Here is a 56636-nt window from a genome sequence, read left to right as displayed (position 1 = left end):
CAGTCATTTCAGAACCCGAGGCAGCCGGCATCGCCCCGCCAATGTTTAATCATTCGCGAAATCAATAATGTGAATTTTGATTTAAAGGGCTGTACAGAACCGAATATGCGGCTAGGCTAGCGGCACGTAAAACGAATTACCGGCCTGCCTGGCCAACTCCAGCCCGATGATACTTTCGGGCTTTTTAATGCCTGCAGGAATCTCAAGCCAGCGCTTTGAGCACCGCGTCAATGTCCTGCAACACACTCAACTCGCCCTTCTCGCCCCAGTACAGGGTGATCATTTGCTTGTCCGCTTCGACTTTGTAGACGTTCGCAGGCAGCGTCGCAAAATGCGGCAACAACTTTTCATCAACGCAGGTTTCCTGCCACTGATTGACCCAAATCCCCGGTTCCAACTGCCAATAACTCCAGGTCACCCGCTTGGTACCGCGTCGTGGCCGGTGATACTGCGCACACGGGCTGGGCGGCTCGTGCTTGAGCCAGTGCGGCCATTCCTGAGGTGTCAGTTGCATGGTCAAACCGATGCGCCGTGCCTCCATGCGTAACGCCATGCGCCCACTCGAATGGCGCGAAGGACGCAACCACGCCAGAGGGCTCAAAACGAGCGCAAGGATTGACACCACTATCCAGACCGTCATATGTGTACTCCCGAATTTCTTGATGAGCGGATTTGACCCGACGCAACCCCATCCGCTTGAAACCAGCCATACTGAACTTATCGCTTTCCTTTGGAGAAACCTCTCATGCCCTACGAACATATTCTGGTCGCCGTGGACCTGACCGAAGAATGCGACCCCGTGATCAAGCGGGCCGTAGGCCTTGCAGGCGACTCGGTGAAACTGTCCCTGGTGCATATCGTCGAACCGATGGCCATGGCCTTTGGTGGCGACGTGCCGATGGACCTTTCCCAACTGCAACAGCAGCAGTTCGACCAGGCCAAGGAGCGTCTTGATCGACTGATCAACAAGTACCCCGCCCTGAAAAAAGACCAGAGCCACCTGACCTACGGCCAGCCGCGCCAGGAAATACACCACCTGGCCAAGGAACAAAATTGCGACCTGATCGTGGTCGGCAGCCACGGCCGTCACGGCCTGGCGTTGCTGCTGGGCTCCACCGCCAATGACGTGCTGCACGGCGCACCTTGCGATGTGCTGGCAGTGAAACTGGTAAAGAGCTCGTAAGACCAACGGCAATCTAATGTGGGAGCGGGCTTGTGTGGGAGCGGGCTTGCTCGCGAAAGCGGTGGATCAGTCGACAATTATATGGACTGACACACCGCATTCGCGAGCAAGCCCGCTCCCACATTTGAACCGCGTTTCATACAAAAAACCCGGTGCTCATACAAATGAGCGCCGGGTTTTTTATTGCGCTTGAATCACTCAGGCATCCAGCTCGGCCCAGCGCTCAACCAAGGCTTCCAGCTCGCTGTTCAACTGCTCGAGGGATGCAATCACCTTGGCAGTTTCTGCAGCAGGACGCAGATAGAAACCCGCGTCAGCCATTTCAGCTTCAACGGCAGCGATCTGCTGTTCCTTGGCGTCGATATCGCCCGGCAGCGCTTCCAGCTCACGTTGCAGCTTGTAGCTGAGCTTCTTCTTGGCTGCAGGCGCTTCTTGCGCAGGAGCAGAAGCGGCAGCAGCCACCGGGGCAACCACGGCCGAGGTCAAGTCAGCCTTGCCGGATTTGCTCTCGGTCACGCCCAGCAAGCGCGGCGAACCGCCCTGACGCAGCCAGTCCTGATAACCACCGACGTATTCACGCACCTTGCCTTCACCTTCGAAGACCAGGGTGCTGGTGACCACGTTGTCGAGGAATGCCCGGTCGTGACTGACCATCAGCACGGTGCCGTTGAAGGTCAGCAAGACCTCTTCCAGCAGTTCCAGGGTTTCAACATCGAGGTCGTTGGTCGGTTCGTCGAGCACCAGCAGGTTGGCTGGTTTGCTGAACAGCTTGGCCAGCAGCAGGCGCGCACGCTCACCACCAGACAAGGCTTTAACCGGCGTACGTGCACGCTGCGGGCTGAACAGGAAGTCGCCCAGGTAGCTCAACACGTGGCGGCTCTGGCCGTCGATGTCGATAAAGTCGCGCCCTTCGGCGACGTTGTCGATCACGGTTTTTTCCAGGTCCAACTGGTGGCGCAACTGGTCGAAGTAGGCCACGTCGATGCGTGTGCCCTCTTCCACTGTGCCGCTGGTCGGTTGCAGGCCATTGAGCATCAGCTTGAGCAGGGTGGTCTTGCCGGTACCGTTGGCGCCAAGCAGGCCGATACGGTCGCCGCGCTGCAGGACCATGGAGAAGTCCTTGATCAGGAACGGGCCGTCCGGGTGATGGAAGCTCACATTTTCCAGGACCATCACTTGCTTGCCGGACTTGTCGGCGGTATCCAGCTGAATGTTGGCCTTACCGGTGCGCTCACGACGCTCGCTGCGCTCGTTACGCAGGGCCTTGAGGGCGCGCACGCGACCTTCGTTACGGGTGCGACGCGCCTTGATGCCCTGGCGGATCCAGACTTCTTCCTGGGCCAGTTTCTTGTCAAACAACGCGTTGGCGGTGTCTTCGGCAGCCAGGCTGGCTTCCTTGTGCACCAGGAAGCTGGCGTAGTCGCCGTTCCAGTCGATCAGGCCGCCGCGATCCAGTTCGAGGATGCGCGTGGCGAGGTTTTGCAGGAAGGAACGGTCGTGCGTGATGAACAGCACGGCGCCCTGGAAATCCTTGAGGGCTTCTTCCAGCCAGGCGATTGCGCCGATGTCCAGGTGGTTGGTCGGTTCGTCGAGCAGCAGCAGGTCGGGTTCGGAAACCAGCGCCTGAGCCAGCAGGACGCGGCGACGCCAGCCGCCGGACAATTCGGCGAGGGTCTTGTCGGCCGGCAGTTGCAGGCGGCTCAACGTGCTGTCGACCAATTGCTGCAAGCGCCAGCCGTCACGGGCTTCAAGGTCTTGCTGGACGTGCATCAGCTTGTTCAGGTCTTCTTCGGTGACGCAGTTCTGTGCCAGGTGATGGTATTCGGCGAGCAGTGCGCCCACGCCATCCAGGCCTTCGGCAACCACGTCGAATACTGTCCGTCCGTCGGCCACCGGCAATTCTTGCGGCAATTCGCCGATCTTGAGGCCCGGCGCGCGCCATACAGAGCCTTCGTCGGACTTCTGGTCGCCTTTTACCAGCTTCATCATGCTGGACTTGCCGGTGCCGTTGCGGCCGATGATGCACACCCGCTCACCACGGGCGATCTGCCAGGACACCTTGTCCAACAACGGCATAGCGCCGAAAGCAAGGGACACATCGCTGAATTTGAGCAGGGTCATACGCTTCTCCAAAAACTGGGCGCGCATTCTACCTGACTTAGGGCTCGAGGCGGCCGGCATTTTCGTCGCTGACATGTTCTGTCGGACATTTCAGATGAACTTGAACGAAGCGACCGGCAAAGCTTTCACCGGTTGCAGCCAAAAGGCTAAGCTAGGGGCAATCAGTGTCGGCGACGTCGGCACTAGTCCAGATTCCTCTGCACGGACGTCTCATGCGCAGTCGCCTTTTCAGCTTTTTATCTTGTCTGCTTCTTTCTGCCACCGCCGTTCAATCTGCCCAGGCCGTGGACCTCACCACCCAACGTCAATATTACGATGAAGCCAAACGAGCCCTCGCCAAAGGCGACAGCGGCCCGTATTTCCAATACAGCCAGGCCCTGGCCGACTACCCGTTGACGCCGTACCTCGCTTACGACGAACTGACCGCGCGCCTGAAAACCGCCAGCAACGAGGAAATCGAACAATTCCTCGCCAAGAACGGCGACCTGCCCCAGGCCAACTGGATGAAGCTGCGCTGGTTGCGCTGGCTGGCCGACCGTGGCGACTGGCAAACCTTTGAAAAGTACTACGACGCCAAACTCAATTTCGTCGAACTGGACTGCCTGCACGGCCAGTTCCAGCTGACCCATAATCAAAAAGCCGAAGGTTATAAAACCACCGAGAAGCTGTGGCTGACCGGTAAATCCCAGCCTGCAGCCTGTGATGCAACCTTTGGCCAGTGGGCCGCCGACGGCCAACTCACCGAACAGAAGATCTGGGACCGCGCCAAACTCGCCGCCGAAGCCCGCAACTACCCGCTGGCCAACAGCCTGGTGAAAACCCTGCCGACCCTCGGCGCCCAAGGCCGCCTGATGGTGGACGTGGCGCAGAAGCCCGACATGCTCAGCGACCCGTCGCGCTTCCTGCCGGCCAACGAAGCCATGTCCGACGCTGTCGGCCTGGGCCTTCGCCGCCTGGCACGCCAGGACCCGGACAAGGCCATGGCCCTGCTCGACGGTTATGCCAGCAGCATGCACTTCTCTCGTGACGAAAAAGTGTCGATCGCCCGGGAAATCGGCCTGACCCTGGCGCGCCGCTACGACCCGCGCGCCCTCGACGTGATGACCAAATACGACCCGGAACTGCGGGACAACACCGTCTCCGAATGGCGCCTGCGCCTGCTGTTGCGCCTAGCCCGTTGGGAAGACGCTTACCAGTTGACCCGCAAGCTGCCCCAGGATTTGGCCACCACCAACCGCTGGCGCTACTGGCAGGCCCGCAGCCTGGAACTGGCAGAGCCGAAGAACCCGCAAGCCCTGGTGATGTACAAGGGCCTGGCCAAGGAACGAGACTTTTACGGCTTCCTGGCAGCGGATCGCTCCCAGTCCCCGTACCAACTGAACAACAAGCCGCTGGTGATGAGCCAGGCGCTGATGAACAAGGTGCGTAACACCCCAGGCGTACGCCGAGCGCTGGAGTTCTACGCCCGCGGCCAGATCGTTGATGGCCGTCGCGAGTGGTACCACGTCAGCCGGCACTTCAACCGTGACGAAATGGTCGCCCAGGCCAAGCTGGCCTACGACATGAAGTGGTACTTCCCGGCGATCCGCACCATCAGCCAGGCCCAGTACTGGGACGACCTGGACATCCGCTTCCCGATGGCCCACCGCGACACCCTGGTGCGTGAAGCCAAGGTCCGCGGCGTGCATTCCAGCTGGGTGTTTGCAATCACCCGCCAGGAAAGCGCCTTTATGGACGATGCGCGTTCCGGCGTCGGCGCCACCGGCCTGATGCAACTGATGCCCGGCACCGCCAAAGAGACCGCACGCAAGTTCAGCATCCCGCTGGCCTCGCAACAGCAGGTGCTCGACCCGGACAAGAACATCCAGCTCGGCGCAGCTTACCTGAGCCAGGTTCATGCCCAGTTCAACGGCAACCGCGTGCTCGCCACCGCCGCCTACAACGCCGGCCCGGGCCGTGTACGCCAATGGCTGCGCGGCGCCGATCACCTGAGTTTCGATGTGTGGGTGGAAAGCATCCCGTTCGACGAAACCCGTCAGTATGTGCAGAACGTGCTGTCTTATTCGGTGATCTACGGGCAGAAGCTCAATGCACCACAGCCGCTGGTGGATTGGCATGAGCGGTATTTTGATGATCAGTAAGGGGAGCAGCTGCAAGCAGCAAGCTTGAAGCTGAAAAAAAATGCCCGCATTGAGAGATGCGGGCATTTTTTATAGCGCTGCCGGGGACTCGCTTTGCACCGCTTCTGCCAGCGCAAGGTTCAAGGCTTGCAGCATGAACTCGACAAAGGGCGTTGCCTCTGCCTGCTTGTCCGCCGCCGACAATGCGGCGTAATAAGCATCCTGCTGCTCGCGAATCACCGCCTCTACCGGCAAGTAAGCCAGCACCGGGCGCCACTGACTGAGAATCAGGGTTTGCCATAAGCGGCCCATACGCCCGTTTCCATCGGCAAAAGGATGGATAAACTCGAATTCATAGTGAAAGACGCAGCTAACGATCAGTGGATGCCAGTCAGAGGCGGACTGCCACTTCAGCAAATCATCAACCAAATGCGTAACACGGCTCGCCGGCGGCGCCATGTGCACCAACTGTTCGCCCCGATAGATCCCTACGCCCGCCTGACGAAACCGACCCGCATCGTCGATCAAGCCATACATCAATAACTTATGGGCACGCAGCAGGTCCGCACGTTCGCCCGGTGCCCACTGCGGCATAGCCTCGTAAGCGGAAAAAGCGTTGCGTACTTCCTGAATCTCCCGGGGCAAGCCCAACACACGCTTGCCTTCCAGCACAGCGGTCACCTGTTCGACACTCAGGGTGTTGTTCTCGATGGCCAACGAAGCCTGAATCGTACGAATCCGGTTGCCACGCCTCAATTGCGGGGTCTGCCGGCTGTCGTCGCCAGCTGAAAGCTGACCAATCTGCTCACTGATATCAGCAACCAGACTCAACATCTTGGCAGTCAGGGTCAACGGAGGTTGATAGCGGCTCATTTCCTCATCCAAGTCTGTAACGAAAGCCAACATAATGCCCTAAGGAACGGTCGCACCACAGCCTCACTGCCTCAATCAACTTCAGTACCATCACTGAACTGCAACGCCGCCAGCCGTGCATACAGCGGATTGCTGGCGATCAGTTGCTGATGCGTCCCCACCGCCACCAGCTTCCCCTGGTCCATCACGGCAATCCGGTCGGCGTTCTTCACCGTGGCCAACCGGTGGGCAATCACCAGCGTGGTGCGCCCTTCCATCAACTGTGGCAGCGCTTGCTGGATCAGGTGTTCGCTCTGGGCATCCAGTGCGCTGGTGGCTTCGTCCAGCAGCAGGATCGGTGCGTCCACCAGCAGCGCCCGGGCGATGGCCAGGCGTTGACGCTGGCCGCCGGAAAGGCCCATGCCGCCATCGCCCAGGTGGGTCTGGTAGCCGTCGGGCATTTGCAGGATGAAATCGTGGGCGTGGGCGATGCGCGCCGCTTCTTCGACCTGGGCAAAGGTGGCCGATGGATTGCCGTAGCGGATGTTCTCTTCGACAGTGCCGAAGAACAGCGCCGGGCTCTGGGACACCAGGGCGAAACAGCGGCGCAGGTCCAGCGGGTCCAGTTCGGTCAGCGGCTGACCTTCAAGCAGGATGCGGCCTTGCTGAGGATCGTAGAAACGCAGCAACAGATCGAAGATTGTCGATTTGCCCGCGCCCGACGGGCCGACCAGGGCCAGGGTTTCACCGGCATTGATGCTCAGGCTCAAGCCGTCGATGGCAAAACGATCCGGGCGCGACGGATAGGAGAAGCGCAGATCCTGGATTTCCAGGCGGCCGCTGACCCGCTCCGGCAGCTTGATGACGTTAGCCTCGGGCGCCTTGATCTCATTACTCGATTGCAGCAATTCCCCAATCCGCTCTGCCGCACCGGCCGCCCGCTGCAACTCGCCCAACACTTCACTCAAAGTGCCCACGGCACTGCCGACGATCAGGCTGTAGAACACGAACGCAGCCAGTTCACCACCGGAAATCCGCCCGCTAATCACGTCCATGCCGCCGACCCAGAGCATCACGCCCACGGCGCCCAGCACCAGCATGATCACCAGGGTAATCAGCCACGAACGCTGCAGGATACGCTTGCGTGCGGTGGTGAACGCCTCTTCCACCGTCACCGCAAAGCGCTGCTCGTCCTGCACCTGGTGGTTGTAGGCCTGCACGGTCTTGATCTGGCCGAGGGTCTCGGACACGTAGCTGCCGACATCGGCGATCCGGTCCTGGCTTTGGCGCGACAGGCTGCGTACCCGGCGGCCGAAGATCAAGATCGGCGCCAGTACCAGTGGCAGCGCTATTACCACGATGCTGGTGAGCTTGGGGTTGGTGACAAACAACAGCACGATCCCGCCGATCACCATCAGGGCGTTGCGCAGGAACAGCGAAAGCGAGGAGCCGATCACCGATTGCAGCAAGGTAGTGTCGGTGGTCAGGCGCGACTGGATTTCCGAACTGCGGTTGTTTTCATAGAAGCCCGGGTGCAGGTAGATCAAATGGTTGAACACCTGCCGCCGGATGTCTGCCACCACCCGTTCGCCGATCCACGACACCAGGTAAAACCGCGCAAAGGTGCCCACCGCGAGGCCCAGCACCAGAATCATGAACAGGCCGATGGACTGGTTGAGCAGGTGCGGCGACTGGGTCATGAAGCCCTGGTCTACCAGCAGGCGAATACCCTGCCCCATGGACAAGGTGATGCCGGCGGTGACGATCAACGCCAACAAGGCCCCCAGGGCCTGCCAGCGGTAGGGAGCGACGAAGCGGCTGGCCAGGCGAATCGCGCGGCGTTGACGGGCTGAGAGCATGGAGGGTTTCACCTGAGGGTGGGAGACGGGAACCTACATAGCTACATGGGGGGAACTTGAGCGAATCACAATGAGTCAGGTTAATTATGCTTACCGAACCCAGGCCCTAGAGGTTATCGGTCTAAGGCCCGGCTGGAAATTTGTATCGGTTTCTGCTGGACTGGGCATTCGATCTGCTGACCGCGCAAGGAGTTGTAACAACGCGGTCACGCGGTGATTTTAAAGTAGGTACACAACCTGATGAGGAGACGGGCCATGTCCTTGCAAAACAGCAGCAACGCCAAAATTGAAGTGATCCGCCAACCGCAGCAGTTGCCTTGCTCATACATCGACGCTCAAGGCCGCGAAGTGCAAATCACCGAAGAGATGATCCAGAGCGCCTGCGCCGAACTGGAACAGAAATTGGTCAAGCCTGCCAAGCGAGGCTGAATCGCCCACGCTCTTTTAAACCCGGCCTTGATGGCCGGGTTTTTTATGCCTTCAGATTGCCTGCGCGCCCAATGCCGCCACGATGTTAGACAAGGCCGCAGAATCGCCGTTGATTCGCACCTTCAAACCCTCAATCTCACGCCGCGGCGGGTAGTGCTTGCGCAGTTGGTCAAACGCCTTGCGCTGCTCGTCCACGGTGCCTACGAGGCTGCGGCGAAAGTCCGCGTCATCACGGCGCGGGTCGTACACCCCACGGCACAGGGCCGCCAGCGCCCAGGCCGGGTCGGTATTGGCGTTGAGGGTGACCTCGGCCAACCACGGTTCCGGCAGCAAGTCGCTGAGTTGAATGGTCGCCTCCTGGCCAAGATACCGGCACAGCGCCTGGTAGATCTGCGCCGTGCCGCGCTGCCTGCCGTCCAGGCTGTAGCCGGCGATATGCGGGGTGGCCAGCACACACAAGTCGGCCAGGTCGACGTCCACCTGAGGCTCGCCTTCCCACACATCCAGCACCGCCTGCAAGTCTTCGCGCTCCAGCAGCACGTCCCTGAGGGCGGCATTGTCCACCACCGGGCCGCGGCTGGCGTTGATCAGCCAGGCGCCGGGCTTGAGCTGGTTGAGGCGCTCGCGATCGAACAAGTGCCAGGTAGAACCGTTGCCGGATTTGTTCAGCGGCGTGTGCAGGCTGATCACATCGCACTGCTCGACAATCTGCTGCAGACTGACGTAGTCACCGTCCTCGGCGATCTGCCGGGGCGGGTCGCACACCAGCACCTTCCAGCCCAACGCCTTGAGCACCTTGACCAGGCGCCCGCCGACTTCACCGGCGCCTATCACGCCGTAGGTGCGTTGGGCCAGGTCGGCGCCTTCGATCTCGGCGAGGGTCAGCAGGCTGCCCAGCACATAGTCGACCACGCCACGGGCGTTGCAGCCAGGAGCGCTGGACCACTGGATGCCGGCGCGCTGGAAGTAATCAAGGTCGAGGTGATCAGTGCCGATGGTGCAGGTGCCGACAAACCGCACCGGCGAGCCTTCGAGCAAGGCACGGGTGACGTTGGTCACCGAACGCACCAGCAGCACATCGGCCTGTTCGATCGTCGCGCGGTCGATGGACCGGCCTGGAACCCGGCGAATCTCGCCGAATCCTTCGAAGAATGCATCGAGCAGCGGGATATTTTCGTCGGCAACAATCAGCATGGCAGGCTCCTTTCGCGGATCAGCAGTGTACAGCGGTTTTCCTCGTGGCGAGGGAGCTTGCTCCCTCGCCAAAAAAAGCAACATTTGCGCTGGGATGTGTTTACAAATCCACAACACAGGTTTTTTCCTGACCAACACGTCAAGGCGTAGAATGCGCCGTCCTGCGCTTCCCCTTATCGGACATCTGTACGTGAACACTGCCACCACCGCCCTCTCCCGCCCCGCCCGCGTCAGCCTTGAAGTACGCAACCTGCTGGCCCTGGCCTTGCCGATCATGATCGGGCAACTGGCGACCACGGCCATGGGTTTTGTCGATGCGGTCATGGCCGGGCGTGTCAGCTCCCGGGACCTGGCGGCGGTCGCCTTGGGCAACTCCATCTGGATCCCGGTGTACCTGCTGATGACCGGCACGCTGCTGGCCACCACGCCGAAAGTCGCCCAGCGCTTTGGCGCCGGCACCCACGGCGAAATCGGCCCGCTGGTGCGACAGTCGATGTGGCTGGCCCTGGTGGTGGGGATTACCGCGCTGCTGTTGCTGATCAGCGCCGAACCGATCCTGCATTTGATGAAGGTCGATCCCGAGCTGATCAAGCCGTGCATGGGCTACCTGCACGGTATCGCCTCGGGCATGCCGGCCATTGCGCTGTATTACGTATTGCGGTGTTTCAGCGACGGCCTGGGCCGAACGCGGCCGAGCATGGTCATGGGCCTGTGCGGGCTGGCGCTGAATATTCCGCTGAACTATGTGTTTATCTACGGCCACTTCGGCGTGCCGGCCATGGGCGGTATTGGTTGTGGCTGGGCCACGGCAATCGTGATGTGGGTAATGATGCTCGGCCTGGCCGCCTGGACCCGCTGGGCGCCGGTGTATCAGAGCAGCGAGCTGTTCAAGCGCTTTGACTGGCCGCAATGGTCGGTGATCAAGCGCGTGCTGAGCATCGGCTTGCCGATCGGGATTGCGGTGTTTGCAGAGTCGAGCATCTTTGCGGTGATCGCGCTGCTGATCGGCAGCCTCGGCGCCACGGTGGTAGCCGGGCACCAGATCGCGCTGAACTTCAGCTCGCTGGTGTTCATGATTCCCTACTCCCTGAGCATGGCGGTCACCGTGCGCGTGGGCCAGGCCCTGGGCCGTGGCGAACCCCGTGAGGCGCGCTTCGCGGCAGGTGTCGGGATGGGCACGGCGCTGGTGTATGCCTGCCTGTCCTGCAGCCTGATGCTGCTGTTTCGCGAACAGATCGCCACCCTCTACACCCAGGACCCGCTGGTGATCCAGGTGGCGGCGATGCTGATTGTGTTTGCGGCGTTGTTTCAGTTCTCGGACGCGATCCAGGTCACGGCCGCCGGCGCTTTGCGCGGTTACCAGGACACACGGGTGACCATGGTGCTGACGCTGTTTGCGTATTGGGGTGTGGGCTTGCCGGTGGGCTACGTGCTGGGGTTGACTGAGTGGCTGGGCCAGGCGCGCGGCCCGAGTGGTTTGTGGCAGGGCCTGATCGTGGGCCTGAGCTGTGCGGCGGCGATGCTGGTAATCCGCCTGGTGCGCAGTGCACGCAAGCGGATTCGCCACGAAAAAAAACTGTAGGAGCGAGCTTGCTCGCGAAAAACCCTGGAGCGCCGCGTTAAGCCTGGCAGCCCGCGTTATCGTTAACGACCTTCGCGAGCAAGCTCGCTCCTACAGGGACTTCTTGCGGATCCAGTACAGGTAGGTGCCAGCCTGTTCCTGTTGGTCCACCAGCTCATGGTCGAGAAACACGCAGAACTTGGGGATATCGCGACGGGTCGACGGATCGGTCGCGATCACCTTGAGCAAGCCGCCAGGCGCCAGGTCACGGATGTGCTGGTGCAGCATCATCACCGGTTCGGGGCAGTTGAGGCCGGTGGCGTCGAGGGTGGCGTCGACGGGTAAATCAGGGGTCAGGCTCATGGTTTACTCCTAAACAGGCCGGCATTTTAGCGGTAATGCGGGGCACCAGGTAGGCAGCGGCGCCCTCAAGGTTTTCGCGAGCGAGCTCGCTCCTACAGGGAGCGGGTTTACCGGGACTTTGGCTTCTTTACATCCAGCCGACGCAGATGGCAGGTCACTTCTTCACGGTCGTGGTACAGCTGCTTGCAGCCAATCTCCACCCGAATGCCCCGCTCCTTGAAGCCTTCCGCGATGCGTTCAAGCAGGCGCTTCACTTCGGCATAACGCTGCTTCATCGGCAACTTCAGGTTAACCACCGCCTCGCGGCAATGCCCCTCGCCGATCCAGGTTTCCAGCAGGGCCGCGTTACGCGCCGGTTTCTCGACGATGTCGCACACCATCCAGTCCACCGGCTGCTTGGGGGTGTAGATGAAGCCGTCGGCCATCAAGTGCTGCACCAGGCCGGTATCCATCAGGCTTTCGGCCATCGGGCCGTTGTCGATGGCGGTCACCAGCATGCCACGGTTGACCAACTGCCAGGTCCAGCCGCCAGGCGCGGCGCCGAGGTCGACGCCGGTCATGTCGCTGTGCAGGCGCTCGTCCCACTGATCACGGGGGATAAAGTGGTGCCAGGCCTCCTCCAGCTTCAAGGTCGAACGGCTTGGCGCGTCCCGCGGGAATTTCAGGCGCGGAATGCCCATCGGCCACATCGCCGAGTTGTTCGACTCGGCCAGGCCCATGAACACTTCACGGCCACTCTTGAAGGTCAGCAACAGACGCGGCTTGCTGGCGTCTTCCACCAGTTTGCCGGCAGCCATCAGCGCCTTGCGCAGGTGCACTTCGAATTTCTTGCAGAAGTTCGAGAGTTCCTTGCCGTCGTTGGTGTCGACCATTTCCAGCCACAGGCTGCCGCACACCGGGAAATCCCGCAGGTGCGCGAGGATCACGCTGATGCGGTCGGTTTCCGGCAAATCGATGAACACTCCACGCGCCCACTGCCTTGGGAAGATCAGCTCGGCAAAGCGTTGGCCGCGCATCAGGCGCTGCGCGCCGTCTTCTTCGGTACAGACAAATTCGGCGCAGGCGCTGCCGGTCTTGGCCTTGGCATAGCCCGAAACGTTCAGGCGAGCGGCGTGTTCCGCGATCTCGGAACAGACTTCGCCTTCAAAACCCGGGCGGCAGTGCATAAAAAGGGTGTTCATCAACTCTCCTGGATCACGGGCTTGCTATAGCGCAATGCCTGTCATGAAAACGCGCGCATGATAGCCGAGTTCGGAACCTTGGACTTGTCCATAGAGTCCAGTAATTAGCCAGCTACTTAAAACAGGGCTAATTTAGAAGCTCTGTTCGTCCCGTCAGGTCCGTAGCCGTGCGGACCATAAGGAGTCATGTAATGTCATCCCTTGATAGCCTGAGAACCCTTAAAACCTTACAGATTGACGACAAGACCTATCACTACTTCAGCCTGCCCGAAGCCGCCAAGAGCCTGGGTGACCTGGACAAACTGCCGATGTCCCTCAAGGTACTGCTGGAAAACCTGCTGCGCTGGGAAGACGAAAAGACCGTCACCGGCGCCGACCTCAAGGCCATTGCCGCCTGGCTCAAGGAGCGCCGCTCCGACCGCGAGATTCAATACCGCCCCGCCCGTGTGCTGATGCAGGACTTTACCGGCGTGCCCGCCGTGGTCGACCTGGCTGCCATGCGCGCCGCGGTGGCCAAGGCCGGCGGTGACCCGCAGCGCATCAACCCGCTGTCACCGGTGGACCTGGTGATCGACCACTCGGTGATGGTCGACAAGTTCGCCACCACCGGCGCCTTTCAAGAAAACGTCGATATCGAAATGCAGCGCAACGGCGAACGCTACGCCTTCCTGCGCTGGGGCCAGAGCGCCTTCGACAACTTCAGCGTAGTGCCACCGGGCACCGGCATCTGCCACCAGGTCAACCTGGAATACCTCGGCCGCACCGTCTGGACCAAAGATGAAGACGGCCGCACCTACGCCTTCCCCGACACATTGGTAGGCACCGACTCCCACACCACCATGATCAACGGCCTCGGCGTACTGGGCTGGGGCGTGGGCGGGATCGAAGCGGAAGCCGCGATGCTCGGGCAGCCGGTGTCGATGCTGATCCCGGAAGTGATCGGCTTCAAGCTCACCGGCAAACTGAAAGAAGGCATCACCGCCACCGACCTGGTGCTGACCGTCACCCAGATGCTGCGTAAAAAGGGTGTGGTCGGGAAATTCGTCGAATTCTATGGCGACGGTTTGGCCGACCTGCCACTGGCCGACCGTGCGACCATTGCCAACATGGCACCGGAATACGGCGCCACCTGCGGCTTCTTCCCAGTGGACGAAGTGACTTTGGACTACCTGCGCCTGTCGGGCCGTCCTGCGGAAACCGTCAAACTGGTAGAGGCGTACACCAAGGCCCAGGGCCTGTGGCGCAACGCCGGTCAGGAGCCCATCTTCACCGACAGCCTGGCGCTGGACATGGGCAGCGTCGAAGCCAGCCTTGCCGGGCCGAAACGCCCGCAAGACCGTGTTTCTCTGCCTAACGTCGGCCAAGCCTTCAGCGACTTTCTCGACCTGCAATTCAAACCCACCAACAAGGAAGAAGGCCGCCTGGAAAGTGAAGGCGGCGGTGGCGTTGCGGTGGGCAACGCCGACCTGATCGGTGAAGCCGATTACGACTTCGAAGGCCAGACCTACCGCCTGAAAAACGGCGCGGTGGTGATCGCGGCGATTACCTCCTGTACCAACACCTCCAACCCCAGCGTGATGATGGCGGCGGGCCTGGTGGCGAAAAAGGCCGTGGAGAAAGGATTGAAGAGCAAGCCATGGGTGAAAACCTCCCTGGCACCCGGCTCCAAGGTGGTCACCGACTACTACAAAGCGGCGGGGCTGACCCAATACCTCGACAAGCTGGGCTTCGCCCTGGTGGGTTATGGCTGCACCACCTGCATCGGCAACTCCGGGCCGCTGCCCGAGCCGATCGAAAAAGCCATCCAGAAAGCCGACCTGGCCGTAGCTTCGGTGCTTTCGGGCAACCGTAACTTCGAAGGCCGGGTGCACCCGCTGGTGAAAACCAACTGGCTGGCCTCCCCGCCCCTCGTCGTGGCCTACGCCTTGGCCGGCACGGTGCGTATGGATATCAGCAGCGAACCGCTGGGCACCGGCTCGGACGGGAAACCGGTGTACCTGCGGGACATCTGGCCCAGCAGCAAGGAAATCGCCGACGCCGTCGCCCAAGTCAGCACCGGGATGTTCCACAAGGAATACGCCGAGGTGTTTGCCGGCGACGAACAGTGGCAGGCCATTGAAGTGCCACAGGCCGCTACTTACGTGTGGCAGAAGGATTCCACCTACATTCAGCATCCACCCTTCTTCGACGACATTGGTGGCCCGCTGCCGGTGATCGAAGACGTTAAGGGCGCCAACGTGCTGGCGTTGCTGGGGGACTCGGTGACCACCGACCACATCTCCCCCGCCGGTAACATCAAGACCGACAGCCCGGCCGGCAAATACCTGCGCGAGCAAGGTGTCGAACCGCGGGACTTCAACTCCTACGGCTCACGTCGCGGCAACCATGAAGTGATGATGCGCGGCACCTTCGCCAACATCCGCATCCGCAACGAAATGCTCGGCGGTGAGGAAGGCGGCAACACGATCTACATCCCGACCGGCGAGAAAATGCCGATCTACGATGCCGCCATGAAATACCAGGCCTCGGGCACCCCACTGGTGGTGATCGCCGGCCAGGAATATGGCACCGGCTCAAGCCGCGACTGGGCCGCCAAGGGCACCAACCTGCTGGGGGTCAAGGCGGTGATCGCCGAGAGCTTCGAGCGGATCCACCGCTCCAACCTGGTGGGCATGGGCGTGTTGCCGCTGCAATTCAAGCTGGACCAGAACCGCAAGGCACTCAAACTGACCGGCAAGGAGAAGATCGACATCCTCGGGCTGACCCATGCCGAGATCGAACCGCGCATGAACCTGACGCTGGTGATCACCCGTGAAGACGGCAGCAGCGAGAAGGTCGAAGTGCTGTGCCGTATCGATACGCTGAATGAGGTCGAGTACTTCAAGGCCGGCGGGATCCTGCACTACGTGTTGCGGCAGCTGATTGCCTCGTAACTGACACGCGCTACACAAAACACCGCCTCCCCAGGCGGTGTTTTCATTTTTACCGTCGGTGACGCTCGTTATACTGCCGCCCTCAGATTTCGATAGTCACAAGGATTCCCCATGCTTGCTCTGCCATGGCTGTACCTGGCGCTTCTTTCCATCGGCTATGTACTCGCCTTGAGCTACGGGCAACTGGGTTTGATGGCGGCGTTGTCCGTCGCCATGTTGCTGCTGGCCGGGTTTGCCGTGCGCCAGCAGCGAAATCCTTGGGTGCGCTATCTCGGCCACGGCCTGTTTATCGTGCTGGCGCTGGGGCTGGCGATGCATTGGCTGCCGGGGTTCTACAACGGTCGCGGGATAGCACCGCAGCGCTTTACTGATGATGCCGTGCCGTTCTCGATGTACCTGAACCAGGACAAGCCGCTGATCGGCTTTTGGCTGCTGCTGGCCTGCCCATGGATTGTGGCGCGACGTTCATTGCGACTGTCGATCTATGCCACGGCGATGGCATTGACCCTGACGGCGATTGCCGCACTTGGCGGCGCTGCGTTGCTGGGGGTTATCAGTTGGGCGCCGAAGTGGCCGGAACAGGCGTGGCTGTGGGTGTTGAACAACCTGCTGCTGGTAACCCTGGTGGAGGAAGCGTTATTTCGCGGTTACATCCAGGGCGGCCTGAGCCGACGCTTCAGACAACTGCCTTACGGTGAAAACCTCGCACTGTTGTTGGCAGCCCTGCTGTTCGGCCTGGTGCACCTGGGTGCCGGCTGGCAGTGGACGTTGCTGGCGACCATCGCAGGCGTAGGCTATGGCCTGGCATATCGCTTTGGTGGGTTGGGCGCGGCAATCGTTACGCACTTCGGCTTGAACCTGCTGCATTTCGGGTTGTTTACCTATCCGATGCTGGCGGGCTGAGGCTGAGCCGATTGTTGCAAAAATTAAGTTAAATAAAACCCCGTAACGGCCGACAACTAATCAAAGCCTTGCGGATTGAAAACTCATGCGTAATAACCAACCCGTTACCCAGCGCGAACGTACCTTCCCCGCTCAGCAACGGTTGATCTCCACCACGGATGCCAAAGGCGTGATCACCTACTGCAACGACGCCTTTGTCGAGATCAGTGGGTTTTCCCATGACGAACTGATGCGTGCCCCGCACAACCTGGTTCGTCATCCGGATGTTCCGGCGGCAGTGTTCGCACATATGTGGTCGACGCTCAAACAAGGCTTGCCATGGATGGGCATCGTCAAGAACCGCTGCAAGAGCGGTGATCACTATTGGGTCAACGCCTACGTGACACCGGTCTTCGACGGCAATCAGGTGATCGGCTACGAGTCGGTGCGGGTCAAGCCCACCGCCGAGCAGATCCGCCGTGCCGAGGCGCTTTACCAGCGTATCAACCAGGGCAAGTCGGCGATTCCGAGCAGTGACAAGTGGTTGCCGGTGTTGCAGGACTGGCTGCCGTTTATCCTGGTCAGCCAACTGAGCTTCCTGATCGGTGTATGGCTCGACTCTCATTGGGGCTTTGCCCTGGCCGCCGCACTGTCGGTGCCGCTGGGCCTGTTGGGCCTGAGCTGGCAACAGCGCGGGCTCAAGCGTTTGCTGCGCCTGGCCGAGCAGACCACGTCCGACCCGCTGATTGCGCAGATGTACACCGACAGCCGCGGCGCCCAGGCGCGTCTGGAGATGTCGATCCTCAGCCAGGAGGCGCGCCTGAAGACGTGTCTTACCCGTTTGCAGGACACGGCTGAACACCTCAACTCTCAGGCGGCGCAGTCCAATACCCTGGCGCATAACAGCTCCAGCGGGCTTGAGCGTCAGCGCGTGGAGACCGAACAGGTGGCCACGGCGGTCAATCAAATGGCCGCGACGACCCAGGAAGTCGCCAGCCACGTACAACGCACCGCCGATGCCACCCAGGAAGCCAATCGCCTGACCGGGCGTGGCCGTGATATCGCCGGCGAAACCCGCGAGGCGATTCAGCGCCTGTCGGTGGCGGTCGGCGAAACCGGCGTGACCGTGACTCAACTGGCCAAAGACAGCGATGAGATCGGCGGCGTGGTGGATGTGATCAAAGGCATCGCCGACCAGACCAACCTGCTGGCGCTGAACGCGGCCATCGAAGCGGCCCGTGCCGGCGAGATGGGCCGGGGCTTCGCAGTGGTGGCCGACGAAGTGCGGCAACTGGCCCAGCGTACCAGCGAGTCCACCGGGCAGATTCACGCGCTGATCGCCAAGCTGCAACAAACCGCCAATGCCGCCGTACAGACCATGGACGCCGGGCATCGCCAGGCGGAGGAAGGTGTGGCGCGGGTGATGGAAGCGGACCAGGCGCTGATCGGGATCAGTGAAGCGGTGGCGCATATCACCGACATGACGGCGCAGATTGCGGCGGCGACCGAGGAGCAGAGCTCGGTAGCGGAAGAGATCAGCCGTAACATCAGCACCATTGCGCTGTTGGCGGACCAGACATCGGAACAGGCGTTGAACTCGGCGCAGTTGAGTGAAGAGCTGACGCATACCGCCAATACCCAGTATTCGCTGGTAGAGCGGTTTAACCGGTAAATCGCTTTCGCGAGCAAGCCCGCTCCCACATTTGGAATGCATTTCAAATGTGGGAGCGGGCTTGCTCGCGAAAGGGTCCTATCAGGCGCCGAGAAACCCGGCCACCCTCACCGCCGCAGCCTCCAAATGCTGCTCATGACTAAACCCCGAAGCCTTCAACGGCTTCAAATCATGATCCCCCGCTACCAGCCACATCACCTCGATGCTCGGCGACAACACATACCCTTCCACCGCCGCCCGATTGCCCAGCGCATCCCGCTCACCCTGCACAATCAACGTCGGCGTCTTCAGCCCGGCCAGATGCTCGGTCCGGGGTTTCTCCGGCTTGCCCACCGCATAAAACGGATAACCCAGGCACACCAACGCATCCGCGCCCAGTTCATCCGCCAGCAAACTGGCCATCCGCCCGCCCATGGACTTGCCGCCAACCGCCAGTTTCCCAGCGACATGACGTCGCACCTCGGCATACACCTCACGCCAGCATTCCAGCAGTTTCGGGGCTGGATTGGGTGGGCGTTTGCCGCCGTCCACACGGCGCTGGGCCATGTAGGGAAACTCGAAGCGCAACACGTTCACGCCATGCCCGGCAAGGCGTGCAGCCATGTCATTCATGAATCCCGAGTCCATCGGCGCACCCGCGCCGTGGGCCAGGATCAACGTCGCGGGCGTACGCGCGATAGACCCTGTGGCGACATCCCACAACCAGCCGCGTTCCCGCACACACTGCGCCCATTGATCCCCGTCAATACTGGCCTTGTGCTCTTTGCCCATGCTTGCCTCGCTTTTTAGTCTGCCTATAACTCCAGCCCAAGTGCCGCATTTGCTTGGGTTGAACCGTGGATGGGGAACCATGAACACTACTTTAAGTACCGCCTATAACTACAAGGTGGTCCGCCAATTCGCCATTATGACGGTGGTGTGGGGCATCGTCGGCATGGGGCTCGGGGTTTTTCTCGCTGCCCAGTTGGTATGGCCCGAACTCAACTTCAATTTGCCCTGGACCAGTTTCGGCCGTTTGCGCCCGCTGCACACCAACGCGGTGATCTTTGCCTTCGGCGGTTGCGCGCTGTTTGCCAGCTCTTTCTACTCGGTGCAACGCACCTGCCAGACCCAGCTGTTCGCCCCCAGGATCGCGCAGTTCTGCTTCTGGGGCTGGCAACTGGTCATTGTGCTGGCAGCGATCACCTTGCCGCTGGGCTACACCAGCTCCAAGGAATACGCCGAGCTGGAATGGCCGATCGACATCCTGATCACCATCGTCTGGGTGGCCTACGCCATCGTGTTCTTCGGCACGGTGGCCAAGCGCAACACCAAGCACATCTACGTCGGTAACTGGTTCTTCGGTGCGTTCATCATCACCGTGGCCATTCTGCATATCGTCAACAACCTGGAAATCCCGGTCAGCCTGACCAAGTCCTACTCGCTGTACGGCGGTGCGACGGATGCCATGGTGCAGTGGTGGTATGGGCATAACGCGGTAGGCTTTTTCCTCACCGCAGGCTTCCTGGGGATGATGTACTACTTCGTGCCGAAACAGGCCGAGCGTCCGGTGTATTCCTATCGCCTGTCCATCGTGCACTTCTGGGCACTGATCACCCTGTACATCTGGGCCGGCCCGCACCACCTGCACTACACCGCGCTGCCGGACTGGGCACAGTCCCTGGGCATGGTGATGTCGCTGGTGCTGCTGGCGCCAAGCTGGGGCGGGATGATCAACGGCATGATGACCTTGTCGGGCGCCTGGCATAAGTTGCGCAGCGACCCGATCCTGCGCTTCCTTGTCGTGTCTCTCGCGTTCTACGGCATGTCGACCTTCGAAGGGCCGATGATGGCCATCAAGACGGTCAACGCCCTCTCCCACTACACCGACTGGACCATCGGCCACGTGCACGCCGGCGCCCTCGGTTGGGTAGCGATGATCTCCATCGGCGCGCTGTACCACATGATCCCGAAAGTCTTCGGTCGCGAGCAGATGTACAGCCTCGGCCTGATCAACGCGCACTTCTGGCTGGCCACCATCGGCACCGTGCTCTACATCGCTTCGATGTGGGTCAACGGCATTGCCCAGGGCCTGATGTGGCGTGCGGTCAACGAAGACGGCACCTTGACCTACTCCTTCGTCGAAACCCTGGTGGCCAGCCACCCAGGCTTCATCGTGCGGCTGGTGGGCGGGGCGGTCTTCCTCAGCGGCATGTTCCTGATGGCTTACAACACGTGGCGCACCGTGCGTTCGGCGCAGCCTGCCGAAGTGATCAACGCCGCGCAGATGGCCTGAGGAGTCGATGATGAAACACGAAACCATTGAAAAGAACGTCGGCCTGTTGATGCTGCTGATGGTGCTCGCCGTGAGCATCGGCGGCCTGACCCAGATCGTGCCGCTGTTCTTCCAGGATGTGACCAACAAGCCGGTGGAAGGCATGAAGCCCTACACCGCGCTGCAACTGGAAGGCCGCGACATCTACATCCGCGAAGGTTGCGTACAGTGCCACTCGCAGATGATCCGCCCGTTCCGTGCCGAAACCGAGCGCTACGGCCACTACTCGGTGGCCGGTGAAAGCGTGTGGGATCACCCGTTCCTGTGGGGCTCCAAGCGCACCGGGCCGGACCTGGCCCGCGTCGGCGCGCGCTACTCGGACGACTGGCACCGCGCGCACTTGTACAACCCGCGCAACGTGGTGCCGGAATCGAAGATGCCGGCATATCCATGGCTGGTCACCGCTGCGGTGGACAGCAGCCACACCGAGACCAAGCTCAAAGTGATGCGCACCCTCGGCGTGCCGTACACCGACGATGACATCGCCGGCGCCGTGGCCTCCCTCAAGGGCAAGACCGAGATGGACGCGCTGGTTTCGTACCTGCAAGTGCTCGGCACTGCCATCAAGAGCAAGAGGTGAGCCATGGGATTTGATTTCGATGCTGGAACCATCCGCGGGCTTGGCACGCTGGTCGTGGCCATCGCCTTCATCGGCTTGTCGCTGTGGGTGTTCAACTCCCGGCGCAATTCGGAGTTCGCCGAAGCCTGCCTGCTGCCGTTTGCCGATGAACCGCTACCGCCAACCCCCGACGCTCAAGAAGAGCCTGCAACAAGGAGCAACCGGCCATGACTACCTTCTGGAGTACATGGATCTGTGTACTGACCCTCGGCAGCCTGATCGGCCTGACCTGGCTGTTGATCGGCACCCGCAAGGGCGAGACCAAGGGCAGCGTGGACCAGACCATGGGCCACGCCTTCGACGGGATCGAGGAGTACGACAACCCGCTGCCGCAATGGTGGTTCATGCTGTTCGCCGGCACCCTGGTGTTTGCCGTCGGCTACCTGATCCTCTACCCGGGCCTGGGCAACTGGAAAGGCGTGTTGCCGGGCTATGAAGACGGCTGGACCCAGACCAAGGAATGGGACAAGGAGATGGCCAAGGCCGACGCCAAGTTCGGGCCGATCTTCGCCAAATTCGCAGCCATGCCCGTGGAAGAAGTCGCCAAGGACCCGCAAGCGCTGAAAATGGGCGGCCGCCTGTTTGCCTCCAACTGCGCGGTGTGCCACGGCTCGGACGCCAAGGGCGCCTATGGCTTCCCGAACCTGGCAGACAACATCTGGCGCTGGGGCGGCTCGGCGGACGCAATCAAGATGACCATCATGAATGGCCGTCATGCAGCGATGCCGGCCTGGGGTGAAGTGCTGGGTGAAGACGGTGTGAAAAACGTCGCGGCCTACGTGCGCCATGAACTCGCGGGCCTGCCGTTGCCGGCGGACAGCACGGCGGATGTCGCAGCGGGCCAGGTGGCGTTCAGCACCACCTGTGTCGCCTGCCACGGTCCGCAAGGCCATGGTGTGGAAGCCATGGGCGCACCGAACCTGACGCAGCCCAGCGGCTTTATCTACGGCACCAGCCTGGCGCAGTTGCAGCAGACCATTCGCCACGGCCGCCAAGGCCAGATGCCCGCGCAGGAAGTGCTGCAAGGCAATGACAAGGTGCATTTGCTCGCAGCCTACGTCTACAGCCTGTCCCATAACGCCGATGGCGCAACGCCTGACAGCCAACCCGAGTAATCGCGCACTACCCAAAAGCCGCGCCTGATTCAGGCGCGGCTTTTTTGCGACCCATTGTCGCACCCTTCCGATCAGCGACTTTCCCCTCCTGCCATTCGGGTCTACGCTTGTTTGCACAGTGGACTGGCATTGGCCGGTCGACGGCCGACTTGCACTCGATGGGTTGAAACATTTCTGCTCGATGACAGGCGCAAAGGCTGGTACTTACCGGCTGTCGTGCCACTGACCACTCGTCACCCGAGCTGCTTGTTTACACACACTCAGTTACAAGTACCTTCGACCCGCTTAAAATCCTGTCCAAGTCGTCAACTTTTAACCCTGAATTTTGTCCTTACGCCAAACATGGAAAGGGCGCAGAATCTGGTTTGGAACGCATTGACGCAGGTCACCTTGCGTTGCAATGGAATCTTGCTTTCTCCATACTTGCGACCGATTTTTACCCTATAAAAAAACCTAAACCGTGGAACCTTAGAATGAGCACAGCAATCAGTCCGACTGCTTATAACTATAAGGTAGTCCGCCAGTTCGCCATCATGACGGTGGTCTGGGGGATCCTTGGCATGGGGCTCGGTGTCTTCATCGCCTCGCAACTGGTTTGGCCAGAGTTGAATTTTGGCCTGCCATGGACGACGTTTGGACGCCTGCGCCCGCTGCACACCAACCTGGTGATTTTCGCCTTCGGTGGATGTGCACTGTTTGCCACTTCTTACTACGTCGTGCAGCGAACCTGCCAAACGCGACTGATTTCCGATGCATTGGCTGCCTTTACCTTCTGGGGCTGGCAAGCGGTCATCGTTGGCGCGATCATCACCCTGCCGCTGGGCTACACCACCACCAAGGAATACGCCGAGCTGGAATGGCCGATCGCCATTTTGCTGGCGATTGTCTGGGTGACCTACGCGGTGGTGTTCTTCGGCACCATCGTCAAGCGCAAGACCAAGCACATCTACGTCGGCAACTGGTTCTACGGGGCGTTTATCCTGGTAACGGCGATGCTGCACATCGTCAACCACGCGTCTTTGCCGGTGAGCTTCTTCAAGTCCTACTCGGCCTACGCCGGTGCGACGGACGCGATGATCCAGTGGTGGTACGGCCACAACGCCGTAGGCTTCTTCCTCACCACCGGTTTCCTGGGGATGATGTACTACTTCGTGCCGAAACAGGCCGAGCGTCCGATCTACTCCTATCGCCTGTCCATCGTGCACTTCTGGGCGCTGATCACCCTGTACATCTGGGCCGGTCCGCACCACCTGCACTACACCGCATTGCCGGACTGGGCACAGTCCCTGGGCATGGCGATGTCGATCATCCTGCTGGCCCCAAGCTGGGGCGGCATGATCAACGGCATGATGACCCTGTCGGGCGCCTGGCATAAATTGCGCACCGACCCGATCCTCCGGTTCCTCGTGGTATCCCTGGCGTTCTACGGCATGTCGACCTTCGAAGGCCCGATGATGGCCATCAAGACCGTCAACTCGCTGTCCCACTACACCGACTGGACCATCGGCCACGTACACGCCGGCGCTCTCGGTTGGGTAGCGATGATCTCCATCGGTGCGCTGTACCACATGATCCCGAAACTGTTCGGCCGTGCGCAGATGCACAGCGTCAGCCTGATCAACACACACTTCTGGCTGGCCACCATCGGTACCGTGCTCTACATCGCCTCGATGTGGGTCAACGGCATCACCCAGGGCCTGATGTGGCGTGCGATCAACGACGACGGCACCCTTACTTACTCCTTCGTCGAAGGGCTGCAAGCCAGCCATCCGGGTTACATTGTGCGCGCCCTCGGCGGTGCGATCTTTGCCAGCGGCATGTTCTTCATGGCCTACAACGTGTGGCGCACCGTGCGTGCCTCCGACCCTAAAGAAGCCGAAGCCGCCACCCAGATCGCCGTTGTGGGAGCTCACTGATGAAGCATGAAGTAGTCGAGAAGAATATCGGCCTGCTGGCCTTCTTCATGGTCATCGCCGTGAGTATCGGCGGCCTGACCCAGATCGTTCCGCTGTTTTTCCAGGACGTGACCAACAAGCCGGTGGAAGGCATGAAGCCGCGCACCGCCCTTGAGCTGGAAGGCCGCGACGTCTACATCGCCAACGGCTGTGTCGGCTGCCACTCGCAGATGATCCGTCCGTTTCGCGCCGAAACCGAACGCTACGGCCACTACTCGGTAGCCGGTGAAAGCGTATGGGACCACCCGTTCCTGTGGGGCTCCAAGCGCACTGGCCCGGACCTGGCCCGGGTCGGCGGTCGTTACTCCGATGACTGGCAGCGTGCGCACTTGTACAACCCGCGCAACGTCGTGCCCGAGTCGAAAATGCCGGCGTACCCGTTCCTGGTCGAAAACAAACTCGACGGCAAGGACACCGCCAAGAAGATGGAAGTCTTGCGCACCCTCGGCGTGCCTTACACCGACGAAGACATCGCCGGCGCGGCAGCTGCCGTGAAGGGCAAGACCGAAATGGACGCACTGGTGGCCTACTTGCAAGGCCTTGGCACCATCATCAAAAGCAAACGGTGATCGAGATGGATATCGGGATGATTCGAGGCCTGGGCACCGTTGTCGTGATGGTGGCCTTTATCGGCCTGGCCTTGTGGGTGTTCAGCCCCAAGCGCAAGTCGGAGTTTGAAGACGCGACGTTGCTGCCCTTCGCGGATGATCCCGAAGCCATCAAGCACGTCGTAGAAGCGTCTAGGAGTAACAAAGAATGACTACGTTCTGGAGTCTGTACGTCACAGTCCTCAGTCTGGGTACCATTTTCGCCCTGACCTGGCTGCTGCTGTCGACCCGCAAGGGCCAGCGCGCCGAGCAAACCGATGAAACCGTTGGCCACTCGTTCGACGGCATCGAGGAGTACGACAACCCGCTGCCGAAATGGTGGTTCATGTTGTTCGTCGGCACCATCATCTTCGCCCTCGGTTACCTGGCGCTGTACCCTGGCCTGGGCAACTGGAAAGGCCTGCTGCCGGGCTACAACTACCTTGACAACGACAAGCAAACCCCCTTCGCCAACGGTCAGACCGGCTGGACCGGCGTGCACGAATGGGAAAAGGAAATGGCCAAGTCGGACGCCCGGTTCGGGCCGATCTTCGCCAAGTTCGCTGCCATGCCGATTGAAGAAGTGGCCAAGGACCCGCAAGCCTTGAAGATGGGTGGCCGCCTGTTCGCCTCCAACTGCTCGGTGTGTCACGGTTCCGACGCCAAGGGCGCGTATGGCTTCCCCAACCTGACCGACGCCGACTGGCGCTGGGGCGGTGAGCCGGCCACCATCAAGGAAACCATCATGAAAGGCCGCCACGCGGTGATGCCGGCCTGGGCCGAAGTCATTGGCGAGCAAGGCGTGGCCGACGTGGCCGGCTTTGTGGTGACCAACCTGGATGGCCGCAAACTGCCGGAAGGCGCCAAGGCTGACGTGGCCAACGGCGAGAAACTCTTCGCCGCCAACTGCGTGGCGTGCCACGGTCCCGCCGGGAAAGGTACTCCCGCCATGGGCGCACCTGACCTGACACACCCGGGCGCGTTCATCTACGGTTCGAGCTTCGCGCAACTGCAGCAGACCATCCGTTATGGCCGTCAGGGCCAGATGCCTGCGCAAGAGCAGTTGCAGGGGAACGACAAGGTGCACCTGCTGGCGGCGTATGTTTACAGCCTGTCCCATGGGGACAAGCCGGCGGACGCCGAGTAAGGCAAAACGGTAATAAAAAACGGCCCCGCCAGCGAAAGTTGGCGGGGCCGTTTTGATTTCAATCCAAAAAAATCCGGCGCTACCTAGCAACGTATCTACATTTGAGGTTGATCAAGAAAAACCGCAGTAGTAACGTATCTACATTCGTACCCCATGAGGAGGCTAGCCCCCATGACCATCACCACCATCTCCAGCCGTGAATTCAATCAAGACACAAGCGGTGCCAAAAAAGCCGCCCGCCAGGGCCCGGTTTTTATCACTGATCGGGGCAAGCCTGCCCATGTACTGCTAAGCATTGAGGACTACCAAAAACTGACAGGCCTCAATGCCGACATCGTTGACCTGTTGGTGATGCCAGAAGCGGCAGATATCGAGTTCGAAACCGAACGCGCCGTGATCATTCATCGACCCGTGGACTTCTCTTGATGTATCTACTCGACACCAATGTCATTTCTGAACTGCGCAAACCCCAGGCCGATGCCAACGTGGTCGCCTGGGCCAAAAGTGTCATCGCACCACGGATGTATATTTCAGCCATTACCTTGAAGGAACTGGAAACAGGGGTCCTGCGCATGGAGCGGCGTGACCCCGCTCAGGGGAAGGTTTTGCGCACATGGCTCAAGCGCCATGTAATGCCGGCGTTTGATGCCAGAATCCTTCCGATTGATGCAGCCGTTGCCCTGCGCTGTGCCAGCTTGCATGTGCCAGACCAAGCAAACGAAAGTGACTCGCTGATCGCTGCGACCGCGCTGGTTCATGGTCTGACAGTGGTCACCCGCAACATCAGTGACTTTCAATCCAGCGGCGTCGCGCTGATCAATCCCTGGGACGAATGACCGGTAAGGCTGCAAAAACCGTCCATACTTCACAAGTCAATTGATCCAGGTCACGTACACCATCAATTGATTTCCCCCAACGCGACCAAAGGTCGCACCCGTCGAAGGGTATCAGGGGCGTATCATTAGGCCACTGCAACACCCCTATTTTGACCCCGGTTGGCACGTACTGGCCGAGGCAAATCTCCACTGCCGTGGGATGCAATGATGAGCAACCAGATTCCGGTACATGACGTTACCCCGCCTGCCAAAAATTCAAGCAACACTGTCGATCTCTACGCATCGCGGGAGAAAATCTACACCCGCGCCTTCACCGGTTTGTTCCGCAATTTGCGGATGCTCGGTGGCGCCGGTTTGTTCCTGCTCTACTTCGGCACCGTGTGGCTGAACTGGGGTGGCCACCAGGCCGTGTGGTGGAACCTGCCGGAGCGTAAGTTCTTTATTTTTGGCGCGACCTTCTGGCCCCAGGATTTCATCCTGCTGTCGGGCATCCTGATCGTCGCGGCGTTTGGCCTGTTCTTCATCACCGTGTATGCCGGACGCGTCTGGTGCGGCTACACCTGCCCGCAAAGCGTGTGGACCTGGATCTTCATGTGGTGCGAAAAAGTCACCGAAGGCGACCGCAACCAGCGCATCAAACTGGACAAGGCGCCGATGAGCGCCAACAAGTTCCTGCGCAAGCTCAGCAAGCACAGCCTGTGGCTGATCATCGGCTTCGTCACCGGCATGACCTTCGTCGGTTACTTCTCACCGATCAGGGAACTGGTGTTCGACTTCTTCACCGGCCAGGCCGATGGCTGGTCGTATTTTTGGGTAGGTTTTTTCACTCTCGCTACCTACGGCAACGCCGGTTGGCTGCGCGAGCAAGTGTGCATCTACATGTGCCCATACGCACGTTTCCAGAGCGTGATGTTCGACAAGGACACCCTGATCGTGTCCTACGACCCGCGCCGTGGCGAAACCCGTGGCCCGCGCAAAAAAGGTATCGACTACAAGGCCGAGGGCCTGGGGGATTGCATCGATTGCACGATGTGCGTGCAGGTGTGCCCCACCGGCATCGACATCCGTGACGGCCTGCAGATCGAATGCATCGGCTGCGCGGCCTGCATCGACGCCTGCGACAACATCATGGACAAGATGGAGTATCCGCGCGGGCTGATCAGCTACACCACCGAGCACAACCTGTCGGGGCAGAAAACCCATAAACTGCGCCCGCGCCTGATCGGTTATGCCCTGGTGCTGCTGGCGATGATGGGCCTGTTGGCAGGCGCATTCTTCATGCGTTCTCTGGTGGGTTTCGACGTCAGCAAGGACCGAGTGCTGTACCGCGAAAACGCCGAAGGCCGGATCGAAAACGTCTACAGCCTGAAGATCATGAACAAGGACCAGCGCGACCACACTTACGTGCTGGAAGCCGCAGGCCTGCCGGACCTCAAGCTGCAAGGCCGGCGCGAGATCAAGGTGGCTGCCGGGGAGATCTTCAGCATGCCGGTGGAGCTGTCGAGCGCACCGGAACAACTGCCGTCGAGCACCAACGAGGTGAAATTCATCCTCAAGGATGCCGATGACGACAGCGTCCACATTGAAGCCAAGAGCCGATTCATCGGCCCACAAATTCGCTAAACAAGAGAGCAGAACAATGCCCGCAGCAACTGCCGCAAGCCCCTGGTACAAGCACCTCTGGCCCTGGATCATCATTGGGATCCTGGCCTGCTCGGTGACGTTGACCTTGTCCATGGTGACCATCGCGGTGAACAACCCCGACAACCTGGTCAACGACAACTACTACGAGGCCGGCAAAGGCATCAACCGCTCACTGGACCGCGAGCTACTGGCCCAGACCCTGCAACTGCGTGCCAAGGTGCACCTGGATGAGTTGACCGGCGAAGTCGAGTTGCACCTGACCGGCAACAGCGGGCCCGGCACGCTGGAACTGAACCTGATTTCGCCGACCCAGCCGGAGAAGGATCGCAAGATCATCCTGACCCGCAGCGACAGCGAGCCTGGCCGCTACATCGGCCAGGTGACCGACAAGGTCGAAGGCCGCCGCTTCGTCGAATTGCTGGGTGTGGAAGGCGACAGGACCTGGCGCATGTTTGAAGAAGAACAGGTCAGCCATGACAAGGACTTGCTGCTGGGCGACGAGCCGCTGCAGGGTGCTGAAGACCTGAAAAAATAGCATCGGCCATGACCACCCCAATTCCTTGCTACCACTGCGCCCTGCCCGTGCCGCCCGGCAGCCGGTTCACCGCCGTGATTCTCGGCGAGTCCCGCGAGCTGTGTTGCCCGGGCTGCCAGGCGGTGGCTGAGGCGATTGTCGCCGGTGGCCTGGAAAGCTATTACCAGCACCGCAGCGAAGCCTCGGCCAACCCCGATGCGCTGCCGGTGCAACTGGTGGACGAGCTGGCGCTGTATGACCGTGCAGATGTGCAAAAGCCCTTCGTGCGCCACGACGGTGATCTGTCGGAAGCCACGCTGTTGATGGAGGGCATCAGTTGCGCTGCCTGTGGCTGGCTGATCGAAAAACACCTGCGCAACCTGCCGGCCGTGGCCGAGGCGCGGCTGAACCTGTCCAACCACCGCCTGCACGTGCGTTGGGCCGATGGGCAACTGCCACTGAGCCAGCTGCTCGGCGAGTTGCGCCACATCGGCTACGCCGCCCACCCGTACCAAGCCGACCGCGCCGCCGAACAACTGGCCAGCGAAAACCGTCTGGCGTTGCGTCAATTGGGCGTGGCCGGGCTGTTGTGGTTCCAGGCAATGATGGCAACGATGGCCACCTGGCCGGAATTCAATATCGACCTGAGCCCCGAGCTGCACGTGATCCTGCGCTGGGTCGCGATGTTTCTTACAACACCAATCGTGTTCTACAGCTGCGCGCCCTTCTTCAAAGGCGCGATGCGCGACCTGCGCACCCGCCACCTGACCATGGATGTCTCGGTATCGCTGGCAATCGGCGGTGCGTACCTGGCCGGGATCTGGACTGCCATCACCGGCACCGGCGAGCTGTATTTCGATGCAGTCGGCATGTTTGCCCTGTTCCTGTTGGCCGGACGCTACCTGGAGCGCCGCGCCCGGGAACGTACGGCGGCGGCGACCGCGCAGTTGGTCAATCTGTTGCCGGCTTCGTGCCTGCGCATGAGTGCCGATGGGCAAAGTCAACGGATCCTGCTCAGCGAGCTGGTCTTGGGCGACCGGGTGCTGGTGCATCCGGGCGCGGTGCTGCCGGCAGACGGCATCATCCTCGACGGCCAGTCGAGCATCGACGAATCCCTGCTGACCGGCGAGTACCTGCCGCAGCCGCGCCAGGTCGGCGATGCGGTTACCGCCGGCACCCTCAACGTCGAAGGCGCGCTGACCGTCGAAGTCCGCGCCCTGGGCCACGACACGCGCCTGTCGGCCATCGTGCGCCTGCTGGAGCGGGCCCAGGCGGAAAAACCCCGGCTGGCGGAAATCGCCGACCGCGCCGCCCAATGGTTCCTGTTGTGTTCGTTGATCGCCGCTGCTGTGATCGGTCTGGTGTGGTGGGAGCTGGACTCGTCACGGGCGTTCTGGATTGTCTTGGCGATGCTGGTTGCAACGTGCCCTTGTGCCCTGTCCCTGGCGACGCCAACCGCCCTGACGGCAGCCACCGGCACCCTGCACAAACTCGGCCTGCTGTTGACCCGGGGCCACGTGCTGGAAGGCCTGAACCAGATCGACACAGTGATTTTCGACAAGACCGGCACCCTCACCGAAGGCCGCCTGGCCTTGCGCGCCATCCGTGCGCTGGGTGTGCTGGGCAGCGACGAATGCCTGAGCCTTGCTGCCGCGCTGGAGCAACGTTCTGAACACCCGATTGCCCGCGCATTCGGCCGCGCACCACTGGCGGCGGATGAAGTGCTCAGCATGCCGGGACTGGGGCTGGAAGGCATTGTCGGTAAACGCCGGTTGCGCATTGGCCAGCCGGGTTTTGTCTGCGAATTGAGCGGCTGCGCTCTTCCCGCCTCGCCAAAGGAAGCCGGGCAATGGTTGCTGCTGGGGGACGCCGACGGCGCACTCGCCTGGTTTGTTCTGGATGATCGCCTGCGCAGCGACGCCCCCGCCCTGCTCGCCGCCTGCAAGGCCCGCGGCTGGCGCACCTTGCTGCTGTCCGGCGACAGCTCGCCAATGGTCGCCAGCGTCGCCCTTGAGCTGGGCATCGATGAAGCCCACGGCGGCCTGCGCCCAGACGACAAGCTGCAAATGCTGCAACAGTTGCACAAGGAAGGCCGCAAGGTGCTGATGCTCGGTGACGGCGTCAACGACGTGCCGGTGCTGGCCGCCGCCGATATCAGCGTGGCCATGGGCTCGGCCACCGACCTGGCCAAGACCAGTGCCGACGCGGTACTGCTGTCGAACCGCCTCGACGCCCTGGTACAAGCCTTTACCCTGGCCCGGCGCACCCGTCGGGTAATCATTGAAAACCTGCTGTGGGCCGGGCTGTACAATGGCCTGATGTTGCCGTTTGCCGCCCTCGGCTGGATCACCCCGATCTGGGCGGCGATTGGCATGTCCCTCAGTTCGTTGACCGTGGTGCTCAACGCCCTGCGCCTGACTCGCATGCCGAGCACGCCAGCCGCGAACGCCGCCCCCGTAACCCGTCCGCTGCCGGCTTGAGCCGCGCGGGCATGGAGTGCAGATGCCAGCTCTTTACGTGATGATCCCGGCGGCGCTGTTGATCGTGGCCATCGCCATTTACATCTTCTTCTGGGCGGTGGACAGCGGCCAGTACGACGACCTCGATGGCCCGGCCCACAGCGTGCTGTTCGACGACCAGGACCCGAATCACCTGGCCGCCGTCGACGAAGCCAACGGCCCTGAGCAACCGCCCAAGCCCAAAGACCCGCCCCATGCTTGAACTGGCGCCCCTGCTGGTCTCGGCTGTAATCCTCGGCCTGCTCGGCGGCGGCCATTGCCTGGGCATGTGCGGGGGCCTGATGGGCGCGCTGACCCTGGCGATTCCCAAGGAACAACGCAGTCGGCGCTTTCGCCTGCTGCTGGCCTATAACCTCGGACGCATCCTCAGCTATGCCACCGCCGGCCTGTTGATCGGCCTGGCGGGCTGGGCCGTGGCCAATAGCCCGGCGGCGATGTTCATGCGCATCCTCGCCGGGCTGTTGCTGATCTGCATGGGCTTGTACCTGGCCGGCTGGTGGAGCGGCCTGACCCGTATCGAAAGCCTCGGGCGCGGCCTGTGGCGCCATATCCAGCCGTTTGCCAACCGTTTGCTGCCGGTGTCCAGCCTGCCCCGGGCATTACTGCTGGGCGCGCTGTGGGGCTGGCTGCCGTGCGGGTTGGTCTACAGCACCCTGCTGTGGGCGGCCAGCCAGGGCAACGCACTGGACAGTGCAGTGCTGATGCTCGCCTTCGGCCTCGGCACCTGGCCGGTGCTGCTGGCCACTGGACTGGCGGCCGAGCGTGTCACCGCACTGTTGCGCAAACGAAGCGTGCGCATGACCGGTGGCGTGCTGGTGATTGTATTTGGCCTGTGGACGCTACCCGGCCCGCACCAGCACTGGCTAATGGGCCATTAAAAGGCCATGTGGCATAGCGCCGCTCCCCGTTGATGCAAATCAAGATGGCCTGCCCACCCAGCCCCTAGACTCGGCCCACAAGCCTATCCGGGGGAACGCCCGCATGCTCGACGCCATTCGTTGGGACACTGATCTGATTCACCGCTACGACCTGGCGGGGCCACGCTACACCTCGTACCCCACCGCCGTACAATTCGACAGCCAGGTCGGCACCTTCGACCTGCTTCACGCCCTGCGCGACAGTCGCAAGGCCGCACGGCCATTGTCGCTGTATGTGCATGTGCCGTTCTGCGCGAATATTTGCTACTACTGCGCCTGCAACAAGGTCATTACCAAGGACCGCGGCCGGGCTCACGCCTATCTGCAACGCCTGGAGCAGGAAATCCAGTTGGTGGCCTGCCACCTCGACCCCAAGCAGCCGGTGGAGCAACTGCATTTTGGCGGTGGCACCCCGACCTTTCTCAGCCATGACGAGCTGCGTCAGGTCATGGGCCGGCTGCGCCAGCACTTCAACCTGCTGGACGATGATTCCGGCGACTACGGGATCGAAATCGACCCACGAGAAGCCGACTGGGCGACCATGGGCCTGCTGCGTGAGCTGGGTTTCAACCGCGTCAGCATCGGCGTGCAGGACCTCGATCCTGAAGTGCAGCGTGCGGTGAACCGCCTGCAAAGCCTGGAAGAAACCCGCGCAGTGATCGACGCAGCACGCACCCTGCAGTTTCGTTCGATCAATATCGACCTGATCTACGGCTTGCCCAAACAAACGCCGCTGAATTTCGCACGCACCGTGGAAGAAGTAATCAGCCTGCAACCGGATCGCCTCTCGGTGTTCAACTACGCACACTTGCCGGAGCGTTTCATGCCCCAGCGGCGGATCGATACTGATGACCTGCCCTCCCCGGCCGAAAAGCTGCTGATGCTGCAAACCACCATCGAGCAGTTGACCCAGGCCGGCTACCGCTACATCGGCATGGACCACTTTGCACTGCCGGATGACGAACTGGCCGTCGCTCAGGAGGAAGGCAGGCTGCAACGCAACTTTCAGGGCTACACCACCCACGGGCATTGCGACTTGATCGGGCTTGGGGTGTCGGCGATCAGCCAGATTGGCGACCTGTACTGCCAGAACAGCAGTGACCTGAACCACTACCAGAACGCTCTGGCCGGCGCGCAACTGGCTACCAGCCGAGGGCTGTTGTGCACCACGGATGATCGGTTACGGCGGGAAGTGATTCAGCAGTTGATCTGCAATTTCAGCCTGGCATTCGAAAAAATCGAACAGGCTTTCAACATCGATTTTCGTGGTTACTTCGATGAGCTGTGGCCACAGTTGGAGGCGATGGCCGAGGACGGGCTGATCGAACTTGACCCCCAAGGCATCCGCGTATTGCCGGCTGGACGCCTGCTGGTGCGCTCGGTGTGCATGGTGTTCGATGCTTACCTCGAGCACCAGAATCGGCAACGCTTCTCCCGGGTTATCTGATCGCGTGTTACTTCGCCATCAGGCTCATGGCTTCCATCTGAGCCTGAGGCGGCTCGTCTTTCAGGACTTTGGCCAATTGCGTCTGGGCTGTCATCAAGCCGGCCTGAATGGCCGCCACTTCGCCCTGCAAGCCTGCCACTTTGGCCTGGCGCGCCTCCGGGCTCATGGACGTGTCGGACATGGCGGTAGAGAGCTCAGCCATCTTTTCGGCCAGCTGCTTTCTCAGCTCGCGGATCATTTTCAACAGCTGCTTGGCGCTGTCGCTCAGGCTGCTCTCATCAATATCGCTATTGGAGGATTTCTCAGCCGAGGCCATGCCCATCCCCGCACCGGAAATGGTGACCTTCACGCCTTCAGTGGCGTTTGGCTCGGCAGGCTTGGTTTCAGAGGCCGGCGCCTTGGCGGCGGCTTCTTTTTCCTTGGCTGCATCGGCAGCCTTCCAAATCGACACCGCAGGCGCGTTGATAATCGGGTTTTGGACAGTGCTCACTGACATGATCTGAGCTCCAGCTCATAGAGATACGTCCATGTATCGGCGCCGATACATAAACCTTTATACCGCTGCTGCTTTTTTGTACACGCTGGCCGGATCATCCCCCAGTGCGGTACCCTTACGTCTTATGTGTGTTTTCCCACAAGGATTTAAGAAATGTCCGAGCCAGTTAAACTGCGCGCTCATAGCCAGGCCCATTGCAAGGATTGCAGCCTGGCCCCCCTCTGCCTGCCACTTTCGTTGAATTTGGAAGATATGGAAGCGCTGGACGAAATCGTTAAACGCGGTCGCCCACTGAAAAAAGGCGAGTTTCTGTTTCGCCAGGGCGACAAGTTTGATTCCGTTTATGCAGTACGTTCTGGCGCGTTGAAAACCTTCAGCCTGAGCGATGGCGGCGAAGAGCAGATCACCGGTTTCCACCTGCCGAGCGAACTGGTCGGGCTGTCGGGCATGGACACCGAGATTCATCCGGTCTCGGCCCAGGCCCTGGAAACCACCTCGGTGTGTGAAATCCCGTTCGAGCGCCTGGATGAACTGGCCCTGCAGTTGCCGCAATTGCGCCGCCAATTGATGCGCGTGATGAGCCGTGAAATCCGCGACGACCAGCAGATGATGCTCCTCCTGTCGAAGAAAACCGCCGACGAGCGGATCGCTACCTTCCTGGTCAACCTCTCCGCACGTTTCCGCGCCCGGGGTTTCTCGGCCAACCAGTTCCGCCTGAGCATGTCGCGCAATGAAATCGGCAACTACCTGGGCCTGGCGGTGGAAACCGTGTCCCGGGTATTCACTCGCTTCCAGCAGAATGAGCTGATTGCCGCTGAAGGCAAGGAAGTGCACATCCTCGACCCGATCCAGCTCTGCGCACTCGCTGGCGGTTCGCTCGACGGTTGATCCAGACGCTTGCGGCCGAGCCAATCGGCTGGGCCGCAGGTATACTTCGAGTCCGTTTTCCTCCCCAGGACTCCTCGACGATGGTCTTCGATTCGTTCGACATCAAATCCCTGATTCGCCCAGTCATCGACTTCCCCAAGCCCGGGGTGATCTTTCGCGATATTACGCCGCTGTTCCAGTCACCCAAGGCCTTGCGCCTGGTGGCCGATACCTTTGTGCACCGCTACGTCGAAGCCGACTTCACCCATATTGGAGCGATGGATGCCCGCGGCTTTTTGATCGGTTCGATCATTGCCTATCAGTTGAACAAACCGCTGATCCTGTTCCGCAAGCAAGGCAAATTGCCGGCTGACGTGCTGGCCGAGGGTTACCAGACCGAGTACGGCGAAGCCTTCCTGGAAGTGCACGCCGACAGCCTGTGCGAAGGTGATTCGGTGCTGATGTTCGATGACCTGATCGCCACCGGCGGCACGCTGATCGCAGCGGCCAACCTGGCCCGGCGCATGGGCGCACGGATTTTCGAAGCGGCGGCGATCATTGATCTGCCGGAGCTGGGTGGGTCCCAGCGCCTGGAAGACATGGGGATTCCGACGTTCTGCCTGACCCAGTTTGCGCTGACGGACCAATAACCCGGGATTCGTGTGGCAGGGAGCTTGTGTGGCGAGGGAGCTTGCTCCCGCTGGGCTGCGAAGCGGCCCCAAGATCTTTGGGAGCGCTGCGCACTCCAGCGGGAGCAAGCTCCCTCGCCACAAAAGCGCTTTCTACAAGCCCATCTGCTTGCTGATGATTTCGTTCATCACTTCCCGAGTCCCGCCACCGATGGACAAGATGCGGTTGTCGCGATACAGCCGCTCCACCAGGTTGCCGCGCATGTAACCCTGGCCGCCGAGGATCTGCACGGCATCGTAGGTCACGCGGTCGGCGGTGTCGGTGGCGAGGTTCTTGGCCATGGAAATCTCCTTGATCACACTCTTGCCCGCGGCCATCTTGGCGGCTTGGCGGTAGGTGAATTCCCGGGAGACTTCCACTGCCGTGGCCATTTCCGCCAAGCGATGCTTGAGCACCTGGAACTTGCCAATGGGTTTGCCGAAGGCCTCGCGCTGGGCCGCCCACTTGAGGCTTTCTTCCAGGGCCATCTGCGCGGTCATGTTGGCCATCAACGCCAGGGCCAGCCGCTCGCTCTGGAAGTTGCCCATGATGCAGGCGAAGCCCATGTTCTCGGCGCCGATCAGATTGCCTACGGGTACGCGGCAATCATCGAAGAACAATTCGGCAGTGTCCGACGCCCACCAGCCCATTTTCTTCAGCGGTGTGCCGGTGGTGAAACCAGGCGTGCCCTTTTCAATCAACAACAGGCTGATACCGGCAAAGCCCGGCCCACCGGTACGTACTGCGACGGTATAGAAGTCGGCGCGCTGGCCGCTGGTGATAAAGGTTTTGCTGCCGCTGACCCGGTAGTGATCACCGTCGCGCACGGCACGGGTTTGCAGGTTGGCGACATCGGAGCCGCCACCGGCCTCGGTGACCGCCAGGGCGGCGATCTTCTCGCCGGACAAAACCTGCGGCGCGACACGATCACGCACTTCAGAACGAGCCCATTTGACGATGGGTGGCAAGCCGATATCCAGCGAGCCCAACCCCGCCACCACACCGCCGGAGCCGCAGCGCATCAGCTCTTCGCTGGCCGCGACCTTGGCGAACAGATCACCTTCGTGGCTGCCGCCGAGGGCTTCGGGGTAACCGATCCCCAGGATCCCCGCCGCGCCGGCCTTCAGGTACAACTCCCGGGGGAAGCTCTCGGCTTCCTCCCACTGCTCGATGCCCGGCAACAGCTCGCGTTCGACGAAACGGCGCACGCTGTCGCGGACCAATTGGTGGCTGGGGTCGAAGTATTCCTGATAGGCAGACATCGGCAAGCTCCACGGGAAGGTGGAGCGAACTTACCAAGCGCTTGCTTGGTTATCAAGCAAGAAGAAAGGCTTGTGAACGCCACAAAACTAATGTGGGAGCGGGCTTGCTCGCGAATGCGGTGTATCAGTCGCCAAATGCATCGACTGAACCAGCGCATTCGCGAGCAAGCCCGCTCCCACATTTTGTCCTGCGGTGTTTGTTACAGGGCGATCGGCTTACGACCCGCAAACGAATGCGCCAAGGTACCGCCATCCACCAGTTCCAGCTCGCCACCCAACGGTACACCGTGGGCGATGCGCGAGGTGATCAGGCCTTTGTTGGTCAGCAACTGCGCGATGTAATGGGCCGTCGCTTCGCCTTCCACCGTAGGGTTGGTGGCCAGGATCACCTCGACGAAGGTGCCCTGCTCCTCGATCCGCGTCACCAGTTGCGGAATACCAATAGCTTCCGGCCCCAGGCCGTCCAGCGGCGACAGGTGGCCCTTGAGCACAAAGTAGCGCCCGCGGTAACCGGTCTGCTCCACCGCGTATACGTCCATCGGCCCTTCAACCACGCACAACAGTGTGTCGTCGCGACGCGGGTCGGCGCATTGCGGGCAGAGCTCTTCCTCGGTCAAGGTGCGGCACTGGCGGCAGTGGCCTACCCCTTCCATGGCCTGGCTCAAGGCCTGGGCCAGTCGGGAGCCGCCGCTGCGATCACGTTCCAGCAGTTGCAGCGCCATGCGCTGGGCGGTTTTCTGACCCACGCCTGGCAAAGTGCGCAGGGCGTCGATCAGTTGACGAATCAGGGGGCTGAAGCTCATGGGGAAAGGTCCGACAAAACAACGAGACGCGGTTTATACCCGCGCCCCGGATTAGCGTCAAATGCTCAATCTTGTGCGACGTGCACCACCAACTTGCCGAAGTTGCGCCCCTCCAGCAAACCGATAAAGGCTTCTGGTGCCTGCTCCAGGCCTTCCACCACGTCTTCGCGGAACTTGATCTTGCCGTCCCGCACCCACGGCGCCATGGCGCTGAGGAATTCCGGCTGACGGTCGCCATAGTCGTCGAACACGATAAAGCCCTGGATGCGCACACGCTTGGTCAGCAAGGTGCGCTGCAGCGCTGGCAGCCGATCGGGGCCGCTGGGGGCTTCGTGGGCGTTGTAGCCGGCAATCAGGCCACACAACGGGATTCGGGCCTTGGCATTCAGCAGCGGCACAACCGCGTCGAACACCTTGCCGCCGACGTTCTCAAAGTAGATGTCGATGCCCTCGGGACACGCTTGGGCAAGTTCCTCGGCAAAGTTGTCGCTCTTGTGATCGACGCAGGCATCAAAGCCCAGCTCGTCCACCACATAGCGGCACTTGTCGGCGCCACCCGCCACGCCGACCACCCTAAGGCCCTTGATCTTCGCCACCTGGCCGACCACCGAGCCCACCGCGCCGGAAGCCGCCGCCACCACCAGGGTTTCCCCGGACTTGGGTTGGCCGATATCCATCAGGCCCATGTAAGCGGTCATGCCGGGCATACCCAGCACGCCCAAGGCCATGGACGGACTGGCCAGGCCCTTGGGTACCGGCATCAGGTTGCGGCCATCGGAGATGCTGTGGCTCTGCCAGCCGGTGGAGCCGACCACCAGGTCACCCACTTCGAACTTGGGATTGCGTGATTGCTCGATACGGCTGACAGCGCCACCGGTCATCACCTCGTCGATTTCCACCGGCGCGGCGTAGGACGGCGCATCACTCATGCGCCCGCGCATGTAGGGATCGAGCGACAGGTAAAGGGTTTTCAGCAAGACCTGGCCGTCGGCCAGTTCCGGCAGCGCGACGCGCTCCAGGCGAAAGTTTTCCGGCACCGGTGCGCCGTGGGGGCGTGAGACCAGCACAATGCGCTGGTTGAGGGTCAATGCTTCGGACATCAGCGAGGCTCCTTCTATCGGTGATTGAATTCAACGGTATAGGGTGCAGACCCCAAAACAGGGCCCAGGGTTCGACAAAACTCTCGCAGTAGCAGTTGTCGAGCGCCAGCGAGGCTACGTTAGCCGCACCGCTGCTTTCATGCCAGACGTGGGACCGAGTCGCTGCCGACGCAGCCTCGCTGCGGCTCGACAGCTGCTACGGGTATGGAAAATAGCCGGCCAAAAAAATGCCAGGCACGGGGCCTGGCATTTTCGGTGCTGCGCTTGCCGATCAGAACGGCAGCTTCATACCCGGCGGCAGTTGCATGCCAGCGGTCACGCCGGACATTTTGTCCTGGCTGTTGGCTTCAATCTTGCGCACGGCGTCGTTGACGGCCGCGGCAAACAGCGCCTCGAGCATTTCTAGGTCGTCTTCGCCCACGCCCGGCAATACGCTTGGGTCGATGCTCACGCGCTTGATGTCGTGACGACCGGTCATCACCACACTGACCATATCGCCACCGGCTTTACCGGTGACTTCGGCGTTGGCCAGTTCTTCCTGCATCTTGGCCATCTTTTCCTGCATCTGCTGCGCCTGCTTCATCAGGCCGGCCATGCCACCTTTCATCATGGGAATCACCTCAAAAGTACGTGGATCAATTATTGGCCCCGGCTTATGACGCCTGAACCGGGGCTTCTACAGGTTCAATAGTATCGTGACGCACCACCGCGCCAAACTGCTGCATCATCTGCTGGATGAGCGGATCACCCTGGATCGACTCTTCAGCTTCGCGCTGGCGGTTGACCCGGCGGCGGGACGCAGCCTGGGCCGGGGTTTCCTGTTCGGGCTTGATCAGCTCGATGCTGATGGTCAGCGTGCGGCCGTGGAACTGGTTCAGGGCATCGTTGAGCCGGCGCTGCTGGGTCGCGTTGAACAGGGCGCTGTGGGCCGGGTCCAGGTGCAACAGCCAATGGTCGCCATCCACGGCAATCAGCGTGCAGTTGGCGGCGATGCTGCCGGTCATGCCCGAGATTGGCAGTTTCGGGAACAGCTCCAGCCATTGCAACGCCAGGCCGGTGGCCGGCATTGCTGCGGGTTCAGGTTCAGGCTCCGGGGCAGGCTCGGCGGTGTGTTCGCTGGCCAGGTCGTCCAGGTAGCTGTAAGCCGAATCGATGTCCGGCTCAATGTAGTCTTCGTCCAGCGGCGGCTCGTCGTCGAGGTCGGTGCCCGGGGTGGCGGCGTCCACTTGCGCGACGGTCGGCTCCGGCACCGGCACCGGGGCCGAAGCCCATTCCGGAGCATCTGGCACCACGCTGTCCGGGGTCGGCGACGGCATCGGCGTAAGTTCGGGCTGCTCGGCGGCCGTTTCCAGCACCGGCTCGACGGCAGGCTGCAGCTCGACCTCGGCTTCTACCGGGTCATTCCACGGCAGGTCGACTTCAGGCACGGGCGCAGGCTCGACCACCGGCTCAGGCACGACCACAGGCGCCACAGGCTCGGCAACAACCGGGGCCGGCGCCGGAGCAACAGGCACAGGCGGCGCAACCACTGGCGCGACAACAGCCGGGCCAGCCACTGGTTTGGCGGAATCAACTGTGGCCTGGCTGATCCCCACTGGCTTTAGCGGCTGTCTCGGTGCATCCGCCGTGTCCGCGGGCCTGAAGGCCAGCATCCGCAGCAGGACCATTTCAAAGCCGCCACGCGGGTCGGGGGCCAACGGCAAGTCACGTCGGCCAATCAGGCCCATCTGGTAGTAGAACTGCACATCTTCGGCCGGCAACGCCTGGGCCAGGGCCAACACACGGTCGCGGTCGCCGTGGCCGTTGTCGACGCCTTCAGGCAGGGCCTGGGCGATGGCGACGCGGTGCAGCACGTTGAGAATCTCCGAGAGCACGCCATTCCAGTCCGGGCCTTGCTCGGACAGGTGGCGCACGGCTTCGAGCAACGCCTTGGCGTCGCCTTCGATCAGTGCATGCAGCACACCGAACACCTGGCCGTGGTCGAGGGTGCCGAGCATCGCCCGCACGTCGGCGGCCATAACCTTGCCTTCACCGAAGGCGATGGCCTGGTCGGTGAGGCTCATGGCGTCGCGCATCGAGCCGTCGGCGGCGCGGCCCAGCAACCACAGGGCGTCGTCTTCGAACGGCACGTTCTCGACACCCAGCACGTGGGTCAAATGCTCGACCACGCGCTCCGGGGTCATGTTTTTCAGGGAGAACTGCAGGCACCGCGACAGAATCGTTGCAGGAAGTTTCTGCGGGTCGGTGGTGGCCAGGATGAATTTGACGTAGGGCGGCGGCTCTTCCAGGGTTTTCAACAAGGCGTTGAAAGAGTGGCTGGACAGCATGTGCACTTCGTCGATCAGGTAGACCTTGAAGCGGCCACGGCTGGGCGCGTACTGCACGTTGTCGAGCAGTTCGCGGGTGTCTTCGACCTTGGTGCGGCTCGCGGCGTCGATCTCGATCAGGTCGACAAAGCGCCCTTCGTCGATCTCCCGGCACACCGAGCACGTACCGCACGGCGTCGAGGTGATGCCGGTTTCACAGTTCAGGCACTTGGCGATGATGCGCGCAATGGTGGTCTTGCCCACACCGCGGGTACCGGTGAACAGGTAGGCGTGGTGCAGCCGCTGGCTGTCCAAGGCATTGATCAGAGCCTTGAGCACATGGGTCTGGCCGACCATTTCGCGGAACGAGCGCGGACGCCATTTACGTGCAAGAACCTGATAACTCATCGAAAACCGTCGCAACTGGGAAGCGGAAGCGGGTAATGCTAGCGGAGCAAGGGGGAAATTGCATCCGGCACGCTCGTCTAATCTGACTAAGCTGGTCTAACCAAGCCCGTAAAAGGCTGAACCCGGAGAGTTTATGCGCGCAGTCCTGGGCGCCTTGTGGATGATTGCCACGGTCAGCGTGGCGGAGCCCGCACCTCTGCGTTTCTCGATTTCCGACAGCTGGACCATGCCCATGGTGCAACTCGACCAAGGCCAGCCGACCCAAGGGATTTTGTATGACCTGATGTTGAGCCTGGCCACCCAGGTCGGCCGCCCCGCGAAATTCCATGTACTCCCCCGGGCGCGCATCGACACCGCCATGGAGCGTGGCGACGTTGATGTGCGCTGCTACGTGACGCCGGCGTGGCTGAACAACCTGTCGGGTGACTACACCTGGAGCATCCCGCTGCTGGTGCAGCGCAATGTGCTGGTCACGGCGCACGTGCCGCCGCCTTCGGTGGTACTGGACAGACTGGCGCCGCAACACATCGGCACGGTACTCGGCTATAGCTACCCGACCCTGGAGGCACGCTTCGCCAGCGGTCAGCTCAGCCGCGACGACAGCCGCAGTGAAGAGCAAGTGCTGCAAAAGCTGGTGGCCGGACGCTTCAAGTACGCGGTGAGCAACGAATGGATTCTCGACCGCTTCAATCAGCAGTTACCGCCCACACAGCGCCTGCACACGGTGGCCGTGATTGAGGAGCAAAGCCTCGGTTGCTATGTGCGCAACGACCCGCTGGTGCCGGTCCAGCAGATTCTGCGCACGTTGTTGCGAATGAAAATGTCCGGTGAGATTGATGAAATCATCAATCTCTATACCGGGAACAGCGCGCCCTCCCCTGCTCCCGCTGGAGTGCGCAGCGCTCCCAAAGATCTTGGGGCCGCTACGCAGCCCAGCGGGAGCAAGCTCCCTCGCCACAAATATCACTCAAGCTTTTGCCACTGCGCCGGCGGCCTGAACCCTTCAACCCACCCCGGCACGTCCCCCGCCGGCATCGGCCGGGCGATGAAATAGCCCTGGGCCACTTCGCAGCCCATGCGCATCAATAGCTGCCCGTGCTCCAGGGTTTCCAGACCTTCGGCAATCACTTCGCGACCAAACGCCCGCGCCAGGCCGATCACCGCCTTGGTCAGCGCCAGGTCGTCTTTGTCGTGCAGGATGTCGCGCACAAATGACTTGTCGATCTTGATGGTCTGGGTCGGCAGGCGCTTGAGGTAACTCAGGGAAGAATAGCCAGTGCCAAAATCATCCAGGGAGAACTGCACGCCCAGGGCCTGGCAGGCTTGCAGGTGCTGGGTGACGCGCTGGATATTGTCGATGGCCACCGACTCGGCGATTTCCAGGTCCAGCCGGTGCGGCTCCACCTGCGGGTACTGCGCCAGTAAATCCTGCAGCCGCTCGACAAAATCCTCGCGCTGGAAATGCCGCGCCGCGATATTCACGCTCACCGACCACCAGTGCCCATGCACCTGCCAGCGGTGCATCTGCCCCAACACCTGGTCGATCACCCATTCGCCGATGTCGACAATCAGGTCGGTCTGCTCGATAAGCGGCAGGAAATCCCCCGGCGTCACCAACCCGCGCTCGGGGTGCTGCCAGCGTAACAACGCCTCGAACCCCACCACCGTGCCGCAGCGCAGATTGACCTTGGGCTGGTAATGCAGGCACAACTGGCCCGCCGCCAACGCCTGGCGAATCTGCTCTACGGTTTGGTGACTGGCTTTCACCTCCTGCTCCAGGGAAACATCAAACAACTGGTAACGGTTGCGCCCGCTCTGCTTGGCCACATACATCGCCTGGTCCGCATGACGGAGCAAGGTGTCGGCGTCTTCGTCATCCAAGGGGAACAGGGTGACGCCAATGCTGGCGAACACGTTCAGCTCGGCCCCCTGGATCGAGTAAGGCTCGGAAATCGCCTTGAGGATGCGCAGCAAGGCGGCGTTAAGCTCGTCGATATCGCGCACGTAACGCAGGATCAGCACAAACTCATCACCCGCCAACCGGGCGACCACATCTTCGCCGCGAATAATCTCCCGCAGCCGCGTGGCCACCTCCACCAACAACAGATCGCCACAGGCATGCCCGTAGCCATCGTTGACCGCCTTGAAGCCATCCAGATCGAGCATGCACAGCGCCAGCGGAATGTTTTCGCTGCGGGAGAACTCCAGGGACTGGTTGAGCAGCTCGGACAGATAGGCACGGTTGGGCAAGCCGGTCAGCACGTCGTGGCCTACCCGCCATTGCAGGGTGTGCAACAACTGGCGTTTTTCGCTCACATCGAAGCGGATCGACACGTACTTCTGTACCCGCCCGGTCTTTTCATCGACCAGTGGCACCATGGTGCTGTCCACCCAATACAGGGTTCCATCCTTGGCCCGGTTGCAGATTTCCCCACGCCATACCCGGCCTTCGCTGATGGCCTGCCACATGCCCTGGAAGAATGCGGCAGGGTGCAGGCCAGAACTCAGGATCCGGTGGTTTTGCCCCAGTAACTCGTCACGCCCGTAGCCGGACATGCCGCAGAACTGGTCATTGACGTAAGTGATGCAGCCCGCCAGGTCAGTCTCGGAGAAAATGGCGGCTGCATCCACGGCCCTGCGGTATTTCTCTTCCATGAGTGAGGCTCACTGTGGCTAGCGGTTGAACCGCTCGACCAGGGCGCGCAACCCGGAAGAGATGCTTTCGAGTTCCCTGCCACGGGTGACTGCAGCGTTGGCATTGCCCGCTGTCTTTTGCACCGTGGCGGCGACGTTATTGATCTGTTGTGAAACTTCCTCGGCGACGTGGGATTGTTCCTGGGAGGCGGCAGCCATTTGCTGGCTCATGTCGGTAATCCGTTCCACCGCGTGGCGAATACCTTGCAGCGCCTGCTGCGCCTCAAGCACCTGCTGCACGCCCTGCTCGGCTTCGTGAATGCCCAGGCTTGCGATCTCGACCGCCTCATCGGCGCCGGCCCGCAGGTTCTGGATGATGCCCTGGATCTGCTGGGTCGACTCGCGGGTCTTGCCCGCCAATGCGCGCACCTCGTCGGCCACCACGGCAAAACCGCGGCCCTGCTCACCGGCGCGGGCCGCTTCAATGGCCGCGTTGAGCGCCAACAGGTTGGTCTGGTCGGCGATCGCCTGGATCATGCTCGCGGCCACCTGGATTTGCTGGGTCTGCCCGGCGAGGTTGCCCACAGCCTGGTTGATCTGGGTGACGGTGCCGGCCAGCAACTGGATCGCCTCGCGCGATGTGCCGGCCACCTGGCTGCCCTGCTCGGCGAGGGTGTTGGCGGTGTGGGCTTCGCTGGCGGTTTGTTGCACGTGCACCGCCACTTCGGCGATGGACGCGGCCATCTCGGTCATGGCGGCGGCGGTCATGTCGGTCTCGGCACGTTGTTCCAACAGCGCCGACTCGGTGGTGCTCGACAGCACGCTGGAATGGGCGGCCGCTTCGGCCATCTGGTTGGCCAGATCGCTGAGGCGCGTAAGCGCAGTCTTAAGTCGTGCCTCTTCGCTGATCAGGATCATTTCCAACTGCGCGGTCGGCCCCAGCGCATCGCTGTAGGTCATGGCGCTGATAGGGTCGGAAAAGGCGTTAGGCGTGTTCTGCACAATCCGCTTGAGCTGTAGTCCCAAGCGTTGATGGGCCCAGATACCTACACCGAGAAACAGGCCAACGGTCACCGCCTGACCCCACACACCCGGAACCCATTGAAAGGCGGCGACGCTGGCGGCGGCGGCCACCAATGGCAGAGCCAGGGCCTGGGCCATGGATGCCAGGCGCCGCACTGGCGCGACCGCCGCACCACCGGCCTGCAAGCGCGCGTAAAGCGCTTCGGCGCGCCGTACCTGTTCGCGGGTGGGCTTGACCCGCACCGACTCGTATCCCGTCAGCCGCCCGTCTTCGAGGATCGGCGTCACATAGGCGCTGACCCAGTAGTAGTTGCCGTTCTTGCAGCGGTTCTTCACCACGCCCATCCAGCTCTGCCCGGCCTTGAGGTAGCTCCACATCAGTTGGAATACGGCGGGCGGCATGTCCGGGTGGCGCACCAGGTTATGGGTGCTGCCGATCAGCTCGGCCTGGGTAAAACCGCTCATGGCGGCAAACTCGGCGTTGCAGTAGGTAATGTGGCTGTTGACGTCAGTCGCGGAAATTAGCCGTTGCTGCTCCCCAAAAGTCTGTTCAACAGCAGTGACCGGCAAGTTGAGACGCACGTTAAAGCTCCATGGACAGCATTCGATCGCTCTCTCGACTACCGGGTAGGCAGGACAGGCGGATTCGTATTTCCAGTCGGGCTGCGCCGTCGATCGGCTGGTTGGCCGCAAACGGGCGCAAACCCACGATTTTGCACAGCAATTCATCATCCATTCAGTGATGATCAACTAGGCTTGATTTCGGGTATCCAGCACGTGAGGCGCAATGAAGCGTGGCACTGACGAGCGACGTTTCAGTCCCTGCCAAGCGTCCGTTTTATGGGCACATTTATGAGAGTAAGGAGAAAGCAATGATTTCCTGTTTCATAAACCTGCCTTCTGAAACGAGACCACCAAATACTTGTCCTAGATGCCGATTCTACGAATTACATCACATTTTGCAAGAAAAGGTGATGGTATATGCGGTTGTCTATTTTTAAGATTTATCGTTAAGTTCTTGATTCTAAATGGGAATTGAGCGATGCACATTTCAAGTTTGGGTCCGGCCATCAGACGTTACCGCAAGGTCGCAGGGCTTACTCAGGCTGAACTAGGTGAAAAAACCGGTTTTGACCCTAAAACCATCAGCCGCTTCGAAACCGGCACCTATACACCCAGCGTCGAGGCTCTGTTCTTGTTCGCAGAGGCGCTGGGAGTGAAGCTGAAAGTCTTTTTCGCAGACCTGGTCGACGAAGAGGAACAGCGCGCTTATCTGTTCGGTGTCATTCATAAAGCCACCCCGAAGGATCTGGGAAAGCTGATCGCAGCGGTAGACCAGGCCTTGTCCAAGCCTTAGAGCTCGCAACACCCGTGCACGCAATAAAAAGAGCAGACAGCGAGACTGTCTGCTCTTTGCTTGATGACTCCTGACATGAACTGACAGGACAGCCCCTTAGACTAGGGACTGAGCCGCAGCATTGCTGCGCACTATCAGGGAGTCATCATGAATAGCCTTGCCCATTACTTTTTGTTGTACGTCGACAGCCCGGCCACCAGCGCCAACCTCTATAGCCGCCTGCTGGACAATGCACCTGTAGAGCTGGGGCCGACCTTCGCATTGTTCATCCTCGACAACGGGGTAAAACTCGGGCTGTGGTCGCGCCATACCGTGGAGCCGGCTGCCCAGGCCACAGTCGGCGGTGGCGAGGTGGGATTCTGCGTCGCTGATATAGCAGCGGTCGATGAACTGCACGCGCGCTGGGTGCAACTGGGGTTGAGCATCATCCAGTCACCGGTCGAGGCGGATTTCGGCTACACCTTTGTCGCCCAGGACCCCGACGGTCACCGCCTGCGGGTGTTCACCGTGAACCCGTAACGGTTTGCGGCGCCAGCGCCCTTCCAGGCTGATGGCACCGACACTGGCCAGCACGATCAGGCCACCCAGCACCACGCGCATCGAAACCTGCTCGCCCAGCAGCGAGGCGGCCATCACCATCGCCACCGGCGGCACCAGGTACAACGCCACGGAAGCACGGCTGACTTCGGCATGCCGCAACACATAGGCCCAGGCCAGGTACGCCAGGGCGCTGGGAAACACGCCGAGCAACAACACCGCCCAGTTGGCTTGGGCTGATGACTGCGCCACCACTGCCGGTAAATCCGGCAAATACACACACAGCAGCAAGGTGCCCGACCACACGGTGTAGCACACCGTGGTCAGCGGGCTGTAGCGCCGGGAATAGTGTTTCTGGATCGTGAAATAAAGGCTCCACGACAGCGCCGCCACCAGGATCATCAAGCCACGGGGGTCAATCTCCCCCAGGCCATGCTCACCCCAGATCACCACCAGTACCCCGCTCAAACCCAGCAACACGCAACCCCAGCGCCAGCCGGTGACCCGCTCCTTCAAGCCAAAAAACGCCACCAGCACTGTAAACAGCGGAACGGACTGCGCCAGCACACTGGACGCCGCAGCCGTGACAAATTGCTGGCCGAAATTGATGGTGAGGTGGTGCAGGAAAATCCCGAAGAACCCCAGCACCAGCAGCCACGGCAGGTCCCGCAGCCGTGGCCGCTCGATCTTCCCGACCAATGCCACGCCGGCCATCAACACCGAAGCAATCAGAAACCGCACCAAGGCCAGTTGGCCCGGGCTGTAACTGTGCAAGGCCAGGTGCACGCCAATCGGCGAATATGCCCAACAGAGGATGACGCTGGCAGTGACTAGCGTAAGCTTTACGGGTGAGGGGGCATTCATGAACGGCGTCCAGCAGTGGGAATGCCGTCAGTCTTGGCCCCGGCACGGCGCAGGACAATTAACCGTTTCTGACTTCTGTAATCACTGGAACTGAGCGATGGAACTGGCCCAACTGAAAATGGTGAAAGCCGTGGCGCAAACCGGCAGCGTGGCCCAGGCCGCCCTGCAACTGCACTGCGTGCCGTCCAACATCACCACGCGCATCAAGCAGCTGGAAAGCGAGCTGGGCACCCCGCTGTTCATTCGTGCCGGGCGCGGGTTGGCGATCAGTGCGGCCGGCGAAGTATTTCTCGACTACTGCGAGCGCATTTTGGCGCTGGTGGAAGAGTCCAAGCGCGCCGTCGACAGCAATGCAATTCCACGCGGCAAGCTGCGCATCGGCGCCGTGGAGTCGAGTGCCAGTGGCCGCCTGCCGCCGTTGCTGGCTGAATACCATCGGCGCTATCCACAGGTGGAATTGGAATTGGTGACCGGCGCCTGGGCGCAGTTACTCGATGACCTGCAACATCACCGCATCGACGCGGCGCTGGTGGCCGCCGGCGGCAAACGCCCGAAGCTCGAACACAGCGTGGTCTACAGCGAGCGCCTGGTGCTGATCACCAGCGCCTCCAGCGCGCCTATCGAGGATGCCCGGGATTTGGCCGGCCGCACCTTGCTGGTCTGGCCGCCCGGCTGCCCGTACCGCGCCGCCCTGGAAAACTGGCTCAAGCCCCACGACATCAAGCCGGCCATTGCCAGCTACGCCAGTTGGGGCACGATCATTGGCTGCGTCAGCGCGGGGATTGGTGTGGCGCTGGCGCCGGAAGGCATCCTGGCGCGCTACGAGCAGGCCAACCAATTGACGTCCTACCGCTTCGACGAATTGGCGGCGGTGGATAACCTGCTGTTCTGGCACAAAGATACCCAACGCCACCTGGCACGGGACGCCTTTGCGGGACTGCTGCGGGAGACATTCAGCTAACCCGTTACAGCATGTTTCAGTTATCCTCCCGCGAAATTAATTCAAATTGTAAGGGACTACCATGAATTACTTCCGCCTGTTGCTGGCGGCGGCCGCCCTGAGCCTGCCTGTCGCCCCCGCCGTCGCTGCCGCCAAGCCGGCTCCCGTTGAAGCCACGGCACCCGCCGAAGCGCCCGAAACTGCTGAACACTTTCTCGGTTCCCTCAAGCAGAAGACCGGCACCGTCACCCTGCCCGGCGGTATTGCGACCCTCAAGCTCAACGACGAGTTCTACTACCTCGACCCCACAGACACCGAGCGCCTGCTGACCGATGGTTGGGGCAACCCGCCGGGCTTCAAGACCCTGGGCATGATCGTGCCAAAAGCCGTCAGCCCATTGTCAGAGCGCGGCTGGGGCGTGATCGTCAGCTACAAGGCTGACGGGCACATTTCTGACGAAGACGCTGCGAAAATTGACTACACCGAACTGCTCAAGCAAATGCAGGAAGAAGACGTCGAAGACAACAAAGAACGCCAGAAACAAGGCTACGCAGGCCTGCACCTGCTGGGCTGGGCCGAGCCGCCGCACTACGACGACACCACCCACAAGATGTACTGGGCCCGCGAACTGAAAGCCGACGACGCCAAGCAAACCACCCTCAACTACAGCATCCGCGTGCTGGGCCGTGAAGGCGTGCTGGAACTCAACGCCGTCGCCGCCATGGCCGACCTGGCCACCATCAAGCAAGAGTTGCCCAAGGTCCTGGCCTTTACCAACTTCACCGATGGCAACCTGTACACCGACTTCAACCCGAAGACCGACAAACTCGCGACCTACGGCCTTGCCGCACTGGTTGCTGGCGGGATCGCGGCCAAGGCCGGGCTGTTTGCCAAGATCGGCATCTTCCTGCTGGCGGCGAAGAAGTTCCTGGTGATCGGCGTCGTGGCGCTGTTCGCCGTTATCCGCAAGCTGTTCAACCGCAACAAGGCCTGAATACTGAGAGAAGTAAGGCGGGACGCGGAGCGTCCCAGGCTGCATTCCCACGCAGAGCGAGGGAACGATCAAAAAAGCCGCGGCGTGCCCGGCACACCGCGGCGCGGGGAACACCCTCAGCTTTTTGCCGGCGTCAGCCTGGCGTACTGGTCCTGGCTGATCCAGCCCTTGGAAGAGCGGCCTTCGCCATTGATGAACTCGACCTGGGCCCAGCCATCCTTGAACGCCAGCACCGCGACCACATCGTCCTTGACCACATAGGCACGATGACTAGCCTTGGCGTCCGGAGTCTTTTGCAGGAAGGCCTTGTCGGCTGAAACGGTCACCAGGCCAATCCACTTCTTGGCAGCCGTCTGGGTCAGGTCCAGGCCGGTGGCGATTTCCGGCATCAGCACGCTGATGCAACCGGGATGCTCGCGGCCCTTCTCCACCGTCAGCGTCACACCGTCCGAGGACGCCGCAACGGTTCCCGGGTAAGTCGCATCCAGCCACGTGGACACCGACGCCTTCGCACCGTCGACCTTGCCCTGCAGGAAGAACGTGCACGTGCGGGTCACGCCCTCGCCCATCTCTTCAGCATAAAAACCTTCCACCTGATGCTCAGGCGTCACGGCCAGCATCAGCCCTTCGTACTTGCCCGAGTGCAGCGCAGCGGCAAACGCCGGCGTTCCCGCAGCAACACAAACGAAAGAGGCAACCAGCAATCGGGACAGGCAACGTTTGAACGGCATTCTATTTTTTCCCTTCAAGTGCTTCGTAGGCTTTTTTGATTCGATGGTCATAGTCGCCATAATCCTTGCCGTTATAGTTCAGCGCCATGGCGGCGTAATCCTTGTTCTTCATGGCCTTGACCAGGGCCGGGCTCTGACCGCAAAAACCGAGGAAGCCCTTGAGTTGATGCCCGGCATTAATCTTCATGGCCACGACAAACTCAAACACCGTTTTATAACCACAGGCCGTGCAGTTGGACCCCATTATCTGAAACATACCCCAAGAGGCCGACTTCAAGGCCGCCTCCTGATCCAGCGCAAAGGCCGTGGCCATGGTTTCCCAGGCCTTGGTCTGGTCCTTGTTATTGGCCTTCCACTGGGGGCCGGCTTTTTTCACGTAGGGGTACGACAACAGCGGGTGGGTCTGATCGTATTTATGGTTGGTGTACTTGCGAAAGTGGTGCCCTTCAAAAGCGATCACCGGCAACTTGGCCGGCCCGAACCCGGAGCGCCCGCCCGACTCCACCGTGGCGAAGGCCTTGATGATATTGACCGAAATCCCGCTGCCCAACTGCGTGGCGGCGTTCTGGAAGTCCGTGTCCGTGAGCGTCGTGCCCCCGTCGCACGCGGCCTGGAGCATCATCTGCCGGTTGCGCCGCTCGGCCTCGATCATCGCCCGCATGCGATCCAGGTAATGGTTGACCGTGGCCTGGACCATATCCGAACTGGTGTTGCCGAACACATTCAGGAAGGTCGGAATACGCAGGGCAGGATTCGGCTTGACCGCTACCTTCACCGCCTCTTCGATCAGGCTATTGAAGGTGCGCCCGGTGGGGTCGATAACCCCGTCGGGATGGGCGTACTTGAGGTAGCGAAACTGATACTGGCTGATGCACTGCACCAACTGGCCGTCGCACTTGCCATTTTCGGCCAGGGGGAAACTCAACTTGGGAATGATCAAGTTGAACAAATACTGGATGCACTGAACGTCGGCGGGCAAGTTGCGGGCTTTGCCGGGGGCACCGACGGAAGCGCTGATGAGCGTGGGCAACCCTTGCAGGCTTTTCATGACCGACATCCTTGTTAGTTAGGGTGAATGAGCAATAAAGCGCCATCACTTTAATATCATCCATGTGCCGTCGACATATTTTGAAATATGTGACTGGCGCAAACTAGCAAGGTGGTTTTGGGTTGTCCAGAGTGGAAGCTTGAAGTTGTGAAAGAGCCCTCACAGTCTTTTGCCGGTAACGATTGCTTTCGGGCTTGTGAGCACTGAGCTGAAGGACGAACAGCAGAAATCGCTTCGCAGATGACTATTGCCAGCGAAGGGTTTCATAAAGGTATTTTTTTGAATCAAGGAGGGTGGCGTTATGGAGGCAACCCCACCAGCCACACCCCGGCACACAATGTTCCCGCTGTGGCTGCTGCCTTCCGGCTCTGACCAGGTTCACGGGTAATCGTTGCGGGGGGACCGATGGGATCACCATAACGACGCTCGCCTCTCGGCAAGCCGCGCCATTGTACCGATCTCATCGGAAGTTACAACCGTTCGCGCGGGATTAAAATATCTGATGGTTCAAGTACTTGCCTGCAGGAGTGAGTGTGCCCGCGAAGAACCCAAAGACACTGCGTTCATTCAGGACAGGCGCGTTATCGTTGACGACCTTCGCGAGCAAGCTTGCTCCTACAAAAGCACGACCTCATCTGCCCTGCCGCCCTCTTGCTGGATCACCAGGTGAATGAAGTGCAGCTTGGCAATCACCGCCGGCGGCAGGACGAACGGATAGAAATCCGGCTGGCCCATGCTGCGGGACAGTTCGTTGAGCATGCCGGCCAGTTCGATCCATGCGTTGACGAATGACAAGAACGCCGTGCCACCGGGATGTTCAGGGTCGTAGAGGGTGCTCAGGGGGAATGGTTGATAGTCCAGGTCCATCTCCCGGGCACTCATGCCGAAACCCAGCGCGGTGTCGACGGCGTCCATCATGTGCAGGTAATGCGCCCAGGTTTCCGCCCAGTCTTCCCACGGGTGCATGGTGGCGTAGGCGCTGACGCAGGTTTGCTGCCAGTCCGCGCGCGGGCCGTTCTGATAGTGCTGCTCGAGGGCGTCGGCGTAGCTGGCGCGCTCGTCGCCGAACAGGCTGCGGAACGGCTCCAGCCAGTGGCTGTTGGCGATCAGGCGGTCCCAGTAGTAATGGCCGACCTCATGACGGAAATGACCGAGCAAGGTGCGGTAAGGCTCGCGCATCTGTACGCGGATCTGCTCGCGATGAGCGTCGTCGGCTTCTTTGATATCGAGGGTGATCAGGCCGTTGGCATGGCCGGTGGTAGGTGCGTTGCCTTCCAGGTCGATGCCGACGAAATCGAACGCAAGGCCCGTGTCTTCATCGGCCGTCTTGGGAATCACCTGCAAGCCCAGGCTGATGAGTTGCGCCACGAGGCGGCGCTTGGCGGTTTCGACCTTGCGCCAGCGTTCGGGGTTTTCAGGGATCGACAGGTCGGGAATGGTGCGGTTCAGGCTGCACGCCACGCACAAGGTCTGGCCGTTGTCGGCGGGCAGCAGCCAATTGCAGGCGGCTGGCGTCTCGAGGTTGGCGCAGCGGCGAAATGCGCCCGCTTCAGGGTCGGCGTCCAGCAGCCAGGTATCGGCATACGGGCCGGGCTGCAGGGATGACAGGCGACTCTGCTCCGGCTGATAGCCCAGCAGCGCCGAACAGGCCAGGCACTGGCTGTTGCGAAAGAACAGGGACTGCCCGCAACGGCACTGCCAAACCTTGCTGTTGCGCGAGGTCTCGGCCATGAACGGTGCGGCAATGCGCGAACTGAGTTGTTCGAAGAAGCGGTACATGGCGATCTCTCCCTGGGCTGCCCAAGACTAGATCATGGTTACGAGCTGATCGTTCCAGTTTTTTATTGGCAGCCTATTACTTGTGGCGAGGGGGCTTGTCCCCTCGCCACAACAAGCCCGCTCATCACAAAAAGTATCAGGCCGTGATGTTGTGCTTGGCCAAAAACGCCACAAACGCCTCTTCATCCAGCACTTTCAAGCCCAGCTCACTGGCCTTCGCCAGCTTCGACCCGGCACCTGGCCCGGCCACCACGCAGTGGGTTTTCGCCGACACCGAACCCGCCACCTTGGCGCCAAGGCTTTCGAGTTTTTCCTTCGCGACATCCCGGCTCATCAGTTCCAGGGAGCCGGTAAGCACCCAGGTGTGACCCGCCTCGGGCAAACCTTCGACGACCTTCTTCTCGCTCTGCCAGTGCATGCCGAAGTCCTTGAGCTGTTGCTCGATGGCCAGCGCACGATTGGCGTTTTCTTCGATGTCAAAGAAATCCCGGACAGCCTTGGCCTGCTTCTCCGGCAACGCCTGGCGCATGTCGAGCCAGTCGGCCTTGATCACGCCTTCGAGGGAGCCAAACTTGTCGGCCAGTTTCTGCGCGGCGCCCGGCCCTACGGACGGTACGTGCAGCTTGTCGAGCAAGCCGCCCAACGTGGTGCTGGCCGCGAACTCGGCGCTCAGGTCGCCCTGCTCCTGCAATTCCAGCCCGCACTCGTCCTTGGAGATCAAGGCACCGATCACGTCCTGGTTATGACTGTCTTCAAAGAAGCTGTGAATCTCGTGGGCCACTTCCAGGCCAACGTCCGGCAAGTACGTCAGCACTTCCGGCAAGGCCTGCTGCACGCGCTCCAGGGACGCCAGCGAGCGTGCCAGCACCTTGGCCGTCTCCTCGCCTACATCGGGAATGCCGAGGGCATAGATGAACCGTGCGAGGGTCGGCGTCTTGCTGTTTTCGATGGCGGTGATCAGCTTCTTGCTGGAGACGTCGGCGAAACCTTCCAGGTCGATGATCTGATCGTACTTGAGCTTGTAGAGGTCAGCCGGCGAGCCGATCAGTTTCTCATCCACCAGTTGCTCGATGGTCTTGTCCCCCAGGCCATCGATGTCCATGGCGCGGCGCGAAACGAAATGAATGATCGCCTGCTTGAGCTGCGCACCACAGGCCAGGCGCCCGACGCAGCGGTATACCGCGCCTTCGCTGACGGTTTCCTTGCCCTTGCTGCGCTTGACCAGTTGCGTGCGCTCAACGTGAGAACCACACACCGGGCAGCTCTCGGGGATTTGCACCGCGCGGGCGTTATCCGGGCGACGCTCGGTGACCACCGACACCACCTGGGGGATCACGTCACCGGCACGGCGGATGATCACGGTGTCGCCGATCATCAGGCCCAGGCGCGCCACTTCGTCCATGTTGTGCAAGGTGGCGTTGGACACGGTCACACCCGCGACCTTGACCGGTTTCAAGCGTGCCACGGGCGTCACAGCGCCGGTACGACCCACCTGGAATTCAACGTCCAGCAGTTCGGTCAGTTCTTCCATCGCCGGGAATTTATGGGCAATCGCCCAACGTGGTTCTCGGGCGCGGAAGCCCAGCTCCCGTTGATAGGCAATGCTATTGACCTTGAACACCACCCCGTCAATTTCATAGGGCAAGGCATTCCGTCGCTCACCGATATCGCGGTAGTAGTCGAGGCAATCCTGAATCCCCTTGGCCAGTTTCAACTCATGGCTGATGGGCATGCCCCACTTCTTCAGCTGTTGCAGGTTGCCGATATGGGTGTCGCTGATATCCGTGGTCACGCCATAGCAGCAGAATTCCAGCGGGCGGCTGGCGGTAATCTTCGAATCCAACTGTCGCAGGCTGCCCGCCGCCGCGTTGCGCGGGTTGGCGAAGGTCTTGCCGCCAACTTCCAGTTGCGTGGCGTTCAGCCGCTCGAAGCCAGCCTTGGACATGAACACTTCACCGCGCACTTCGAGGGTCGCCGGCCAGCCGGTGCCGTGCAGCTTCAAAGGAATATTGCGCACGGTGCGCACGTTGACGCTGATGTCTTCGCCGGTGGTGCCGTCGCCGCGCGTGGCGCCGCGCACCAGCTCACCGTCCTGATACAGCAGGCTGACCGCCAGGCCATCAAGCTTCGGCTCGCAGCTGTATTCCACCGCCGCGCCGCCGCCAAACAGGTCGCCCACCGGCAGGTCGAGGCCTTCGGTGACCCGGCGATCGAATTCAAGCATGGTGCTTTCATCGAAGGCATTGCCCAGGCTGAGCATCGGGATTTCGTGACGCACCTGAGTGAACGCCGACAACGCCGCACTGCCGACCCGCTGCGTCGGTGAATCACGGGTTACCAGGTCCGGGTGCTCGGCTTCCAGGGCCTTGAGCTCGTGGAACAACCGGTCGTACTCGGCGTCCGGGATGCTCGGTTCGTCGAGGACGTGGTAACGGTAGTTGTGCTGATCCAGTTCAGCGCGCAGTTCGAGGATGCGGGTGTGGGCGGCGGTCATGGGTGTTCTCTCATAAAGCAAAAGAGCAGCCGAAGCTGCTCAATATGTTAGTGCATGGATTCTACAGGCAACGCGTAAGCTTGGACCTTAGCGCTTCTGTGTCAGGGCGCGACGCTCGAACTCGACGATGCGCTGACGGTAGTGCTCGATGGTCTGGGCGGTCAGGACGCTGCGTTGGTCGTCCTTGAGTTCGCCGTTGAGCTCCTGGGACAGCTTGCGGGCTGCAGCCACCATCACGTCGAACGCCTGTTTCGGGTGACGCGGGCCTGGCAAACCAAGGAAGAAGCTCACTGCCGGGGTGCTGAAATGGTCGATGTCGTCCAGATCGAAGATGCCCGGCTTGACCGCGTTGGCCATGGA

The 56636-nt window shown here is 61.2% G+C and carries 50 protein-coding genes, 1 other RNA gene and 2 pseudogenes (1 of these 53 only partly in view); 30 read left to right on the top strand and 23 right to left on the bottom strand.

All coding sequences use genetic code 11. The features are described 5' to 3' along the window. Nucleotides 1–202: 202 nt before the first annotated feature. Complete coding sequence (locus AU074_RS26415; RefSeq protein WP_076017235.1) at nt 203–640, bottom strand: hypothetical protein; 438 nt, start codon at nt 638–640, stop codon at nt 203–205. Nucleotides 641–745: 105 nt separating this feature from the next. Between AU074_RS26415 and AU074_RS26410 the strand changes: the two genes are divergently transcribed. Continuing rightward, nucleotides 746–1183 (top strand): universal stress protein, encoded by a 438-nt coding sequence (locus tag AU074_RS26410; protein WP_076017234.1) that lies wholly within the window; start codon nt 746–748, stop codon nt 1181–1183. 198 nt (nt 1184–1381) lie between these two features. Here AU074_RS26410 and AU074_RS26405 read toward each other — a convergent pair whose 3' ends face one another. Beyond that, nucleotides 1382–3304 carry an ATP-binding cassette domain-containing protein gene (locus AU074_RS26405; protein WP_076017233.1) on the bottom strand — a complete coding sequence of 641 codons (1923 nt, stop codon included), beginning with the start codon at nt 3302–3304 and terminating at the stop codon, nt 1382–1384. Nucleotides 3305–3516: 212 nt separating this feature from the next. Here AU074_RS26405 and AU074_RS26400 point away from each other — a divergent pair, with 212 nt between their 5' ends. After that, nucleotides 3517–5445 carry a transglycosylase SLT domain-containing protein gene (locus AU074_RS26400; RefSeq protein ID WP_076017232.1) on the top strand — a complete coding sequence of 643 codons (1929 nt, stop codon included), beginning with the start codon at nt 3517–3519 and terminating at the stop codon, nt 5443–5445. An 87-nt stretch (nt 5446–5532) separates the two neighbouring features. Here the strand turns inward: AU074_RS26400 and AU074_RS26395 are convergent. After that, nucleotides 5533–6297: pseudogene (locus tag AU074_RS26395) on the bottom strand (Fic family protein); the annotation flags it as partial. A 71-nt stretch (nt 6298–6368) separates the two neighbouring features. Further along, nucleotides 6369–8135 (bottom strand): ABC transporter transmembrane domain-containing protein, encoded by a 1767-nt coding sequence (locus AU074_RS26390; protein WP_076017230.1) that lies wholly within the window; start codon nt 8133–8135, stop codon nt 6369–6371. A gap of 255 nt (nt 8136–8390) precedes the next feature. Here AU074_RS26390 and AU074_RS34220 point away from each other — a divergent pair, with 255 nt between their 5' ends. Continuing rightward, nucleotides 8391–8564 carry a PA1571 family protein gene (locus AU074_RS34220; protein WP_010176367.1) on the top strand — a complete coding sequence of 58 codons (174 nt, stop codon included), beginning with the start codon at nt 8391–8393 and terminating at the stop codon, nt 8562–8564. Nucleotides 8565–8615: 51 nt separating this feature from the next. Here AU074_RS34220 and pdxB read toward each other — a convergent pair whose 3' ends face one another. Further along, complete coding sequence (pdxB, locus tag AU074_RS26385) at nt 8616–9758, bottom strand: 4-phosphoerythronate dehydrogenase PdxB (RefSeq protein WP_076017229.1); 1143 nt, start codon at nt 9756–9758, stop codon at nt 8616–8618. A gap of 190 nt (nt 9759–9948) precedes the next feature. On the opposite strand from pdxB, the gene AU074_RS26380 reads away from it, so the two are divergent. Then, complete coding sequence (locus AU074_RS26380; protein ID WP_076017228.1) at nt 9949–11340, top strand: MATE family efflux transporter; 1392 nt, start codon at nt 9949–9951, stop codon at nt 11338–11340. Between the two features lie 90 nt (nt 11341–11430). Here the strand turns inward: AU074_RS26380 and tusA are convergent, their stop codons facing one another. Both tusA and rlmM read right to left on the bottom strand, forming a co-directional pair. Further along, on the bottom strand, nt 11431–11682 hold the full coding sequence (gene tusA, locus AU074_RS26375) for a sulfurtransferase TusA (protein WP_076017227.1): 252 nt from the start codon (nt 11680–11682) through the stop codon (nt 11431–11433). 107 nt (nt 11683–11789) lie between these two features. After that, nucleotides 11790–12863, bottom strand: a complete 1074-nt coding sequence (gene rlmM, locus AU074_RS26370; protein ID WP_076017226.1) for a 23S rRNA (cytidine(2498)-2'-O)-methyltransferase RlmM — start codon at nt 12861–12863, stop codon at nt 11790–11792. A gap of 191 nt (nt 12864–13054) precedes the next feature. Between rlmM and acnA the strand changes: the two genes are divergently transcribed. From acnA to AU074_RS26355, 3 genes are all read left to right on the top strand, one after another. Continuing rightward, nucleotides 13055–15796: an aconitate hydratase AcnA gene (acnA, locus tag AU074_RS26365; protein WP_076017225.1), complete on the top strand. Its 2742-nt coding sequence runs from the start codon at nt 13055–13057 to the stop codon at nt 15794–15796. Nucleotides 15797–15907: 111 nt separating this feature from the next. Next, complete coding sequence (locus AU074_RS26360) at nt 15908–16699, top strand: CPBP family intramembrane glutamic endopeptidase (protein WP_076017224.1); 792 nt, start codon at nt 15908–15910, stop codon at nt 16697–16699. An 85-nt stretch (nt 16700–16784) separates the two neighbouring features. Next, complete coding sequence (locus AU074_RS26355) at nt 16785–18350, top strand: PAS domain-containing methyl-accepting chemotaxis protein (protein WP_076017223.1); 1566 nt, start codon at nt 16785–16787, stop codon at nt 18348–18350. Between the two features lie 81 nt (nt 18351–18431). Here the strand turns inward: AU074_RS26355 and AU074_RS26350 are convergent, their stop codons facing one another. Then, a complete protein-coding gene (locus AU074_RS26350) occupies nt 18432–19121 on the bottom strand; it encodes an alpha/beta family hydrolase (protein ID WP_076017222.1) in 690 nt (229 codons plus the stop codon). Between the two features lie 79 nt (nt 19122–19200). Here AU074_RS26350 and ccoN (AU074_RS26345) point away from each other — a divergent pair, with 79 nt between their 5' ends. From ccoN (AU074_RS26345) to hemN, 16 genes are all read left to right on the top strand, one after another. Beyond that, complete coding sequence (gene ccoN, locus AU074_RS26345; RefSeq protein ID WP_076017221.1) at nt 19201–20625, top strand: cytochrome-c oxidase, cbb3-type subunit I; 1425 nt, start codon at nt 19201–19203, stop codon at nt 20623–20625. 10 nt (nt 20626–20635) lie between these two features. Further along, complete coding sequence (ccoO, locus tag AU074_RS26340) at nt 20636–21244, top strand: cytochrome-c oxidase, cbb3-type subunit II (protein WP_076017220.1); 609 nt, start codon at nt 20636–20638, stop codon at nt 21242–21244. 3 nt (nt 21245–21247) lie between these two features. Beyond that, the gene (locus tag AU074_RS26335; protein WP_008437576.1) at nt 21248–21454 is read left to right on the top strand and encodes a cbb3-type cytochrome c oxidase subunit 3; all 207 of its coding nucleotides are present in this window, start codon (nt 21248–21250) and stop codon (nt 21452–21454) included. After that, nucleotides 21451–22398: a cytochrome-c oxidase, cbb3-type subunit III gene (gene ccoP / locus AU074_RS26330; protein WP_076017219.1), complete on the top strand. Its 948-nt coding sequence runs from the start codon at nt 21451–21453 to the stop codon at nt 22396–22398. The genes AU074_RS26335 and ccoP (AU074_RS26330) overlap by 4 nt, the downstream gene beginning before the upstream one ends. A 473-nt stretch (nt 22399–22871) precedes the next feature. Beyond that, complete coding sequence (gene ccoN / locus AU074_RS26325; protein WP_076017218.1) at nt 22872–24314, top strand: cytochrome-c oxidase, cbb3-type subunit I; 1443 nt, start codon at nt 22872–22874, stop codon at nt 24312–24314. Continuing rightward, a complete protein-coding gene (gene ccoO / locus AU074_RS26320; protein ID WP_003193167.1) occupies nt 24314–24922 on the top strand; it encodes a cytochrome-c oxidase, cbb3-type subunit II in 609 nt (202 codons plus the stop codon). Before ccoN (AU074_RS26325) ends, ccoO (AU074_RS26320) begins: the two co-directional genes overlap by 1 nt. A gap of 5 nt (nt 24923–24927) precedes the next feature. Continuing rightward, nucleotides 24928–25113, top strand: coding sequence for a CcoQ/FixQ family Cbb3-type cytochrome c oxidase assembly chaperone (locus AU074_RS26315; RefSeq protein ID WP_008437575.1), 186 nt, complete (start codon nt 24928–24930; stop codon nt 25111–25113). Then, on the top strand, nt 25110–26087 hold the full coding sequence (ccoP, locus tag AU074_RS26310) for a cytochrome-c oxidase, cbb3-type subunit III (protein ID WP_076017217.1): 978 nt from the start codon (nt 25110–25112) through the stop codon (nt 26085–26087). Before AU074_RS26315 ends, ccoP (AU074_RS26310) begins: the two co-directional genes overlap by 4 nt. Nucleotides 26088–26258: 171 nt before the next feature. Beyond that, complete coding sequence (locus AU074_RS26305; RefSeq protein WP_010176379.1) at nt 26259–26513, top strand: type II toxin-antitoxin system Phd/YefM family antitoxin; 255 nt, start codon at nt 26259–26261, stop codon at nt 26511–26513. After that, nucleotides 26513–26923, top strand: coding sequence for a type II toxin-antitoxin system VapC family toxin (locus tag AU074_RS26300; RefSeq protein WP_076017216.1), 411 nt, complete (start codon nt 26513–26515; stop codon nt 26921–26923). The genes AU074_RS26305 and AU074_RS26300 overlap by 1 nt, the downstream gene beginning before the upstream one ends. A gap of 207 nt (nt 26924–27130) precedes the next feature. Beyond that, nucleotides 27131–28546: a cytochrome c oxidase accessory protein CcoG gene (gene ccoG, locus AU074_RS26295; RefSeq protein ID WP_076017215.1), complete on the top strand. Its 1416-nt coding sequence runs from the start codon at nt 27131–27133 to the stop codon at nt 28544–28546. A gap of 16 nt (nt 28547–28562) precedes the next feature. Beyond that, nucleotides 28563–29102, top strand: a complete 540-nt coding sequence (locus AU074_RS26290) for a FixH family protein (RefSeq protein WP_010176382.1) — start codon at nt 28563–28565, stop codon at nt 29100–29102. 8 nt (nt 29103–29110) lie between these two features. Further along, nucleotides 29111–31561, top strand: a complete 2451-nt coding sequence (locus tag AU074_RS26285; protein ID WP_076017214.1) for a heavy metal translocating P-type ATPase — start codon at nt 29111–29113, stop codon at nt 31559–31561. Nucleotides 31562–31583: 22 nt separating this feature from the next. Further along, entirely contained in the window at nt 31584–31802 is a 219-nt protein-coding gene (gene ccoS / locus AU074_RS26280) for a cbb3-type cytochrome oxidase assembly protein CcoS (protein ID WP_003219033.1), read from the top strand. Continuing rightward, entirely contained in the window at nt 31795–32478 is a 684-nt protein-coding gene (locus AU074_RS26275; protein WP_076017213.1) for a sulfite exporter TauE/SafE family protein, read from the top strand. Before ccoS ends, AU074_RS26275 begins: the two co-directional genes overlap by 8 nt. Before the next feature lie 103 nt (nt 32479–32581). After that, the gene (hemN, locus tag AU074_RS26270) at nt 32582–33964 is read left to right on the top strand and encodes an oxygen-independent coproporphyrinogen III oxidase (protein ID WP_076017212.1); all 1383 of its coding nucleotides are present in this window, start codon (nt 32582–32584) and stop codon (nt 33962–33964) included. 7 nt (nt 33965–33971) lie between these two features. Here the strand turns inward: hemN and AU074_RS26265 are convergent, their stop codons facing one another. Then, complete coding sequence (locus tag AU074_RS26265; protein WP_076017211.1) at nt 33972–34460, bottom strand: hypothetical protein; 489 nt, start codon at nt 34458–34460, stop codon at nt 33972–33974. Between the two features lie 153 nt (nt 34461–34613). Here AU074_RS26265 and fnr point away from each other — a divergent pair, with 153 nt between their 5' ends. Next, nucleotides 34614–35348: a fumarate/nitrate reduction transcriptional regulator Fnr gene (fnr, locus tag AU074_RS26260; RefSeq protein WP_003219044.1), complete on the top strand. Its 735-nt coding sequence runs from the start codon at nt 34614–34616 to the stop codon at nt 35346–35348. Between the two features lie 80 nt (nt 35349–35428). After that, entirely contained in the window at nt 35429–35977 is a 549-nt protein-coding gene (locus AU074_RS26255; protein ID WP_076017210.1) for an adenine phosphoribosyltransferase, read from the top strand. Nucleotides 35978–36109: 132 nt separating this feature from the next. Here the strand turns inward: AU074_RS26255 and AU074_RS26250 are convergent, their stop codons facing one another. The 5 genes from AU074_RS26250 to dnaX form a co-directional block, all read right to left on the bottom strand. Then, nucleotides 36110–37258, bottom strand: coding sequence for an acyl-CoA dehydrogenase family protein (locus AU074_RS26250; protein WP_076017209.1), 1149 nt, complete (start codon nt 37256–37258; stop codon nt 36110–36112). A gap of 200 nt (nt 37259–37458) precedes the next feature. Beyond that, complete coding sequence (gene recR, locus AU074_RS26245; RefSeq protein WP_003219049.1) at nt 37459–38061, bottom strand: recombination mediator RecR; 603 nt, start codon at nt 38059–38061, stop codon at nt 37459–37461. Nucleotides 38062–38126: 65 nt separating this feature from the next. Continuing rightward, nucleotides 38127–39161 carry an NADP-dependent oxidoreductase gene (locus AU074_RS26240; RefSeq protein WP_076017208.1) on the bottom strand — a complete coding sequence of 345 codons (1035 nt, stop codon included), beginning with the start codon at nt 39159–39161 and terminating at the stop codon, nt 38127–38129. A gap of 271 nt (nt 39162–39432) precedes the next feature. Next, nucleotides 39433–39771 (bottom strand): YbaB/EbfC family nucleoid-associated protein, encoded by a 339-nt coding sequence (locus AU074_RS26235; protein ID WP_003193199.1) that lies wholly within the window; start codon nt 39769–39771, stop codon nt 39433–39435. Between the two features lie 43 nt (nt 39772–39814). Next, the gene (gene dnaX, locus AU074_RS26230) at nt 39815–41875 is read right to left on the bottom strand and encodes a DNA polymerase III subunit gamma/tau (protein ID WP_076017207.1); all 2061 of its coding nucleotides are present in this window, start codon (nt 41873–41875) and stop codon (nt 39815–39817) included. A 133-nt stretch (nt 41876–42008) separates the two neighbouring features. Here dnaX and AU074_RS26225 point away from each other — a divergent pair. Continuing rightward, nucleotides 42009–42755: pseudogene (locus tag AU074_RS26225) on the top strand (substrate-binding periplasmic protein); the annotation flags it as partial. Between the two features lie 83 nt (nt 42756–42838). On the opposite strand, the gene AU074_RS26220 reads toward AU074_RS26225, so the two are convergent. Together AU074_RS26220 and AU074_RS26215 are read right to left on the bottom strand one after the other, a co-directional pair. Continuing rightward, nucleotides 42839–44530: a bifunctional diguanylate cyclase/phosphodiesterase gene (locus AU074_RS26220; protein ID WP_076017206.1), complete on the bottom strand. Its 1692-nt coding sequence runs from the start codon at nt 44528–44530 to the stop codon at nt 42839–42841. Between the two features lie 18 nt (nt 44531–44548). After that, the gene (locus AU074_RS26215; protein ID WP_076017205.1) at nt 44549–46114 is read right to left on the bottom strand and encodes a PAS domain-containing methyl-accepting chemotaxis protein; all 1566 of its coding nucleotides are present in this window, start codon (nt 46112–46114) and stop codon (nt 44549–44551) included. A gap of 460 nt (nt 46115–46574) precedes the next feature. On the opposite strand from AU074_RS26215, the gene AU074_RS26210 reads away from it, so the two are divergent. Continuing rightward, nucleotides 46575–46889 carry a helix-turn-helix domain-containing protein gene (locus AU074_RS26210; RefSeq protein WP_003219061.1) on the top strand — a complete coding sequence of 105 codons (315 nt, stop codon included), beginning with the start codon at nt 46575–46577 and terminating at the stop codon, nt 46887–46889. 147 nt (nt 46890–47036) lie between these two features. After that, nucleotides 47037–47408 carry a VOC family protein gene (locus tag AU074_RS26205; RefSeq protein ID WP_076017204.1) on the top strand — a complete coding sequence of 124 codons (372 nt, stop codon included), beginning with the start codon at nt 47037–47039 and terminating at the stop codon, nt 47406–47408. Here AU074_RS26205 and AU074_RS26200 read toward each other — a convergent pair. After that, nucleotides 47322–48290, bottom strand: coding sequence for a DMT family transporter (locus AU074_RS26200; RefSeq protein ID WP_076017203.1), 969 nt, complete (start codon nt 48288–48290; stop codon nt 47322–47324). The genes AU074_RS26205 and AU074_RS26200 overlap by 87 nt on opposite strands. Nucleotides 48291–48387: 97 nt before the next feature. On the opposite strand from AU074_RS26200, the gene AU074_RS26195 reads away from it, so the two are divergent. Both AU074_RS26195 and AU074_RS26190 read left to right on the top strand, forming a co-directional pair. Further along, entirely contained in the window at nt 48388–49251 is an 864-nt protein-coding gene (locus AU074_RS26195) for a LysR family transcriptional regulator (protein WP_076017202.1), read from the top strand. Between the two features lie 61 nt (nt 49252–49312). After that, nucleotides 49313–50224, top strand: coding sequence for a DUF2167 domain-containing protein (locus tag AU074_RS26190; protein WP_076017201.1), 912 nt, complete (start codon nt 49313–49315; stop codon nt 50222–50224). Between the two features lie 116 nt (nt 50225–50340). Here the strand turns inward: AU074_RS26190 and AU074_RS26185 are convergent, their stop codons facing one another. From AU074_RS26185 to zipA, 6 genes are all read right to left on the bottom strand, one after another. Next, nucleotides 50341–50955: a hypothetical protein gene (locus AU074_RS26185; RefSeq protein ID WP_076017200.1), complete on the bottom strand. Its 615-nt coding sequence runs from the start codon at nt 50953–50955 to the stop codon at nt 50341–50343. Between the two features lies 1 nt (nt 50956). Next, entirely contained in the window at nt 50957–52003 is a 1047-nt protein-coding gene (locus AU074_RS26180) for an N-acetylmuramidase family protein (protein WP_076017199.1), read from the bottom strand. A gap of 311 nt (nt 52004–52314) precedes the next feature. Continuing rightward, nucleotides 52315–52411: signal recognition particle sRNA small type (gene ffs / locus AU074_RS26175), an RNA gene on the bottom strand. 207 nt (nt 52412–52618) lie between these two features. After that, the gene (locus tag AU074_RS26170; RefSeq protein WP_076017198.1) at nt 52619–53782 is read right to left on the bottom strand and encodes a putative zinc-binding metallopeptidase; all 1164 of its coding nucleotides are present in this window, start codon (nt 53780–53782) and stop codon (nt 52619–52621) included. Between the two features lie 136 nt (nt 53783–53918). Further along, nucleotides 53919–56276, bottom strand: a complete 2358-nt coding sequence (ligA, locus tag AU074_RS26165; RefSeq protein ID WP_076017197.1) for an NAD-dependent DNA ligase LigA — start codon at nt 56274–56276, stop codon at nt 53919–53921. A gap of 87 nt (nt 56277–56363) precedes the next feature. Further along, on the bottom strand, nt 56364–56636 hold the 3' portion of the coding sequence (gene zipA, locus AU074_RS26160; protein ID WP_076017196.1) for a cell division protein ZipA. It continues 579 nt past the right edge of the window; the window shows 273 of its 852 coding nt (coding positions 580–852); the start codon falls outside the window, past its right edge; its stop codon occupies nt 56364–56366.

The organism is Pseudomonas sp. ATCC PTA-122608 (assembly GCF_001952855.1).
Lineage (GTDB): Bacteria > Pseudomonadota > Gammaproteobacteria > Pseudomonadales > Pseudomonadaceae > Aquipseudomonas.
This window is presented reverse-complemented; position numbering and strand designations above follow the sequence as displayed.

What these genes read in the sequence shown, in the direction of transcription:
- AU074_RS26415 (WP_076017235.1), bottom strand. Translation starts at nt 640, where the DNA reads ATGACGGTCTGGATAGTGGTGTCAATCCTTGCGCTCGTTTTGAGCCCT.
- AU074_RS26410 (WP_076017234.1), top strand. Translation starts at nt 746, where the DNA reads ATGCCCTACGAACATATTCTGGTCGCCGTGGACCTGACCGAAGAATGC.
- AU074_RS26405 (WP_076017233.1), bottom strand. Translation starts at nt 3,304, where the DNA reads ATGACCCTGCTCAAATTCAGCGATGTGTCCCTTGCTTTCGGCGCTATG.
- AU074_RS26400 (WP_076017232.1), top strand. Translation starts at nt 3,517, where the DNA reads ATGCGCAGTCGCCTTTTCAGCTTTTTATCTTGTCTGCTTCTTTCTGCC.
- AU074_RS26390 (WP_076017230.1), bottom strand. Translation starts at nt 8,135, where the DNA reads ATGCTCTCAGCCCGTCAACGCCGCGCGATTCGCCTGGCCAGCCGCTTC.
- AU074_RS34220 (WP_010176367.1), top strand. Translation starts at nt 8,391, where the DNA reads ATGTCCTTGCAAAACAGCAGCAACGCCAAAATTGAAGTGATCCGCCAA.
- pdxB (WP_076017229.1), bottom strand. Translation starts at nt 9,758, where the DNA reads ATGCTGATTGTTGCCGACGAAAATATCCCGCTGCTCGATGCATTCTTC.
- tusA (WP_076017227.1), bottom strand. Translation starts at nt 11,682, where the DNA reads ATGAGCCTGACCCCTGATTTACCCGTCGACGCCACCCTCGACGCCACC.
- rlmM (WP_076017226.1), bottom strand. Translation starts at nt 12,863, where the DNA reads ATGAACACCCTTTTTATGCACTGCCGCCCGGGTTTTGAAGGCGAAGTC.
- acnA (WP_076017225.1), top strand. Translation starts at nt 13,055, where the DNA reads ATGTCATCCCTTGATAGCCTGAGAACCCTTAAAACCTTACAGATTGAC.
- AU074_RS26360 (WP_076017224.1), top strand. Translation starts at nt 15,908, where the DNA reads ATGCTTGCTCTGCCATGGCTGTACCTGGCGCTTCTTTCCATCGGCTAT.
- AU074_RS26355 (WP_076017223.1), top strand. Translation starts at nt 16,785, where the DNA reads ATGCGTAATAACCAACCCGTTACCCAGCGCGAACGTACCTTCCCCGCT.
- AU074_RS26350 (WP_076017222.1), bottom strand. Translation starts at nt 19,121, where the DNA reads ATGGGCAAAGAGCACAAGGCCAGTATTGACGGGGATCAATGGGCGCAG.
- ccoN (WP_076017221.1), top strand. Translation starts at nt 19,201, where the DNA reads ATGAACACTACTTTAAGTACCGCCTATAACTACAAGGTGGTCCGCCAA.
- ccoO (WP_076017220.1), top strand. Translation starts at nt 20,636, where the DNA reads ATGAAACACGAAACCATTGAAAAGAACGTCGGCCTGTTGATGCTGCTG.
- AU074_RS26335 (WP_008437576.1), top strand. Translation starts at nt 21,248, where the DNA reads ATGGGATTTGATTTCGATGCTGGAACCATCCGCGGGCTTGGCACGCTG.
- ccoP (WP_076017219.1), top strand. Translation starts at nt 21,451, where the DNA reads ATGACTACCTTCTGGAGTACATGGATCTGTGTACTGACCCTCGGCAGC.
- ccoN (WP_076017218.1), top strand. Translation starts at nt 22,872, where the DNA reads ATGAGCACAGCAATCAGTCCGACTGCTTATAACTATAAGGTAGTCCGC.
- ccoO (WP_003193167.1), top strand. Translation starts at nt 24,314, where the DNA reads ATGAAGCATGAAGTAGTCGAGAAGAATATCGGCCTGCTGGCCTTCTTC.
- AU074_RS26315 (WP_008437575.1), top strand. Translation starts at nt 24,928, where the DNA reads ATGGATATCGGGATGATTCGAGGCCTGGGCACCGTTGTCGTGATGGTG.
- ccoP (WP_076017217.1), top strand. Translation starts at nt 25,110, where the DNA reads ATGACTACGTTCTGGAGTCTGTACGTCACAGTCCTCAGTCTGGGTACC.
- AU074_RS26305 (WP_010176379.1), top strand. Translation starts at nt 26,259, where the DNA reads ATGACCATCACCACCATCTCCAGCCGTGAATTCAATCAAGACACAAGC.
- AU074_RS26300 (WP_076017216.1), top strand. Translation starts at nt 26,513, where the DNA reads ATGTATCTACTCGACACCAATGTCATTTCTGAACTGCGCAAACCCCAG.
- ccoG (WP_076017215.1), top strand. Translation starts at nt 27,131, where the DNA reads ATGAGCAACCAGATTCCGGTACATGACGTTACCCCGCCTGCCAAAAAT.
- AU074_RS26290 (WP_010176382.1), top strand. Translation starts at nt 28,563, where the DNA reads ATGCCCGCAGCAACTGCCGCAAGCCCCTGGTACAAGCACCTCTGGCCC.
- AU074_RS26285 (WP_076017214.1), top strand. Translation starts at nt 29,111, where the DNA reads ATGACCACCCCAATTCCTTGCTACCACTGCGCCCTGCCCGTGCCGCCC.
- ccoS (WP_003219033.1), top strand. Translation starts at nt 31,584, where the DNA reads ATGCCAGCTCTTTACGTGATGATCCCGGCGGCGCTGTTGATCGTGGCC.
- AU074_RS26275 (WP_076017213.1), top strand. Translation starts at nt 31,795, where the DNA reads ATGCTTGAACTGGCGCCCCTGCTGGTCTCGGCTGTAATCCTCGGCCTG.
- hemN (WP_076017212.1), top strand. Translation starts at nt 32,582, where the DNA reads ATGCTCGACGCCATTCGTTGGGACACTGATCTGATTCACCGCTACGAC.
- AU074_RS26265 (WP_076017211.1), bottom strand. Translation starts at nt 34,460, where the DNA reads ATGTCAGTGAGCACTGTCCAAAACCCGATTATCAACGCGCCTGCGGTG.
- fnr (WP_003219044.1), top strand. Translation starts at nt 34,614, where the DNA reads ATGTCCGAGCCAGTTAAACTGCGCGCTCATAGCCAGGCCCATTGCAAG.
- AU074_RS26255 (WP_076017210.1), top strand. Translation starts at nt 35,429, where the DNA reads ATGGTCTTCGATTCGTTCGACATCAAATCCCTGATTCGCCCAGTCATC.
- AU074_RS26250 (WP_076017209.1), bottom strand. Translation starts at nt 37,258, where the DNA reads ATGTCTGCCTATCAGGAATACTTCGACCCCAGCCACCAATTGGTCCGC.
- recR (WP_003219049.1), bottom strand. Translation starts at nt 38,061, where the DNA reads ATGAGCTTCAGCCCCCTGATTCGTCAACTGATCGACGCCCTGCGCACT.
- AU074_RS26240 (WP_076017208.1), bottom strand. Translation starts at nt 39,161, where the DNA reads ATGTCCGAAGCATTGACCCTCAACCAGCGCATTGTGCTGGTCTCACGC.
- AU074_RS26235 (WP_003193199.1), bottom strand. Translation starts at nt 39,771, where the DNA reads ATGATGAAAGGTGGCATGGCCGGCCTGATGAAGCAGGCGCAGCAGATG.
- dnaX (WP_076017207.1), bottom strand. Translation starts at nt 41,875, where the DNA reads ATGAGTTATCAGGTTCTTGCACGTAAATGGCGTCCGCGCTCGTTCCGC.
- AU074_RS26220 (WP_076017206.1), bottom strand. Translation starts at nt 44,530, where the DNA reads ATGGAAGAGAAATACCGCAGGGCCGTGGATGCAGCCGCCATTTTCTCC.
- AU074_RS26210 (WP_003219061.1), top strand. Translation starts at nt 46,575, where the DNA reads ATGCACATTTCAAGTTTGGGTCCGGCCATCAGACGTTACCGCAAGGTC.
- AU074_RS26205 (WP_076017204.1), top strand. Translation starts at nt 47,037, where the DNA reads ATGAATAGCCTTGCCCATTACTTTTTGTTGTACGTCGACAGCCCGGCC.
- AU074_RS26200 (WP_076017203.1), bottom strand. Translation starts at nt 48,290, where the DNA reads ATGAATGCCCCCTCACCCGTAAAGCTTACGCTAGTCACTGCCAGCGTC.
- AU074_RS26195 (WP_076017202.1), top strand. Translation starts at nt 48,388, where the DNA reads ATGGAACTGGCCCAACTGAAAATGGTGAAAGCCGTGGCGCAAACCGGC.
- AU074_RS26190 (WP_076017201.1), top strand. Translation starts at nt 49,313, where the DNA reads ATGAATTACTTCCGCCTGTTGCTGGCGGCGGCCGCCCTGAGCCTGCCT.
- AU074_RS26185 (WP_076017200.1), bottom strand. Translation starts at nt 50,955, where the DNA reads ATGCCGTTCAAACGTTGCCTGTCCCGATTGCTGGTTGCCTCTTTCGTT.
- AU074_RS26180 (WP_076017199.1), bottom strand. Translation starts at nt 52,003, where the DNA reads ATGAAAAGCCTGCAAGGGTTGCCCACGCTCATCAGCGCTTCCGTCGGT.
- AU074_RS26170 (WP_076017198.1), bottom strand. Translation starts at nt 53,782, where the DNA reads ATGTACCGCTTCTTCGAACAACTCAGTTCGCGCATTGCCGCACCGTTC.
- ligA (WP_076017197.1), bottom strand. Translation starts at nt 56,276, where the DNA reads ATGACCGCCGCCCACACCCGCATCCTCGAACTGCGCGCTGAACTGGAT.